This is a genomic window from Stutzerimonas sp. S1 (genome assembly GCF_025966695.1).
Taxonomy (GTDB): Bacteria; Pseudomonadota; Gammaproteobacteria; order Pseudomonadales; family Pseudomonadaceae; genus Stutzerimonas.
On record NZ_JAOEIY010000007.1, the window covers coordinates 1 to 55,664 of the forward strand.

Consider the following 55,664-nt stretch of genomic DNA (forward strand, 5'->3'; position numbering starts at 1 on the left):
GTCACCCTGCTGGTCGAAACCACCTACCGCATCGTCAAGAAGTCCAAGAAGTACTACCGGGTCGATATCTACCGGGGCGCCGCCAAGGGCCAGCGGCCACCGAAAACCGCTCTCCTGCGGCAGACCGCCGGCACCTTCAAGCCAACCGTGTGGTGCTACTACAAGTCGGCCACGCAATCGGCCACAGGCGATGTGGGCGACGAATCCAAGGCCGATGGGCGCGCCTCGCTGTTGCGTTCCTGGGGCCTGTGGGGGCTGATCGGCATCGTCACCGTGTGCGGAGTCTTCGGCGTCATGGGCGTGCGCTCGTTCTTCAGTACACCGGTGGTGCCGCCTGCGCCGCCTCCCGCTCCGGTGGCCACCCCTTCCCCCAAAGAAGCGCCCTCGCGCACCTCTCGCGCCGCTTCCACCGTGTACAGCAAGCCCGAAGGCCCGGTGATGTCGCTCACGTGGCGAGTGGGCGGCTACGTCATGGCGCCGGTCGGCTCATGGCGTCCGCCGTCACCGCCTGCGCCCGAGACGGAGGGGATCTACTGGCAGAACACGGGAAACGCCCGACCGGTAAGCAAGACCGCCCGCGTGGTGCTCATCTCGAACAGTGGCCTCACCCGCGTTGTACCGCTCGGGGAGTGCCGCTTCTTCGCTGGGCAGATGGATATGTACTGCGATATCGACGGCGAACGCATCACGCCTTGGACGGGGCGTGGAGCGGTTACCAGCGTGATCGATCCGGTCGCGTCGATCAGCCCGGCACGCCGCGAGTCTGACGCCGGCGCCCGCCAGCGTAGCGCCTCGGGCGCCGGGGCCAGCGCGGCGCCGCCGGGCCGCTGACGTCCCTGTAACACGTCAGATAAACCCAACTGAACAGTGTCGATTCGTTGCAATTTGGAGCAGAAGAGAATGAGCGTTAAAGACCAGATTCGTGTTGATCAGAACTTCCAGGAAACCCCAACCGGGCGACTGTTCTTCGATAGCCATTCGGCCAAGCTGACAGACCTGTCGGGCGTTCGGTTGCTGCGTTGCGGCGTCGATACGGTCCGCCAGCTGTATCGCGGGCTGATCCGCCCGGAAATCATGGCGCTGTTCGAGAAGCCGGGCGTCATGGTCGAGTTCGCCGGGGAGTTCTGGCACGCCGGACGGGTAGGGCGGGACTCGGGCTACCAGTACAAGCTCCAGAACGCCGACCTCGGGTTCATCCTGCTCATCAAGAACTTCAACGCCAAGCTCGAGAACATCGGCCCGCACTTGAAAATCGAAGTGTCGCCGCACGCCATCGACGCGCTGTCGCCTGAGCGCCTGCAAGAGCGGATGGACTACTACGCCGCAGCCGTAATGACACACCGCGAACGCAACCAGTGCGCTGTCCATCTGGCGTTGGATCTCCAGGGCTGGAAGCCTCCGGTGGATCTGGTGGCACGCCTGCACTGTCGCGCGCGGACGCACCGGGATATCTCGGGTATCAACGAGATCAGCTGGGCGACCAAGTCCAGCGTTTACGGTCGTGGCGAAACGTCCATGTTCGGCTCTGCTGGTGGCGTCCAGCTCTGTATCTACAACAAAACCGAACAGGCCCGCGCAACTGATAAGCTCGACTTCTGGGAAAGCGTCTGGCGTCGCAGGGATTCGTTCGATCCGGCTGATCCTGATAACTACGATCCAGAGGCGGACGTGTGGCGGGTCGAGCTGCGCTATCACCATTCGGTCATCCAGCAGTTCGCCAGCGGGTCGATCAGTGCCAAGACCGGTGAGGCCATTGAAACGGATTCGTTTGCGGCGTTCTCCGCCCACTTGGACGGCCTGTGGCGCTACGGGCTGTGCCAGTTCAAGTTGCTGCACCGCCCAGGGCAATACGAACCGATCTGGACGTTGATGCGTGATGACGTGCGGGTCGATGTGGCGGTCGATTCCCTGGTCGATGAAACGGAATACAAGCGCTACTACAAGACGTCACGGGGCTTCTCGGGCAAGAACGTGGAGCTGTTCCTGGGAAACTTCGTAAGCCTGCTGGCACGGGAGCGAGTGGGCGCTAAAACCGCATTTGATCGACTGAAGGATTGGGAATGCTGGCCGGTCATTCGTGACCACTACGCCGCCAAAGACATGAGCGAGCGTGATCTGTACAAGCACATCAAAACGTTGCTTCAAGAACGCCATGTTCGATGGGGCAGAGCGGTCTGATGGCGATCCAGCAGCTCCCTGACGGTCGCTGGCGGGTCGATGTTGAGCCGGTCAAAGGCAAGCGGTTTCGCAAGACGCTGAAGACCAAGGCCGAGGCAATGCGCTTCGAGGCGACTTGTCGGGCCAAGTGCAGCGAATCGAACGATTGGGCGCCACGGCCAAAGGACAAGCGCAGGCTATCAGAGCTGGTCGAGCTGTGGTTCGATCTCCACGGCGTCTCGCTCTCCGATGGCGTTCGACGTGTGGCGATCTTGCGGGCGTGTGCCAAGGCGATGGGCGATCCGATAGCTCGTATGGTCGATGGCGCGAAGATCGCCGCCACACGCGCGCGTTGGATGTCAGCTGGCGTCACCGGCAAGACGGCGAACAATCGCCTCGGCTACCTGAAAGCCGTTTACAACGAGCTGCATAAACTCGATGTGATCGACTATCCCTGTCCGTTCACACGTATTCGCCCGGTTCGGCTGCAAGAGCGCCCCTTGGCCTACCTGACCAAGCCGCAGATCTCCGAGCTGCTCGATGCGCTTCAGGCTCGGACCACGTCTCCGCATCCGGCGATGGTGGCGCGGATCTGCTTGGCGACCGGGGCGAGGTGGGGTGAGGCTCAAGCGTTGCGACCGGAGCGGATTCGAGGCAACGCCCTGGTGTTCGCCAATACCAAGTCCAAACGGGTGCGGATGGTCCCGGTTACGCCGGAGCTGGTAGCGGCAATCAAGAAGCACTGGCAAACCTACGGGCCGTTCACCAACTGCATTGGCGTGTTTCGGCTGGTTCTGCTCTCGACCACGATCAAGCCGCCACGCGGGCAAGCAAGCCACATCCTGCGGCACACGTTCGCAGCTCACTTCATCATGGGGGGTGGCCATATCGTGACGCTGAAAGAGATCCTGGGCCATGCCTCACTGAACATGACGATGAGATACGCACACCTCGCGCCAGAGCATTTGCATGATGCGATCAGGTTAGGACCGTTGGCCGGCATCACGTTACCGCTCGCCAGCCAGTAATCGAATCAATTGAAGGGGGTGCGCCACTGGCGTACTATACGGCTATGATCTTTATCGAGACACCGATCTTCACCAAGCGCCTGCGGGATCTGCTTAGCGATGACAGCTACGCGGAGTTTCAGCGCCAACTGGCTGACCGGCCGGACATGGGCGATGTGATTGAAGGTACTGGCGGCATTCGCAAGGTCCGCGTTGCGTCTAGCAATCACGGCAAGCGAGGCGGGTCCAGGGTCATCTACTACCACTTCACGGCGGCTTCGCAGATCGCACTACTGCTGATCTATCCGAAGAACGAGAAGGACGACCTGACGGCAGACGAGCGCAAGGTGCTCAAGCAAATCATCGAACGGTGGAGGTAATCACCATGAGCAAATTCTTTGAAGATCTTCTAGAAAGCGTCCAGCAGATGGACGAGATTCACCGTGGCGAACGTCAACCCTCGCGGGAATTCGTCGTCGACTCGCTGCAGGTGAAAGAGATCCGCAAAGCAACCGGTCTGACTCAGGCCAAATTCGCAGCGATGATCGACGTTCAACTGGGTACGCTGCGTAACTGGGAGCAAGGTCGACGGGAGCCGACCGGACCGGCAAAGGCGCTGCTGCGCGCCATCCATAATGATCCTAAGCACGTCATCCAGGCGCTTTCTTCCGTCTGATCACGGCCTGTACGGCTGGACCTTTTCGACACTTCTTCGACACCACCAAAAGCCAGAAACGAAAAGGCCCTGTAAAAACAGGGCCTTAACGTTAGGTGTCTGGAGCGGGCGAAGGGAATCGAACCCTCGTCATGAGCTTGGGAAGCTCAGGTAATGCCATTATACGACGCCCGCTGAGGGGTGCCTTTTTACCAGAAGCTCTGGGTGAAATGAAGGGTGTCGATGGGTTTTTCTGGTGAGCGGGGCGGAATAGTCTCAGATCAGGGCGATTTCGTGCGATGTAAGCGGGCGATAGTTACCGGGACTGAGCGCTTCATCCAGAACCAAGGAGCCCATGCTTTCACGATGGAGGGCGATGACCTTGTTGTTGAAGCGGCCAAACATGCGCTTGACCTGGTGGTAACGGCCTTCATGCAGCGTCAGACGGGCGTGGTGGGTGCCCAGCAGTTCGAGCTGGGCGGGCAGCGTGGTCAGGTTTTCGAAGCGAAAGTACATCCCTTGGGCGAAGGCTTCGATACAGCTGGGGTCGATTTCGTTTTCAGTTTCAACCAGGTACACCTTGCCCTGCAGGCTGGTTGGCTGGGTCAGGCGACGGGACCATAGGCCATCGTTGGTGAGGAGCATCAGTCCGGTGGTGTTGAAGTCGAGGCGGCCGGCGATGTGCAGGTCGTGCTTGTCCGGTTCGTCGATCAGATCGAGCACGGTGCGATGCGCCATATCCTGGGTGGCGCTGACGCAGCCTGCCGGTTTGTTCAGCATCAGGTAGCGCGCCGCCTTCCCCGTTTGCAGCACTTCTTCATCCAGCTCGATTCGGTCAAATACGCGGATTTCCAGATCCATGATCTGGCTGACTTCGCCATTCACTTGCACTCGACCGTCGGCCAGCAGGCGGCGAACGTCCTGACGACTCAGGCGTGCGCGGTTAGCGAGGTAGCGATCAAGGCGCATCGGAGTTTGCGGTTTCACCGCGGGCGCAGCGGGGGCAGATGCAGGCTTGGTTCCGCAAAGTGGCAGGAATGCGCTCGAGCACGTGCTCAGGAATGGGGGTGGTGAAGCACCAGCAGGGCTGGGCGGCAGCAGGGTCGCACTCGCCGCACTGGTTGGGCTGACCGCAGAGCGGGCAACGGGAAGAGTCTACAGGCTCGCTCATGGCGTTTCCGTTAAGCGTCGGGCTGTCGCGTGCCGGTCGGCAAGCCGGCACGCGAAGTCGGGTTACATGACGCGCTGGCCCGGCTTGGCGCCGTTATCGGGGCTCAGCAGGTAGATCTCGCTGCCGCCGGGACCAGCGGCCAGGACCATCCCTTCGGACATGCCGAACTTCATCTTGCGCGGTGCCAGGTTGGCGACGTAGAGGGTCAGGCGACCTTCCAACTTGCTCGGGTCTGGATAGGCGCTCTTGATGCCAGAGAACACGTTGCGCTTGGCATCACCGATGTCCAGCGTCAGGCGTAGCAGCTTGTCGGCGCCTTCGACGAACTCGGCCTTCTCGATCAGCGCGATGCGCAGGTCAACCGCGGCGAAGGCGTCGAAGTTGATTTCCGCCGCCAGCGGCTCCTTGACCAGCTCGCCGTTGCCTGCGGGGGCGGCGGCTTCGGTGGACTGGGCAGCGAGGTCTTCCTTGGAGGCTTCGATCATGGCTTCGATCTTCACGGGTTCGATGCGGATCATCAGCGGGGTGAAGGCGTTGAGCTGATGGTTGGCCAACAGCGCGGCATGGTCGTTCCAAGTGAGCGGCGCGACGTTGAGGAACTGCTCGGCAGCGGCGGCGAGGTTCGGCAGCACCGGCTTCAAGAAAATCACCAGCTGGCGGAACAGGTTGATGCCGAAGGCGCAGATCTCCTGCACCTCGGCTTGCTTGCCCTCAACTTTGTTCAGCGCCCACGGCGCCTTGTCGGCGATCCAGGCGTTGGCGCGGTCAGCCAGGTGCATGATCTCGCGCATGGCGCGGCCGAAATCGCGGTGCTCGTAGGCTTCGGCGATGCTTGGCGCGGCGGCCTGGAAGGCTTCCCACAGCTCGGGTTCGGGATTGGCGTCGACCATTGCGCCAGCGTTGCCCTTGTGGATGAAGCCGGCGCAGCGGCTGGCAATGTTCACCACCTTGCCGACCAGGTCGGAATTGACCTTCTGCACGAAGTCGTCGAGGTTCAGGTCGAGGTCGTCCACGCCGCGACCCAGCTTGGAGGCGTAGTAGTAACGCAGGTACTCGGGGTTCAGGTGTTCTAGATAGGTACGTGCCTTGATGAAGGTGCCGCGCGACTTGGACATCTTCTGTCCGTTCACCGTCAGATAGCCGTGCACGTTCACTGCGGTCGGCTTGCGGAACCCCGCGCCTTCCAGCATCGCCGGCCAGAACAGGGTGTGGAAGTTAATGATGTCCTTGCCGATGAAGTGGTACAGCTCTGCGCTCGACTCCTTGCTCCAGAAGGCGTCGAAGGAGAGCTCCGGGCGGCGCTTGCAGAGGTTCTTGAAGCTCGCCATGTAGCCGATCGGCGCATCCAGCCATACGTAGAAATACTTGCCCGGCTCGCCCGGGATCTCGAAGCCGAAGTAGGGCGCATCGCGAGAGATGTCCCATTCCTGCAGTCCACCATCGAGCCATTCGGCGATTTTGTTGGCCACCGATTCCTGCAGCGCGCCGCCGCGGGTCCATTCCTTCAGCATGGCCTCGAAGTCCGGCAGCTTGAAGAAGAAGTGCTTGGAATCCTTGAGCACCGGCGTGGCGCCGGAAATCGCCGAGCGCGGATCTTTCAGCTCGGTTGGTTCGTAGGTGGCGCCGCACTTCTCGCAATTGTCGCCATACTGGTCTTCGGCACCGCACTTGGGGCAAGTGCCCTTGATGAAGCGGTCGGCGAGGAACATGCCTTTCTCAGGGTCGAAATACTGCGTCACCGAGCGAGTGGCGATGTGGCCAGCATCGCGCAGGCGGGTGTAGATCAGCTCGGCGAACTCGCGATTCTCTTCTGAATGAGTCGAATGGAAGTTGTCGAAATCCACCAGGAAGTCGGCGAAGTCGCTGCCATGTTCGGCCTGCACGTTGGCAATCAGCTGTTCCGGCGTGATGCCTTCCTTCTCAGCACGCAGCATGATTGCCGAGCCGTGGGCATCGTCGGCGCAGACGTAAATGCACTGGTTGCCGCGTAGCTTCTGGAAGCGCACCCACATGTCGGTCTGGATGTACTCGAGCATGTGGCCGAGGTGGATCGAACCGTTGGCGTAGGGCAGGGCGCTGGTAACGAGGATCTGGCGGACTTCGGACATGGGGACTCTGCGGTCGGAACTGCGAAAAGAAAGTCTGCAACTATAAAGGTCCGGCGCGCATTTTTCATCCGCGCAGCCCGATCGCCCCGCTGTAGTAGTGCCGATCGGTCGTCGGTGGGCTCGGAGCTCGCGGGCGGGGTAAGATGCCTGTCTGATTTGCTCGGTCTTTCTAGGAGTAACCATGTCCGTCACCCGTGAAGCTGTGGAAACCGTACTGCGTCAGTACACCGATCCCCATTTGAATCAGGATCCGGTAAGCGCCGGTTGCGTTCGTTCGATTGACGTACAGGGTGATCGGGTCAGCGTGCAGCTGGAGCTGGGTTACGCTGCCGGGTTGTTTCGCAGCGGCTGGGCGCAGCTGTTGGCGATGGCGATCGAGCAGCTGGAAGGCGTAAGCCGCGCGGATGTGCAGGTCGACTGCGTAATCCGCGCGCACAAGGCTCAGGATCAGGTGCCCGCTTTGGCGAATGTGAAGAACATCATCGCTGTGGCTTCGGGTAAGGGCGGCGTCGGCAAATCCACCACGGCAGCCAATCTTGCCTTAGCGCTGGCGCGGGAAGGTGCACGGGTGGGCGTGCTGGACGCCGATATCTATGGCCCAAGCCAGGGAATCATGTTCGGCATCGCCGAGGGGACCCGTCCGGAAATTCGCGACGGCAAGGCGTTCATCCCGCTTGAGGCCCACGGCGTGCAGGTCATGTCCATGGCATTTCTATCCGACGACAAGACCCCGATGGTCTGGCGCGGCCCGATGGTGTCTGGAGCGTTGCTGCAACTGATCACCCAGACCGAATGGAACGACCTCGATTATCTGGTGGTGGATATGCCGCCGGGCACGGGCGACATCCAGCTGACCCTGGCGCAAAAGGTTCCGGTAACCGGTGCCGTAATCGTTACCACGCCGCAGGATCTGGCCCTGCTCGATGCGAAAAAAGGCGTCGAGATGTTCCGCAAGGTGAATATCCCGGTGCTGGGAGTGGTGGAGAACATGGCCATTCACATCTGCTCTAACTGCGGCCATGCAGAGCATCTGTTCGGTGAGGGGGGCGGCGAGAAGCTGGCGGCGCAGTACAACGTCGATCTGCTGGCATCGCTGCCGCTGTCGATGGCGATCCGCAGCCAGGCCGATGCCGGGAAACCGACGGTGATTGCTGACCCGGATAGCCAGATTGCGATGATCTACCAGGAAATCGCGCGCACCGTCGGTGCACGCATTGCGCAGAGCGGGCATGTCGTCGCTCAGTCGATGCCGCACATCGTGATATCTGACGATTAAGCGAGGTGGGCGGCGACGCTTAGCGTCATCGCCCGTTTCGCTGCTGGAATCGCAGACACAAAAAAAGCCCCGCCGAAGCGGGGCTTTTTTAGAGAAGATTCAGGTTAGATAACCTGAACTTCCTCAGCTTGCATGCCTTTCTGGCCGCGGGTAGCGACGAAGGAGACCTGCTGGCCTTCTTTCAGGCTCTTGAAGCCGTCACCTTGAATGGCACGGAAGTGTACGAAGAGGTCGTCACCGGATTGCGGAGTGATGAAGCCGAAGCCTTTCTCATCGTTGAACCACTTAACGGTACCGGTTTGGCGATTGGACATTTGATGTCTCCTTGAACCAAGTTTTGAAAAATAAAGTGCGGACTGAAAAGGTCCGAACATCACTGTGTGCAAGGAGATAGGAGTCGTATCGATATTTGGATCGAAATCTAAACATGTAGCGATTCACGGTGACACATGCAGCAGCAGCCGAGTAACGATACCGTTTTTCTGCAGCAAAGCGAGCTTTATTTTCAGTATTGTTGTTTGACGGCTTCCAGCCGGACGCAAAGCCGCGTTTTCCGGGGTTGGAGAGGGGCGGCGGCGCCGGTAAGATGCCCACCTGTTTTTTTCAATCTCTTCGCCCAATCAGGACGCCACGATGAGCATCAAATCGGACAAGTGGATTCGCCGTATGGCGCAGGATCACGGCATGATCGAGCCCTTCGTCGAGCGCCAGGTGCGTACCGAGGGCAGCGAGCCGCTGATTTCTTACGGCGTTTCGAGCTATGGCTACGACGTGCGCTGCGCTGACGAATTCAAGGTGTTCACCAATATCCATTCGGCGACCGTGGACCCGAAGAACTTCGACGAGAAGAGCTTCGTGGACGTCAAGGGGCCGGTGTGCATCATTCCGCCGAACTCCTTTGCTTTGGCCCGAACCGTCGAGTATTTCCGTATTCCTCGTGATGTACTGACGATCTGTCTGGGCAAGAGTACCTATGCGCGCTGCGGCATCATCGTCAATGTCACCCCGCTGGAGCCCGAGTGGGAAGGCCATGTGACGCTGGAGTTCTCCAACACCACCACGCTGCCGGCTAAGATCTACGCTAATGAGGGTGTGGCGCAGATGCTGTTCCTGCAGTCCGATGAGCCCTGTGAGGTGTCTTACCGCGATCGTGGCGGCAAGTACCAGGGCCAACGCGGCGTGACCCTGCCGAAGGCCTGATCCTTTAGCATTCGCGGCAAGTGAAAAAAAGCCGGGCGACTGCCCGGCTTTTTTCTGCACGGTTACCGTTACCCGCCTAGATAGGCGTCACGCACCTTCGGATCGTTCAACAGCTGTTCGCCACTGCCTTGCATGACGATGTGGCCGTTCTCCAGCACATAGCCGCGGTCGGCGAGCTTGAGCGCCTGATTGGCGTTCTGCTCGACGAGGAAGATGGTCACGCCATCCTCGCGCAGCTGCTCGATGATGTCGAAGATCTGCTGGATGATGATCGGTGCCAGGCCTAGTGACGGCTCGTCGAGCAGTAGTAGCTTCGGCTTGCTCATCAGCGCACGACCGATGGCAAGCATCTGCTGCTCGCCGCCAGACATGGTGCCGGCGCGCTGCGCGAGGCGCTCCTCGAGACGGGGAAACAGGTGCAGTACCTTGTCCAGCTGTTGTTGGTTGTCGGCCTTGTTGCCGAAGAACCCGCCCATGGCAAGGTTTTCCTCGACGGTCAGGCGCGCGAACACCCGGCGTCCCTCGGGGACCACCGCGATGCTCTTGCGCATGATGTCGCAGCTCTGCTGGCCGACCAGCTCCTCGCCCTCATAACGGATGCTGCCGCTGGCGGCCTGCGGCGAACCGCAGAGCGTCATCAGCAGGGTCGACTTGCCGGCACCGTTGGCACCGATCAGCGTGACGATCTCACCCCGCTCGACGTTGATGCTGACGTCGTGCAGCGCTTGGATCTTGCCGTAGAAGGTTGAGACGTTTTCGAAAGACAGCATGCTCACGCCTCCCCCAGATAGGCTTTGATCACGTCCGGATTGTTGCGAATCTGATCCGGCGTTCCGTCCGCCAGGGGCGTGCCCTGGTTGATGACGTAGATGTGGTCGGAAATGCTCATCACCAGCTTCATGTCATGCTCGATCAGCAGGACGGTCACTCCGTGCTCTTCGCGCAGCAGGGTGATCAGGGCCTTGAGATCTTCGGTTTCCTTCGGATTAAGGCCGGCGGCGGGCTCGTCGAGCATAAGGATGTGCGGCCGCGTCATCATGCAACGGGCGATTTCCAGGCGGCGCTGCTGGCCGTAGGCGAGGGTGCCCGCCGGGCGGTTGGCGACGTCGGTGAGGTTCACCTGTTCCAGCCAGTGGGCGGCGAAGTCCATGGCCTCGCGTTCGCTCTGGCGGAACGCCGGGGTCTTCAGCAGGCCGGCGAGGAAGTTGGTGTTCAGGTGCCTGTGTTGCGCCACCAGCAGGTTTTCCACCGCCGTCATGTCTTTGAACAGACGGACGTTCTGGAAGGTGCGCACCACGCCCTGACGCGCGATCTTGTGGCCGGGCAGACCGTGGATCGGCGTGCCGTCGAGGAGGATCTCCCCCGCGGTGGGCTGATAGAAGCCGGTCAGGCAGTTGAATACTGTGGTCTTGCCGGCACCGTTGGGGCCAATCATCGAAACCACTTGCTTGTCGTGTACCGTCAGCCCCACCTCGTTGACAGCCAGCAGGCCGCCGAAACGCATCATCAGGCCGCGTACTTCTAGAATCGGGCGGCTCATTGCTTCAACTCCAGGTGTGGGCGTTGCATCGGCAGCAGGCCTTGCGGACGCCAGATCATCATCAGCACCATCAAGGCGCCGAACATCAACATCCGATACTCGCTGAACTCACGCATCAGTTCGGGCAGCAGGATCATTACGATGGCGGCCAGGATCACCCCGAGTTGCGAGCCCATGCCACCCAGCACGACGATGGCGAGGATGATCGCCGACTCGATGAAGGTGAACGATTCCGGCGACACCAACCCCTGCCGTGCGGCGAAGAAGCTGCCGGCGAAACCGGCGAAGGTGGCGCCGAGCGTGAAGGCCGAGAGCTTGATCACGGTCGGGTTCATGCCCAATGCGCGGCACGCAATCTCGTCCTCGCGCAGCGCTTCCCAGGCGCGGCCGATCGGCATGCGTAGCAGGCGGTTGATCACGAACAGGGTCAGCAGTACGAGCAGCAGGGCGATCAGGTAGAGGAAGATCACCTTGTTCACCGAGTTGTAGGCCACCCCGAAATACTCGTGGAAGGTCTGCATGCCCTCGGCGGCGCGGCGATCGAACGACAGGCCGAACAGGGTCGGTTTGTCGATGCCGCTGATGCCGTTCGGGCCGCCGGTGATTTCGGTCATGTTGCGCAGCAGGATGCGGATGATCTCGCCGAAGCCGAGGGTAACGATGGCCAGATAGTCACCGCGCAGGCGTAGTACCGGGAAACCCAGCAGGAAGCCGAACAGCGCCGCCATCGCCCCGGCGATTGGCAATGCGGTCCAGAAACCGACCCCGTAGTAGTGCGAGAGCAGCGCGTAGGTGTAGGCGCCCACGGCATAGAAGCCGACATAGCCCAGATCCAGCAGGCCAGCCAGGCCGACGACGATATTCAGGCCGAGACCGAGCATCACGTAGATCAGGATCAGCGTGGCGATATCCACCGCGCCACGCGAGCCATAGAACGGCCAGGCCAGGGCGACGACCACCAGCGCGAGGATGATCCAGCGCTGGGTCGACGGCAGGGTTAAGAAGCTGCCGGCCCCGGCTGGAATGCTCGGCAGACTCGGGCTGGCGGCCCAGCCGGCTGCCAGATGTGTGCGCAGTAGCTGCCAGACGAACATGGCGACGGCGCACGCGGCGATGATCCAGAAGGTCGAGGCCTGTGCGCCATGAACCTCGACCTTGATGCCCACGGTGGTGAGTTTCAGGCCGAACACCGGCACCGCGACGGCGATGACCAGCAGGGCGCTGAAGAAGGCTGTGCGAAGATTGCGCGTCATACCTTTTCCACCTCCGGGCGGCCGAGAATGCCGGTGGGGCGGAAGAGCAGGACGAGCACCAGCAGGCTGAAGGCCACCACGTCCTTGTACTGATCGCCGAAGATGTCGGCACCGAACGCCTCGGCCACACCGAGCACCAGACCGCCTAGCATGGCTCCGGGGATACTGCCGATGCCGCCGAGTACCGCCGCGGTGAACGCCTTGATGCCAGCGAGGAAGCCGATGTGCGGGTTGATCACGCCGTATTGCATGCTGATCAGTACGCCGGCGACGGCCGCCAGCGCTGCACCGATGACGAAGGTCAGAGCGATGATGTTGTTGGTGTTGATACCCAGCAGGTTGGCCATCTTGATGTCTTCGGCACAGGCGCGGCAGGCGCGTCCCAGTCGCGAACGCGAGATGAACAGCGTCAATCCGTACATGGCGATGAAGGTCACGATGAAAATCGCTACCTGCATGTAGGAAACCGTCACGCCGTTCATGGTGCTTTCACCGAGCACGAAGTTGCCCGGCATCAGGTTGGGAATGGCCTTGTCCTTGGAGTCCTGCGCCAGCAGCACGACGTTCTGCAGCAGAATCGACATGCCGATCGCGGAGATCAGCGGAATCAGCCGGTTGCTGCCGCGCAGCGGGCGATAGGCTACCCGTTCGATGCTGTAGCCGTAGGCGCTGGTGACGATCATGCTGGCGACAAAGGCGCCGATCATCAGGATCGGCAGGGCATCGAGGCCCATCATCGATAGCCCGATGATCGCGATGAAGGCGACGTACGAGCCGATCATGTAAACCTCGCCGTGGGCGAAGTTGATCATCCCGATGATGCCGTACACCATGGTGTAGCCGATGGCGATCAAGGCATAGGTACTGCCAACGGTGAGCCCGTTGATCAGCTGTTGTAGGTAATGGTAAAGCTCAGGCATCACTGCTCTCCGAACTCCCTGCATCCCACGCCGGCCGGCTGTGCTGCCCTCTTCGAACACGCTGCGCTCCATCGAGCAGCGTCACTGCTGTACGGCACCCTGCGGATCACGCAGGACTCCGGTTCGAGGCGGGCCTGCTGTTCAGGCCGCTCGTCATGGTCGTAGGTATGGCAAGGCAGGCCCGGGGCTTGTGGCTGGGCCTGCCTGCTAAAACAAAGCCCACTACGGTCACGCAGTGGGCTTTGCAGGTTAGGTGAAGATTACTTGGCTTCGGTTTTGGTGCCGTCCTGGTGCCATTCGTAGACGACGAAGTTGAAGTTCTTCAGGTCGCCTTTCTCGTCGAATGCCAGCGAGCCGGTCGGGGTTTCGAAGGTGTTGCTACGCAGTGCCTCGGCCACCTTGTCGGTGTCGGTACTGCCGGCTTTCTCGATACCCTCGGCGATCACCTGAACGGCGGCGTAGGCCGGGAACACGAACGGGCCGCTCGGATCCTGCTTTTTGGCCTTGAAGGCTTCGACGAGCTGCTGGTTCTTCGGATCCTGATCGAACGACTTAGGCAGGGTCACTAACATGCCTTCGGAGGCTGGGCCGGCGATGGCGGAAATCTCCGAGTTGCCGACGCCTTCCGGCCCCATGAAGCGCACGGTCAGCCCTTTCTCCTTGGACTGGCGCAGCAGCAGGCCCAGTTCCGGGTGGTAGCCGCCGTAATAGACGAAATCCACGCCTTCACGCTTGAGTTTGGCGATCAGCGAGGAGAAATCCTTGTCGCCGGCGTTGATGCCCTCGAACAGACCGACCTTGATGTTCTTGCTTTCCAGCGTCTGCTTGACTGCGGTGGCGATGCCTTCGCCGTACTGCTGCTTGTCATGGATGACCGCAACATTCTTCGGTTTGACGTGGTCGGCGATGAAATTGCCGGCGGTCGGGCCTTGCAGGCTGTCCAGGCCAATGGTGCGGAAGATCAGCTGATAGCCGCGCGAGGTGATGTCCGGGCTGGTGGAGGCCGCGGTGATCATCAGGATGCCTTCGTCTTCGTAGATATCGGAAGCGGGCTGGGTAGAGCTGGAGCACAGGTGGCCGACGACGAACTGAACACCGTCGTTGACGATCTTGTTGGCGACCGCGACGGCCTGTTTCGGATCGCAGGCGTCGTCATAGCGCACGCCCTCGAGTTGCTGGCCGTTCACCCCGCCAGCCTTGTTGATCTGCTCGATGGCCATTTCGGCACCGATGAACTGCATGTCCCCGTATTGCGCTACCGGTCCGGTCACCGGACCAGCCAGGCCGATGCGGATGCTGTCGGCGGCTAGTGTGTAGCTTGCGGCGCCACTCAAAGCGAGGGCGAGAAAAAGTTTGGACAGACGCTGGTTGCTCTTCATATGCGCTCCACTTGCATCATTATTGTTTGGATCCTGCGTGTCGCAGAGGCGTTAAGGGGCGAACGTCCCGAAACGGTGCGGCAACTGTACCGGTACAGTGTAGAAGTGTCTTCCTCGTTTGCACAGCCGGCAGGATCAACCCGATTTGATGGGATTCAAGGCGGCGGTATGATTGCGCCCCTTTGATCTGGTGCCTCCCATGACTGACCAAGCAAGCACTCTCTATGCCAAGCTGCTGGGCGAAACGGCCTCGATTACCTGGCAGGAATTGCAGCCGTTCTTCGCCCGTGGCGCGCTGCTGCAGGTGGCGAGCGATTTCGATCTCGTCGAAGTGGCGCTCGCCGTCGCGCAGGATGACCGGACGAAGGTCGCCGCCTGGCTCGGCGGTGGTCAGCTGCTGAAGATGGACGCTACCCAGGCGCAGGACTGGCTGGAACGCGATCCTGACCTGTGGGCGGTGGTCGTCGCGCCCTGGGTCTTGGTACAGGAGCGGAGCACGCGGCCGGCAGTGCACTGAATCAGGGCATTGGGTCTCGCACGACGATCACAGCGGCGATTAACCTCTGACCCAGCGCTGGCGCGCCCAGCTGCTGAGGGAATCCACCGCGAGCACCATCAGCAGCATCGCGAGAATGACGGTGGACGCCTGGGCTTCCTGGAACAGGCTGAGGCTCATGTAGAGCATCTGACCCAGGCCGCCGGCGCCGACGAAGCCGAGCACGCTGGCCATGCGGATGTTGTTTTCCCAGCGATACAGCGTGTAGGCCACCAGCTGCGGCCAGAGGGTCGGCAATGTGCCGTAGCAGAAGGCGACGACCCGCCCGCTACCGTGCAGCCGCAGGGCTTCGGCCGGAGCGGGCGGGGTGTTTTCCAGTGCCTCGGCGAACAGCCGGCCGAGCACTCCGGCGGTGTGCAGGGCCAGCGCGAGGGTGCCTGCATTCGGGCCGAGCCCGGCGGCCAGTACCATCAGCGCCGCCCATACCAGTTCGGGAACTGCGCGCAGGGCATTGAGCAGGAGTCGCGATGCTGCTTGCGCGGGTCTACCGCAGCGTCCGGCGGCGGGCAGTGCCAGCAGCAGGCCTAGCAGAGCGGCGAGCAACGTGCCGATGGCTGACATCGCCAGGGTTTCCAGTGCGCCGTGGCCGATGGCGCGTAGGTGCGCTGGCGACAGATCAGGATCGAGGAAGCCTGCAGCATACCCGGCCATCTGCCCGAACCCTTCGCGGCTGAGCAGTGTGGCGGTTTCCAGTTGCAGGAAGGCAAAGGCGGCGACGACTGCAGCGATCAACGCCAGTGGGATGAGCAGGCGGAGCAGCGCTGTCATGCGAACCTCCAGCGCAGCAGCCGGCTCAGCAGGTCGGCCAGCAGCACCAGTAACAGGAAGGTCAGCAGCATGCTGGCAACCTCTCCGCCGGCGAACATGCGCATCGACAGATCCATCTGCTGGCCCAGCCCGCCGGCGCCGACGAAACCCATCACCACCGAGGCGCGCACGGCGCACTCCCAGCGATAGACCGAATACGACAGCATCTCCGCAGTTGCCTGAGGCAGCACGCCGTAGCAGAACGCTTGCAGGCGCGAACTGCCGGCCACCAGCAGGGCCCGCGCCGGTTGCGGGTCGACCGACTCGAAGATCTCCGCATAGACCTTGCCGAGCATGCCAGCGTAGGTAATGGCGATGGCCAGCACCCCGGCGGTCGGACCGAGGCCCACGGCACGGACGAACAACAGCGCCCAGACGATTTCCGGAATGCTGCGCAGCACGATCAACAGTGCACGTACCGGCCAGCGCAGGGCCTGCGCCCACCACACCGGCTGACCACCATGCGCGAGTGCCGAGATCGACAGAGCGCGAGTCGCGAGCAAGGCGCAGGGGAGTGCGATCGCCAGCGCCAGCGCCATGCCGGCCGTGGCGATGGCCAGAGTTTCCAGCGTTGCTTGCGTCAGCAGTGCAAGGAACTCCATGCCGTGTTCGGGTGGCCAGAAGCTGGCGAGAAACAGTCCCATGGTGTCGGCATTGCTGCCGTCGAACAGCACGCCAAGGTCGAGCTCGCTCAGCGACAGCCCGGGCCATAGCAACCCCAGCGCCCCCAGCGTCAACAGCAGGCGTGGTGCGGCGGCAGGATCGCGCGATGCGGCGGGATTCAGCATCGTGGAATATGCAGGGCAGAACTGGGCATCGCCGCCGGTGGAGGCGAGTGTTCCACCAGCTGCTCGTTGGCGTAGAGCATCGTCAGCTCGTCCGGGCTGAGCGCAGCGGCGGGCTTGTCGAACAGAATGCGCCCATCGCGTACACCGACGATGCGTGGAAAGTGCTGCAGCGCCAGTTCCACTGCATGCAGGCTGGCCAGCAGGGTGGCATTACGTTGCTGTGCTTCGTGATTGAGTACACCGAGGGTGTAGCTGGCGAGTACCGGGTCCATGGCGGACACCGGTTCGTCGGCGAGGATCAGCTCGGGCGCCTGGTAGAGCACACGGGCGATGCCGATGCGCTGCAACTGGCCACCGGATAGCTGGTCGCAGCGCATGTACAGCTTGTCAGCCAGGTCCAACCGAGCGAGTGCTTCGGCGGCGCCCTGGCGATCCAGCGGGTAGAGCAGGCTGAGCAGGCTTCTGCCGAGCGACCACTGACCGAGACGGCCGGCCAGCACGGCCGTGACGACCCGCTGGCGGGGCGGCAGCGGTGGTGCCTGGTGGACCAGGCCGATGCGCGCCCGCAGCCGCTGCCGCGCGGAGCCTGAAAGATTCCAGGGCTGTTGGCCGAGCAGTTCCAGCTCGCCTCGATCGGGTCTGAGCGCCGTGGCCAGCAGGCGCAGCAGGGTGGTCTTGCCTGCGCCGGAAGGGCCGATGATGGCGATGCGCTCGCCCTGAGCGACCCGCAGATCAATATCGCGCAGCGCGGCCTGGCCGTTGGCGTGGGTGTGACCCACGCCGCTCAGGCTGAGTGTCACTTCAGCAGGCCGGCAGCGCGTGCGGCTTCCTCGATGCCTTGGTAGTTCTCCGGCCGGGTCTCGATGAAGCGGCTCGCCGCCTGCAGGTCGAGGATCGCCTTGTGCTCCGGGTTGGCCGGATCGAGGGCGAGGAATGCCGCCTTGATCTTCTCGACGAGTGCCGGCTCAAGGGTGCCGCGCACGGTCCAGTTGTAGTCGTAGTAGGGCGGGGTAGTGGCGATCACGCGGACCTTGTCGGTGTTCACCTTGCCAGCGGCGACCAGCTTGTCCCACACCGAGGCGTTGAGCACGCCGGCGTCCGCCTTGCCGGCTTCGACCCAGGCGGCGGTGGCGTCATGCGCGCCGGAATAGGCGATGCGCTTGAAATACTTCTCCGGCTCGATGCCGTCCTTGAGCATGAAATAGCGCGGCATCAGGCTGCCGGATGTCGAGGACACCGAGCCGAAGGCGAAGGTCTTGCCCTTGAGGTCCTGCAGCGATTTCACCGCGGGGTCGGCGGTGATGAACTTGCTGGTGAACTGCTCATCCTGCTCGCGCTGCACCAGCGGGATGGCATTGCCGGTCTTCAGGCGCGTCTGCACGAAGGTGAAGCCGCCCAGCCAGGCCATGTCCAGGCGATCGGAGGCCAGCGCCTCGACCACGGCGGCGTAGTCGGATACCGGGGTGAATTTCACCGGCATGCCGAGCTCCTTCTCCAGGTACTCGCCCAGTGGCTTGAACTTGCGGATCAGCTCGGTGGGGGCTTCGTCGGGGATCGCGGAAACCCGCAGGGTTTCGGCGGCTTGGATGGCGGTGACGGACAGGGACAGGGCAAAGCCGGCGACGGCTGCCAGGGAGCGCTTGAGCATTGAGGGTTCTCCGGTTCAATGGCGGAAAAAGCGCTGCGATTATAGGAGCAGACGGCCGTGGTTAGCCACGGCATGTTTTCCGGCGCGCTTGCAGCGCTAGAATCAGCGCCTTCGCCGTTTCGAGGAGCCGCTCCATGTCCACGCTGCCAACCCTTGCTTTCGCCGGTATCGGCTTGATGGGCCTGCCGATGTGTCGCCGCCTGCTGGCGGCCGGTTATCGCCTGACGGTGTGGAACCGCTCGCCAGACAAATGCGCGCCACTGGTCACGCTGGGCGCCACGGCGGTGGCAACGCCGGCCGAGCTGTGTGCCGCGGACATCGTGTTGTTGTGCCTGGCCGACACGGCGGCGGTACGCGAGGTAGTGTTCGGCAAGGCCGGCATCGCCGAGGGTGGCAAGCCCGACAAGTTGCTGGTGGACCATTCCAGTCTGGAGCCGACCGCCACGCGTGACATGGCCGCTGAGCTGGAGTTTCGCAGCGGCATGCGCTGGGTGGACGCGCCGGTGTCTGGCGGCACTGCGGGCGCCGAGGGCGGCAGCCTGGCGATCATGGCTGGCGGCCGCGTCGAGGACGTCGAGCGCGTGCGGCCCGTGCTGATGCATCTGGGGCAGCGCCTGACCCGCATGGGTGAGGTCGGTGCCGGTCAGGTGAGCAAGGTGTGCAACCAGATGATCGTAGCCTGCAATGCGCTGGTGATCGCCGAGGTGGTGGCCCTGGCCGAGCGCGCCGGAGTCGATGCCAGCCTGCTGGCGCCGGCGCTGGCGGGCGGCTTCGCCGACTCCCGGCCGCTGCAGATCCTCGCCCCGCAGATGGCGGCGAGCGAGTTCGAGCCGGTGAAGTGGCACGTGCGCACGTTGCTCAAGGACCTCGATACGGCGGTGAAACTGTCCCGCGAGCAGGGTTCGGCGACGCCACTGAGCGGGCTGGCGGCGCAGTTGATGCGGCTGCACGGCAGCCAGGGCAACCTGGAGCGTGATCCGGCGACGCTGGTGCAGATGTATCGGGAGGGCTGCCTGTGAGGATCGCGGCCAACCTGTCGTTGCTGTTCACCGAGCTCCCTCTTGCCGAGCGTATCCTGGCTGCCCGTACGGCCGGTTTCGATGGTGTGGAAATCCAGTTTCCTTACGAGCTCCCGGCCATCCGCCTGAAGGAACTGCTCGAGCGCGCCGGACTGCCGCTGGTGCTGATCAACCTCCCGGCCGGCGACCTGATGCAGGGAGGCCCCGGCCTGGCGGCGGTGCCGCAGCGCCAGGCCGAGTTCGAGGCTGCGCTGCAGGAGGCGTTGAGCTATGCGCTGATGGTTCGTCCGAGTTTTGTCAACGTGCTGCCGGGGCGGCTGGGAGAAGGTGTCGAGCGCGAGGAAGCGCTGGAGACCCTCGAACACAACCTGTGGATGGCCGCCGATGCCTTCGACCTGCTCGGCATCCGCGTGCTCTGCGAGGCGATCAACCCGCTGGACATGCCGGGGTTTCTGGTCAACAGCGCCGCCGATCTCGCCGCCTTGCTGGAGCGCGTCAATCATCCCAACTGCCAGGCGCAGCTGGACTTCTATCACATGGCCCGACAGGGGCTGGATCTGGCCGGGTGCGTCGCGCAGCTGCGCGGTCGCATCGGCCATGTGCAATTCGCCGACTGCCCCGGACGTGGCGCACCGGGCAGCGGTGCGATCGATTTCGCCCCGGCGCTGCAGGCGCTGCAGGCGAGCGGCTACCAGGGCTGGCTGGGTGCCGAGTACAAGCCGGGCGAGCAGGGCACTGCGATGAGTCTGGGCTGGCTGGCCGATTGGCAGGCGCGCTGAGCCATCGCGCGGCATAAGCGCAGGTGATGTTCGCAGACGACAGGGGAGTCAGGTTCTAGAGTCTCGATGGAGTCCCGGCTGGTCTGTGGCCGGTTAAAACAAGAACAATCGAGACCGACATCATGCAGCCTTCCACCCAAGCTACGAACGCCTGGCGCGTGCTGTTCCTGCTGTTTCTGGCGAACCTGTTCAACTTCTTCGACCGCACCATCCCGGCGATCATCGCCGAGCCGATCCGCCTGGAATGGAATCTCAACGACTTTCAGCTTGGTCTGATCGGCACCGCATTCACCATCGTCTACGCAATCGCCGGCGTGCCGCTGGGACGTATGGCGGACCTCGGTTCGCGTCGCAAAATCATGGGCTGGGGGCTGACAGTCTGGAGCGGCCTGACTGCCGTCAACGGGATGGCCTGGAATTTCTGGAGCTTCCTGCTCGTGCGCATGGGCATCGGCATCGGTGAGGCCAGCTATGCGCCAGCGGCGAACTCGCTGATCGGCGACCTGTTCCCGGCGCACAAGCGCTCCCGCGCCATGGGTATCTTCATGCTGGGGTTGCCGCTGGGGTTGCTGCTGGCGTTCTTCACCATCGGCTCGATGGTCGAGGCGTTCGGCAGCTGGCGTGCGCCGTTCTTCATCGCGGCGGTGCCTGGCTTGGTGCTGGCGCTGTTCATCTTCCTGATCAGGGAGCCGCAGCGTGGTGCCGCCGAAACTGTCCGGGTCTCGCAGGCGCCGGTGCAACAGCCGGTGCGCAAGGTGCTGGCGATTCGCACCTTCTGGTGGCTGGTGCTGGCCGGGCTGGCCTTCAACTTCGCGACCTATGCCTGCAATGCCTTCATGGTCCCGCTGCTGATGCGCTATCACGCCGTGCTGCTGGTTGAGGCGTCGGTCGCCACCGGGGTGATCGTCGGGTTGACCGGCCTGATCGGCCTGACGCTGGGGGGCTGGATTGCCGACCGCATTCATCAGCGCTTCGCCCGCGGCCGTCTGGTGTTCGCCGCGGTGAGCATGCTGATCGCCACGCTCGCGACCGGCTACGCGCTGCTCGCCGGGCGCATCGAGGTCGGGGTGTTCGTCGCGGTGTTCAGCATCGGCTGGCTGTTCTCCTACAACTTCTACACCTGCGTCTACACCGCGATCCAGGACGTGGTCGAGCCGCGCCTGCGGGCCACCGCCATGGCGCTGTTCTTCGCCGGGCTTTACCTGCTCGGGGGTGGCATGGGCACGGTGGTGGTGGGGCTGCTCTCGGATCATTTTGCCGAGGCGGCGATGGTCGCGGCGGGTGCCAGCGAGATGAGCGAGGCCTTCCGCGCCGAAGGCCTGCACGGGGCGATGTACCTGATCCCGGCATCGCTGTTGCTGACCATGGTGTTCCTGTTCCAGGCATCGCGGACGTTCTGTGCCGATGCCAAGCGCATGACTGCCGGGATGACCGCCGATGCGCCCGGCGCGGAGGCGGTGCCCGCCTGATTCGGTGTTGCGTTATGGGGTTTGTGCCCGGACCAGCGATGGCCGGGCATTTTTTCGCCTGGATCAAGCCATTGAGGGGCCAGCCGACGATAGGCCTGCATCGGCGGGCCGCCTCCTTTACACTGCGCGGCCGTTTTTTCTGTACCCGCGGACCACGCCATGCTCAACGCTTCACCCGCCCGCGCCTGCGGCATCGATTTCGGCACCTCCAATTCCACGGTCGGCTGGTGGCGACCCGATGTCGACCCATTGATCGCGCTGGAAGGTGAGCAGCCGACGCTGCCCTCGGTGGTGTTCTTCAACCTCGAAGAGCGCCGGCCGGTCTACGGTCGCCAGGCGCTGAACGAATACCTGGAGGGCTACGAAGGCCGGCTGATGCGCTCGCTCAAGAGCCTGCTGGGTTCCAAACTGCTGAAAAGCGAAACCACGGTGCTCGGCAGTGCCATGCCGTTCAAGGAAATCCTCGGACTGTTCCTCGGCACCCTCAAGCAGCGCGCCGAAGCGGTGGCCGGGCGGCCGTTCGAGGAAGTGGTGCTGGGGCGCCCGGTGTTCTTCGTCGATGACGATGCTCAGGCCGACCGTGAGGCCGCGGATACCCTGGCCGCCGCGGCGCGCAAGATCGGCTTCAGGGAGGTGTCCTTCCAGTACGAACCGATCGCCGCGGCGTTCGACTACGAGTCGCGCATTCAGCAGGAAGAACGCGTGCTGATCGTCGATATCGGTGGCGGTACCTCGGACTTCTCCCTGGTACGCCTGTCGCCAGAGCGGCGCGGCGCGGATGATCGTCAGGCGGACATTCTCGCCACCGGCGGCGTACATATCGGTGGTACCGACTTCGACAAGCAGCTCAGTCTGCACGGCGTGATGCCGCTGTTCGGCTATGGCAGCCGGATGAAAAGCGATGCGCCGATGCCCACCAGCACCCATCTCAACCTCGCCACCTGGCACACCATCAACGCGGTCTACGCGCCGGCCTCGCAACGTGCGCTGCAGAGCATGCGCTACGACATCGTCGACCCTACCGGCATCGATCGGCTGTTTCGTTTGATCGAGCAGCGCGCCGGGCACTGGCTGGCCATGCAGGTGGAGCAGGGCAAGATCGAATTGACCGAGCAACAGCGCTTCCCCATCGACTTCCAGCGTATCGAGCCGGACCTGCACGCCGAGCTGACCCGCGACGGTTTCGAAAGCGCCATCGCACCGCTGCTCGAACGTATCGGTGGCAGCATCGGTCAGCTGCTGACGGACGCCGGCGTGCGTCACGATGAGGTCGACACGGTGTTCTTCACCGGCGGCTCGAGCGCTATTCCGGCGATGCGTCAGGGCGTCGCCAGCTTGTTGCCGCGCGCCCGCCACGTGGAGGGCAACCGCTTCGGCAGTATCGGCAGCGGATTGGCCATCGAGGCGCGCAAGCGTTACGGTTGAGGCGGGGTCGCAGACGTCATGAGCTGAAACACAATCTTTCCGCTAGTGACATCAACGTCGGGTATAGCCTACGGGTCCCAAAAAGGTTGCTCACCGGAGCGTCTGCATTGCGAGGGAACCGTCATGGCTTATCGAATACGCCCTGGGCGAAACGCTGCTAAGGAGCTGCGCAAGGCTGCGCTGGAGCGTCTCGGCAAGGCGATCCAGGCGCTCTGCGCCGAGCCGGCCGAGCGCGCGGAGGGCGTCCATCAGGCGCGCAAGCGCTTCAAGGAGCTGCGCGCGCTGCTGCGGCTGGTGCGCGAACCTCTCGGCGCTCGCTTCGCCGTCGATAACCGCCGCCTGCGCGATGCGGGGCGCCGTCTGGCTGAGTCACGCGATGCCTCGGCGATGCTGGAAAGCTGGGAGGCGCTGGCGCGGCGCAACCACCCCTTGTTCGTGAGCGAGCCGTTCCGCCAGATCCGTGCCGGTCTGCAGCAGCGTGCGGCCCCGGACGGTGAGGTGCATGCCGAGTTCGAAACGGAAGTGGCGCAGGTGCTGAGCGAGCTGCATGCGCTGACCCAGGATGTGCGGCATTGGAAGCTGGCGGGCAAGGGCTTCGGACTCGTCGCCGGCGGTCTGCGCCGTACCTATGCCGATGGCGTGCGGGAGTTGGCTCGCGCCGAGAAAGACGGCACGGATGAGTTACTTCATGAGTGGCGCAAGCGAGTGAAGGATCACTGGTACCACTGCCAGCTGCTGTCGCCGTGCTGGCCGGCGGCCCTGGACAGCCGCGTCGATCAGCTCAAGCAGGTTGCTGATGCCCTGGGTGACGACCACGACCTGGCGATGATGCTGCAGCTGATGCAGCGCGAGCCTGAGCTGTTCGGCATGCCGGAAACTCGCGAAGAACTGCAGCGTTGTATCGAACGGCGTCGCGCGCAGTTGCAGCAGCAGGCCCTGCGTCTGGGGCGCCGGCTTTATGCCGAGGCACCGAACGCGCTGCAGGCACGAATCGGCGCCTACTGGCGCATTGCTCGCGCCGAGCAGGGCTGAAAGAAACGGTTTGGTGCGCGACAGCGCACCATGCCCGAATTGTCGTTTCAGCCGGCGACCAGCACCCGAATCGCTTCCAGACGCAGCGCGGCCTTGTCCAGTGCCGCCAGACCGTCCTCGCGTTGCTGGCGCAGGGCTTGGATCTCGCTGTCACGCACGCTCGGGTTGACGGTCTGCAAGGCGATCAGGCGTGCCAGCTCCTCGTCCAGCCCGGCCTTGAGTTTGCGCTGCGCCTCCGCGACCCGCTCGGTATGGCGAGGCACGATCTTGCTTTCGGCGGCAGCGATCTGCACGGCGAGCACGTCACGCTGGGCCTGAACGAACTTGTTGGCGCTGGCCCGCGGCACGCTTTCCAGCTGATCGTTGAGGGTCTCGAAGGCGACCTTCGAGGCCAGGTCGTTGCCATTGCCGTCGAGCAGACAGCGCAGCGCCAACGGCGGCAGGAAGCGGCTCAGCTGCAGCGCACGCGGCGCCACCACTTCGCTGACGAACAGCAGTTCGAGCAGGACGGTGCCGGGCTTGAGCGCCTTGTTCTTGATCAGCGCCACCGCGGTGTTGCCCATCGAGCCGGACAGCACCAAGTCCATGCCACCCTGCACCATCGGATGTTCCCAGGTGAGGAACTGCATGTCCTCGCGCGCGAGGGCCTGGGCGCGATCGTAGGTGATGGTCACCGCCTCGTCGTCGCCGAGCGGGAAGCTGGCGTCCAGCATCTTCTCGCTGGGGCGCAGCACCAGGGCGTTCTCGGAGTGATCCTCGCTGTCGATGCCGAAGGCGTCGAACAGTTGTTCCATGTAGATCGGCAGGGCGAACTGGTCGTCCTGCTCCTCGATGGCTTCGACCAGCGCCTTGCCCTGTTCGCCGCCGCCGGAATTGAGTTCCAGCAAGCGGTCGCGACCGCTGTGCAGCTCGGCTTCCAGCCGCTCGCGCTCGGCGCGGGCCTCGTCGAGCAGCCGCTGGAAGGCCTCGTCGTCGCCTTCTTCCAGCTGCGCCAGCAGGCGCGGGCCGAACTGGTGCTGCAGGGCGTTGCCGGTCGGACAGGTGCTGAGGAAGGCATTCAGCGCCTGGTGGTACCACTGGAACAGCCGCTCCTGCGGGTTGTTCTCCAGATACGGCACGTGCACCTGGATCTCGTGCTGCTGACCGATCCGATCGAGGCGGCCGATGCGCTGCTCGAGCAGGTCCGGATGCGCCGGCAGGTCGAACAGCACCAGATGATGGCTGAACTGGAAGTTGCGACCTTCACTGCCGATCTCGGAGCAGATCAGCACCTGCGCGCCGAACTCCTCGTCGGCGAAATAGGCCGCGGCGCGGTCGCGCTCGAGGATGCTCATGCCCTCGTGGAACACCGTGGCGGGAATGCCGGAACGCACGCGCAGGGCGTCCTCCAAGTCCAGCGCGGTTTCGGCGTGGGCGCAGATCACCAGCACCTTGTACTTCTTGAGCATCTTCAGGGTGTCGATCAGCCATTCGACGCGCGGGTCGAACTGCCACCAGCGGTTGCCCGCTTCGCCATCGTCCTGCTGGCTCTGGAAGGCCACTTCGGGATACAGCTCGGCATGCTCGCCCAGCGGAAGTTCCAGGTACTCGACCGGGCAGGGTAGCGGATAAGGGTGCAGCTGACGCTCGGGGAAGCCCTGCACGGCGGCGCGGGTATTGCGGAACAGCAGGCGGCCGGTGCCGTGGCGGTCGAGCAGTTCGCGGATCAGCCGGCTGCTGGCCTCGACATCGCCGTCGGTCGCCGCGGCGAGCAGCGCCTCGCCTTCGGAGCCGAGAAAACCGTGGATGGTCTGATGCGCCTTGGCCGACAGACGACCGTCGTCAAGCAGCTCCTGTACCGCTTCGGCCACCGGCTGGTAGCTGGCGCTTTCGGCGCGGAAGGCTTCAAGGTCATGGAAGCGATTGGGGTCGAGCAGGCGCAGGCGGGCGAAGTGGCTGTCCAGGCCGAGCTGCTCCGGAGTCGCGGTGAGCAGCAGCACGCCAGGAATCACTTCGGCGAGCTGCTCGACCAGCTTGTATTCGGCACTGGCGCCTTCCGGATGCCAGACCAGGTGATGCGCTTCGTCGACCACCAGCAGGTCCCAGCCGGCGGCGAAGGCGGCGTCCTGCGCACGCTCGTCTTCCTTGAGCCACTCTAGCGATACCAGTGCGAGCTGGGTGTCTTCGAACGGGTTGCTGGCATCGCTCTCGATGAAACGCTCGGCATCGAACAGCGCGACTTCCAGATTGAAGCGGCGGCGCATCTCCACCAGCCACTGGTGCTGGAGGTTTTCCGGCACCAGGATCAGCACTCGGCTGGCGCGGCCGGAGAGCAGCTGGCGATGGATGATCAGGCCGGCCTCGATGGTCTTGCCCAGGCCTACCTCGTCGGCCAGCAGCACGCGCGGGGCGATGCGGTCGGCGACTTCCTTGGCGATGTGCAGCTGGTGCGCGATCGGTTGCGCACGCACACCGCCCAGGCCCCACAGCGATGACTGCAGCTGGGCGCTCTGATGCTGCAGGGTGTGGTAGCGCAGGCTGAACCAGGCAAGCGGATCGATCTGTCCGGCGAATAGGCGGTCGCTGGCCAGACGGAACTGGATGAAATTCGACAGCTGGGTTTCAGGCAGGGTGCGGGCTTCGTTCTGCGCGGTGAGACCGTGATAGACCAGCAGGCCGTCGACGTCGTCGACTTCGCGGACGGTCATTTTCCAGCCTTCGAAATGGGTGATCTCGTCACCGGGCACGAAGCGCACACGGGTCAGCGGAGCGCTGCGCGTGGCGTACTGACGGGTTTCGCCGGTGGCGGGATAGAGCACGGTGAGCATTCGCCCGTCGTGGGTCAGGATGGTTCCCAGTCCGAGTTCAGCTTCGCTGTCGCTGATCCAGCGTTGCCCCGGTAGATACTGCTGCGCCATGCTGCCTCCCGCTGTGAAAAAGCCGGCTATGGTAACGGAACGCCGCCTCAAGAGCGACGACAGCCGACTGCCTTGAGCCTGAAAGTGTAGCGGCCCTGCTACAGTGACGAGCAAGGGTTGCCCGAACGATCGACAGGATTTCCGCATGCTGCCACCTATCCCCTCAGGCGTCTTTCCAGTCAGTGCGCAGCAGGACGTGGTCAAACCGCGTCCTGACATCCAGCCCGTCACTCCGGTAGAGCCGGCCACCGGTGAAAGCGCGATCAGTCTGGACCGCCGTCATCCGCAGGAGGCCGAGCAGATGGCGCGTGACGAACAGCGTCGCCGACAGCGGCGCGGCCATACGCCCGAGGAGCTGGCCCAGGCCGCTCCGGATGAGGCTGTCGCAGCCGCAGATGGCTCCGACGAGTTGCCGCGCCAGGGCCTGTGGGTGGATGTCGAGGTCTGATTCGCGCGCTATGTCTATCGTCTCCGTCCATTAGTCGGGCACCGCATGTCTTCTTCGCAGCCGCTGGTGCTGCCCGATGCCGAGCTTCAATATCTGGCGCAGTGGGTTGGCCCGCCGCAGGCCGATGCCTGGCTCGCCGAGCTGATCGAGCAGACCCCGTGGGAGCAACCGCTGATCACGCTGTACGGTCGCCGAGTCGCGGTGCCGAGGCTGGTGGCCTGGTATGGCGATCCGCAAGCGCGTTACCGCTATTCCGGTCAGCGCCACGAACCACTGCCCTGGACGCCGCTACTTGCAGCGATTCGCGAGCGACTGCAGCAGGAGCTGAGGCGGCCGGTCAATGGTGTGCTGATCAACTACTATCGCGACGGGCGGGATGCCATGGGCTGGCACTCCGATGACGAACCGGAGCTGGGGCGCGAGCCGTTGGTGGCCTCGCTGAGCCTGGGGGCCACCCGGCGCTTCGATCTGCGGCGCAAGGGCAGCAGTCGCATCGAGCATTCCCTCGAGCTGGAACATGGTTCGCTACTGGTCATGAGCGGGGCGACCCAGCATCATTGGCAGCACCAGATCGCCCGAACTCGCAAAGTTCTGGCACCTCGCCTCAACCTGACCTTCCGCATGATTCACCACGGGCCCGAGCATGAGCAGTGACGACAAGCTGATCGATTTCAGCGCCGAGCGCGACAAGCGCATCCACGAGCAGAACGACAAGCGTCTTGCCGAGATGCGCAAGGCGTTCGAGCAAGCCTTGCCGCTGGGCAAGGCAAAGAAAAGTACGAAGAAGAAGCCGAAGAAACGCTGAAATCTGCTGCAGGCGAACTCGCTCGCCCTTGAGCGGGCAGCGGCCTGCGGCAGCCTGTCGCGCTGCGCACGCTGCCGTTGTTGTGAATGCCCACTGAATCCCCGTGTCGCCCGTCGTGCCGCGCTGCCGAGGCACCTTTCCAACGCCCGAAAGCCCCTGTTTTCTTGATCCAGATCAGTCGCCGAGCCGGCTTTTCGCAAGCTGTCCGCGGCTATTGACGTCGGTCAATTTTGTGAGGGGGGAGCAGGTTTAACTTGCAGCCATCGGACAGCGGAACAGCTACGGAGGAAGGTCTCATGTTCGTCGATAATGTGGTACTCGCAGGGGTGGTCACGGTCGGCCTGATGGTCGCTTTCCTCGGAGGTTTCGCATATTTCATCTGGCGGGACGCGCAAAAGAAAAAGCGCAGCTGATTCGCTAGTCCAAAAGAGCACGCAAGGCATTTAGGCGACCCTGGGTCGCCTTTTTTTTTGCCCTTTTTTTACGGCGCCACTGCTGTAAGCAGGCAGTGCGGGGCCGCCGCTTCACAACACACGGTGAGTGGCGGCGGTCTTCCCGGTACGCCTCAGCCGATGCTGATCGGCGGCAGCTCCTTCAGTTCCACCGTTTCCTCGCGGCGTGGCGCCAGTACTTCGGCTTCGCCGTCCACCACCTGCTCATTGTTCTGGTTGAACACCTGAGTGGCGATGCGTACGCGGTTTTTCGGCAGCTTTTCGAGGATCTCCAGACGCACGGTCAGAGTGTCGCCGAGCTTCACCGGGCGGGTGAACTTCATCACCTGTCCCAGATAGATAGTGCCCGGGCCCGGCAGGGTGCAGGCCACTGCGGCGCTTATCAGGGCGCCGCTGAACATGCCATGCGCGATGCGTTCCTTGAACAGGGTGCCGGCGGCGTACTCGGCATCCAGGTGAACCGGGTTGCGATCGCCGGACATGGCGGCGAACAGCTGAATGTCACGTTCGCCGACGGTCTTCTCGAAGCTCGCCTTCTGGCCTACTTCCAAAGCGGAGTAGGGCGTGCTGCTGATGGTATTCATGCTCGGTATGGATCCTTGGTCGCTGAAAACTGGACAGGTGTTCCCGGCGTCGAGACGCATGGGTCACGGTCTGACTGAAAGAGTGCGCTGCATTCTAGAGGCAAGCGTGCGGCTTGTCCCGGTATCTGGTACGCGCGCTCGGGACGACAGATTCACGATGGTGATGAGGGGGTGACCGCCCTTGCGCCGCGCCATCGACCTGCTAAGTTCGGGCTCAGCCCGCCGCGCGTGGGCCAGAACACTCTCAGGTCAAGAGGCTAATAACAATGCAACCTGAATTCTGGAATGACAAACGGCCTGCCGGCGTGCCGAACGAGATCGACCTGAGCGCCTATCGTTCAGTGGTCGAGGTGTTCGAGCGCGCCTGCAAGGTCCATGCGGATCGTCCGGCCTTCACCAACATGGGCGTAACCCTGACCTACGGCGATTTGGAACGCTATTCCTCGGCGTTCGCTGCCTGGCTGCAGAACCATACCGATCTGCAACCCGGTGACCGCATTGCCGTGCAGATGCCCAATTTGCTGCACTACCCGATCGCAGTATTCGGGGCGCTGCGCGCCGGGCTGGTAGTCGTCAATACCAACCCGCTGTACACCGTGCGGGAGATGCGCCATCAGTTTCAGGATTCCGGCGTGCGGGCACTGGTGTACCTGAACACCTTCGGCAAGCAAGTGCAGGAGGTGTTGGCTGACACCGATATCGAGCATCTGATCGAGGCGAGGATTGGTGATCTGCTGCCGTCGCTCAAGGGCGCGCTGGTCAACGCCGCGGTCAAGCACGTGAAAAAGATGGTGCCCGCCTACAACCTGCCGCAGGCCGTTTCCTTCAAGGGGCTGCTGCGCGAGGGGGCGCGACATAGCCTGCGACCCGTGCCGCTGAGTCTGGAACATATCGCCGTGCTGCAGTACACCGGCGGCACTACCGGGGTGGCCAAGGGTGCGATGCTCAGTCACGGCAATCTGGTGGCGAACATGCAGCAGGTGCGGGCGAACATGCAGCAGCTGGATGGCAACGGGCACCCGGTGATCAAGGAAGGCCAGGAGGTGATGATCGCGCCGTTGCCGCTGTATCACATCTATGCCTTCACCGTGAATTGCATGTGCATGATGGTGACCGGCAATCACAACGTTCTGATCACCAATCCCCGTGACATTGACGGCTTCGTCAAGGAGCTGCAGCGCTGGCGGTTCTCCGGATTCCTCGGGCTGAACACGTTGTTCGTCGCGTTGATGTCGCATCCAGGCTTTCGCAAGATCGATTTCTCCGCGCTGAAAGGCACCAATTCGGGTGGAACGGCGCTGGTTTCGTCGGCGGCCGAGCGCTGGCAGAACCTGACCGGTTGCACGGTGGTCGAGGGCTACGGGCTGACCGAAACGTCGCCGGTGGTCTGTGCCAACCCGCATGGCGAGCGGTCACGGCTGGGAACTGTGGGGTTGCCGGTTCCCGGTACGCTGCTCAAGGTGATCGACGATGATGGCAACGAACTGCCGCTCGGTGCGCGCGGTGAGCTTTGCGTGAAGGGTCCGCAGGTGATGAAGGGCTACTGGCAGCGGCCGGAGGCGACTGCTGAGGTGCTCGACGCCGACGGCTGGCTGAAAACCGGCGACATTGCGGTCATCGACGAGGACGGTTTCGTGCGCATCGTCGATCGCAAGAAGGACCTGATCATCGTTTCCGGCTTCAACGTCTATCCGAACGAGATCGAGGACGTGGTGATGGCGCATCCCAAGGTCGCCAGCTGCGCGGCGATCGGGGTGCCGGACGAGAGATCCGGCGAGGCGGTGAAGCTGTTCATCGTGCCGCGCGAGCCGGGGCTGACGGTCGACGAGCTGCAGGCCTACTGTCGCGAGAATTTCACCGGCTACAAGATGCCCCGTCATTACGTGTTCCGCGACTCGCTGCCGATGACGCCGGTGGGCAAGATCCTGCGCCGCGAGCTGCGCGACATCGCTTGACCCGGCGACCGCTCGGGATTTCTGGCGGAGCAGCGACAGAGTGACCGTGAAAATCAATCCGGTCACTTTGTGCCTGTCAGACGAGTAAATGGCTCTGTTCGGCCTGTTTCAAAGCTGCTAACCTCGGGCCGCTTTGTGCTGCTATCAGCAGCACAAAAGTTTACAAATCACAACAAAACAGCTGCCATTGTGTGCAGTGACGAAGCTGTCGCTTAGGAGTGGGGTCATGACCGAAAACTTCTGGAAGGATAAATATCCGGTTGGGGTTGCCAGCGAAATCAATCCCGACGAGTACCAGAACATCCAGGCAGTGCTGAAGCAATCCTGCGAGCGTTTCGCGGACAAGCCCGCCTTCAGCAATCTCGGCAAGACCCTGACCTACGGCGAGCTGTACAAGCTTTCTGGCGACTTCGCCGCCTATCTCCAGCAGCACACCGACCTGCAGCCGGGCGATCGTATTGCCGTGCAGCTGCCGAATCTCATCCAGTATCCGATCGTCGTCTTCGGCGCCATGCGTGCCGGGCTGATCGTGGTCAACACCAACCCGCTCTACACCGCGCGGGAGATGGAACACCAGTTCAACGACGCCGGCGCCAAGGCGCTGGTGTGTCTGGCCAACATGGCGCACCTGGCCGAGGAAGTGCTGCCCAAGACCGGGATCAGGCATGTCGTGGTCACCGAGGTCGGCGACATGCTGCCGCCGCTCAAGCGCATGCTGGTCAATGCCGTGGTCAAGCACGTGAAGAAGATGGTGCCGGCGTACCAGCTGCCGGCGGCGGTCAAATTCAACGATGCCATGGCGCGGGGCCGCGGCAAGCCGGTGCGCGAAGCCAATCCGACCGGCCAGGATGTCGCCGTGCTGCAGTACACCGGCGGTACTACCGGCGTGGCCAAGGGCGCCATGCTGACCCACCGCAACATCGTCGCCAACATGCTGCAGAATCGCGCGCTGATGGGCAGCACGCTGCAGGAAGGCTCGGAAGTGATGGTCGCGCCGCTGCCGCTGTATCACATCTACGCCTTCACCTTTCACTGCATGGCGATGATGCTGATCGGCGCGCACAACGTGCTGATCAGCAACCCGCGCGACCTGCCGACCTTCGTCAAGGATCTGGGCAACTACCGCTTTACCGGCTTCGTCGGCCTCAACACGCTGTTCGTCGCACTGTGCAACAATGAGGGCTTCCGCAAGCTCGACTTCTCGGCGCTCAAGCTCACCGTCTCGGGTGGCATGGCGCTGCAGTTGGCCACCGCCGAGCGCTGGAAGGCAGTCACTGGCTGCGATATCTGCGAAGGGTTCGGCATGACCGAAACCAGTCCGGTGGTATCGGTCAATCCGGTCGTTCGGATTCAGATCGGCACCATCGGCATCCCGCTGCCATCCACCGATTGCAAGGTCATCGACGATGACGGCAACGACCTGCCGATGGGCGCGATCGGCGAGCTGTGCGTGCGGGGCCCACAGGTGATGAAGGGCTACTGGCAGCGGCCGGACGCCACCGCAGAGATTCTCGACGCCGACGGCTGGCTGAAGACCGGCGATATCGCGGTGATTCAGGAAGACGGCTACATGCGCATCGTCGACCGCAAGAAGGACATGATCCTGGTGTCCGGCTTCAACGTGTATCCGAACGAGTTGGAAGACGTGCTGGCGACTCTGCCGGGCGTGCTGCAGTGCGCCGCCATCGGGATTCCGGACGAGAAGTCCGGCGAGGCGATCAAGTTGTTCGTGGTCGTCAAGCCGGGCGAGAGCCTTACCCGCGAGCAGGTCATGCAGCACATGCATGACAATCTGACCGGCTACAAGCGTCCGAAGACCGTGGAGTTTCGCGATAGCCTGCCGACTACCAACGTCGGCAAGATCCTGCGCCGCGAGCTGCGTGATGAAGAGCTGCGCAAGCTCGGCCACAAGCAGTAAGCCGCACCGCGCACCTTGGACAAAAAAAGGCCCCGCTTCAGCGGGGCCTTTTTTTTTACCCCGGCCGGAGAGCGGAAAGGTTTAGTAAGCGGTTCGTAGCGTTCTCTAATGCCGTAGTCAATGGCAAAATAGCACTACTTATCCATGCGTTTACAGGGGTTATTCCTCATGCTGTCCTCCTTACGTCTGCGAGTGAAGTTGCTGTTGCTTGCTCTGGGTCCGATTCTGCTGCTGGCAATCATGCTGAGCGGGGTGACGGTGTACGAACTGCAGGATCTCGCCGATCAGCAGGAGGTCCAGACCCGCGAAAGCCTGATTCGTGACCGCCGCGCGGAACTCAAGCACTACATCGAGGTGGCGCGTGCCGCCATCGCGCCGATCTACGAAGCGTCGGAGGCCAATGACCTGTACGCCCGTGACGAGGCTGTCGCGCTGCTCGAGCGCCTGGCTTACGGCGCCGAGGGCTACTTCTGGGGGTACGACAGCAAGTCCGTGCGGATCTTCCAGGGCAATAGTCGTGACAAGATCGGCGAGAGCTTCCACGACTTCCGCGATCCGAACGGTGTCTATGCGATCCGCGAACTGGTGGCAGCCGGGCAGAACGGCAGCCATTACGTCGATTACAGCTTCGCCGTACCCGGCAAGGACGCACTGGTGCCCAAGGTCGGTTACGCCGAGCATTTGCCCAAGTGGGACCTGGTGTTCGGCACCTCGCTGAACCTGGACGATGTCGAGCGCGACGTGCGGGCCGCACGTGAGGTGTTCCAGAAGCGCATCGACGGCCTGATCCTGTTCATGCTTGGTTGCGCGCTGGCGCTGCTGATCCTCATCGCCGTGCTGGCGGTGTTCATGAGCAACTCGATCCTGCGTCCGCTGCTGCTGATCAAGAACAGCCTCGACGACATGGCCGAAGGCGACGGCAACCTCACGTCCCGTTTGCCGGTCACCAGCCGGGACGAGCTGGGCGAGCTGGCGGCCTCCTTCAACCACTTCGTCGAGAAGATCCATGTTCTGGTGCAGCAGGTCGCTGGTACCACCACCCAGCTGACCGGTCTGGTCGGTGCAGTGGCGAGCCAGGCGCAGCGCTCCGAGCAGGCGATGGCCAGCCAGCGCCATGAGACCGACCAGGTCGCCACCGCGATCAATGAAATGTCGGCCGCGGCCCACGAAGTGGCGATGAGCGCGCAGCGCGCCGCCGAGGCGGCGCAGGAAACCGACCAGCAGGGCCACGCGGCCAAGCAGGTGGTCGACCAGAGCATCCGCCAGATTCATGAGCTGGTGGGCGAGCTGCGCGGCAGCGGCGAGTCGCTGGAAGGGCTGCAGCAGGACGTCAAGGGCATCGTCGGTGTGCTCGACGTGATCCGTGCCATCGCCGAGCAGACCAACTTGTTGGCACTCAACGCGGCGATCGAGGCGGCGCGGGCCGGCGAAGCGGGGCGTGGTTTTGCCGTGGTCGCCGATGAAGTGCGTGCACTGGCCAGCCGGACCCAGCAGAGCACCGGCGAAATCCAGAGCATGATCGACCGCCTGCAGAACGCCACCAGCCACACGGTGAGCACCATGCAGCGCGCCGGGCAGAAGGGCGAGGCGACCCGCGATCAGGCCAACCAGGCCGGCGAATCGCTGGACGCCATCTCGACGCTGATCGGCACCATCAACTCGATGAACGCGCAGATTGCCGCCGCCGCCGAGGAGCAGACCGCCGTAGCCGAGGAGATCAACCGCAGCGTGCACCACATCGCCGATGCGGTGGATGGTGTGGCCAGCGATGCCACCCAGGGTGCACAGACGGCGCGCGAGCTTCATGCGCTGGGTGAGCGCCTGCAGAAGCTGGTCGGTCAGTTCCGCATCTGATCGACGCTGAGCGTTGCGTTCATGGGCCCCGCTTCGGCGGGGTCTTTTTTTTTTGCAATTACTCACCGTTACGAAAAAGCAGTAAAGAAACTTAAGCCCGGGCCGAAAGTAGTCGTAACGATTAGTTGACGCTGTTTTTACGGCGCGCCTCGCTTTTCTCACTGACTCGGTGACCTATAAATGCTTTCGAATCTGCGCCTGCGTACGAAATTGCTGCTGCTCGCTCTGGGGCCAATCCTGCTGCTGGCCATTCTCCTCAGCGGCATCGCCGTCTACGAACTGCGAACTCTGGCCGAGCAGCAGGAGGCGCACACCCGCCAGAGCCTGATCAACGACCGCCGGGCCGAGCTGCAGCACTACGTGCAATTGGCACGCAATGCACTGGCGCCGATCTACGACGCCTCCGCCGAGGGTGATCTGCAGGCGCGCGACGAGGCGGTGGCCATTCTCGAACGGCTGTCCTACGGCAAGGACGGCTACTTCTGGGGCTACGACAGCCAGGCCGTGCGCATTCTGCAGGGCAACACCAAGGACAAGATCGGCCAGAGTTTCTACGACTATCGCGACCCCAACGGGGTTTATGCGATCCGCGACCTGGTGGCGGCCGGGCAAAACGGCAGCCATTACGTGGACTACAGCTTCGTGCTCGGCAGCAGCAGCACCTTGGTGCCGAAGGTCGGTTACGCCGAATACCTGCCGAAGTGGAAGATGGTGTTCGGCACCTCGCTCAACCTCGACGGCGTCGAGCGTGACGTCGAGGCCGCGCGTGCCGAGTTCCAGCAGCGCATCGACGTGCTGGTCACCATCATGCTGGGTTCCGCCGCGGCGCTGCTGGTGCTGATGGCGATCCTGGCGATATTCATGAGCAATGCGGTGCTGCGTCCGCTGCTGCTGATCAAGACCAAACTGGACGACATGGCGCAGGGCGACGGCGACCTCACCCACCGCCTGCCGGTTACCAGTCAGGACGAGCTGGGCGAGCTGGCGGGAGCCTTCAACCGTTTCGTCGAGAAGATCCACACCCTGGTGCAGCAGGTCGCCGGCACCACCACCCAGCTGACCGGTCTGGTCGGTGCAGTGGCCAGCCAGGCGCAGCGCTCCGAGCAGGCGATGGCCAGCCAGCGTCACGAGACCGATCAGGTCGCCACCGCGATCAACGAGATGTCGGCAGCCTCCAACGAGGTGGCGATGAGCGCGCAGCGTGCGGCCGAAGCGGCGCAGGAAACCGATCATCAGGGCCAGGCGGCCAAGCAGGTGGTCGATCAGAGCATCCGCCAGATTCATGAGCTGGTTGGCGAGCTGCGCGGCAGCGGCGAATCGCTGGAAGGGCTGCAGCAGGACGTCAAGGGCATCGTCGGTGTGCTCGACGTCATCCGCGCCATCGCCGAGCAGACCAACCTGCTGGCGCTCAACGCGGCGATCGAGGCGGCGCGGGCCGGCGAGGCGGGGCGCGGTTTCGCCGTGGTCGCCGACGAAGTGCGCGCGTTGGCCAGCCGGACCCAGCAGAGCACCGGCGAGATCCAGAGCATGATCGACCGCCTGCAGAACGCCACCAGCCACACGGTGAGCACCATGCAGCGCGCCGGTCAGAAGGGCGAGGCGACCCGCGACCAGGCCAACCAGGCCGGCGAATCGCTGGACGCCATCTCGACGCTGATCGGCACCATCAACTCGATGAACGCACAGATCGCCGCGGCTGCCGAGGAACAGACCGCCGTAGCCGAGGAAATCAACCGCAGCGTGCATCACATCGCCGATGCGGTGGATGCGGTCGCCAGCGATGCCGCCCAAGGCGCGCAGACCTCGCGCGACCTCAACGGCTTGACCGAGCGCCTGCAGAAGCTGGTCGGTCAGTTCCGCATCTGATCGCAGCACGGAACGGCGTGCGCAAGGCCGCCGTTCCGCTTCTGTTCGTCGCTTCCGCTGTTGGCGCCAGAGTGCGCATCCCTCCTGCCTTCCGCCCCTCACGTTGACGTTGCGCGCGCGACGTTCGTGAGCCGTGTTTGCCAAAGTTCCGCCGAACCGACCAGCGGCACGACCGCCCGGCGCCATTGCAAGAACGCAGCGGCGAGTCCCCGGTCTAGCTCCCTATGGCCGCGTCCCTGAGTCTCAGGGGATGGTGGTGTGAGCCTCCTGCGGCCTACCCATCAATCACGTCGTAAGGATGAGTCACCCATGCACAATAAGAACAATGCACTACGGGTAGTCGCTTCTCTCGCTCTGGTTTTCAGTGGTGCCGCACTCGCAGCGCCGCCGGCCGAGCAGCAACGTTTCGATGACTTCTGGAGTCCCGGCAAGCCGGATGCGTCGCTCTGTCGGTCGCCGCTGATGGTCGGCACGCCGCTGGGTTTGCCGCGCTGTATGCAGGCCAGCAATGTGCTCAGGCATCTACAGAGCCTGCAGGACATCGCCAGCCTCAATGACGGCAATCGTGCGTCCGGGTTGCCTGGCTATCAGGCCTCGGTCGACTACGTGCGCACTCAGCTGGAACGCGCCGGGTACCAGGTTCAGGTGCAGGCCTTTCCCTTCCTCGCCTTCTATCCCACCGGCCCCGGCGTGCTGAACGCGCTGGCGCCGCAGCAGCAGAGCTATGTCTGGGAGGAGGACTTCACCTATCTGGAGCAGAGCGATCCCGGCACGGTCAGCGGTCAGGTGGTGCCGGTGGATGTCGCGCTCGGCGCCGGCAACACCTCCACCAGCGGCTGCGAAGCCGAGGATTTCGCCGGCTTTCCCGCAGGCGCGATCGCCCTGATCCAGCGCGGCACCTGCCCGTTCGGACAGAAGGCCAGCCTGGCAGCTGAGGCCGGCGCGGCCGGGGTGGTGATCTTCAACCAGGGCGATACCGAGGACCGCAAGGGCCTGATGGGCGCCACGCTCGGCGCCGATTACGCCGGAGGGATTCCGGTGCTGTTCGCCACCTACGACAACGGCGCAGCCTGGGTGCAGACCGAGGGCCTGCAGCTGAGCATAACCGTCGACGTGATCCGTGAGCAGACCGAGACCTACAACGTGCTGGCCGAAACCCGCAGGGGCAATCCGGACAACGTGGTGATGGTCGGCGCGCACCTGGACTCGGTGTCCGAAGGGCCCGGCATCAACGACAACGGTTCCGGCAGCGCCGCGCTGCTGGAAATGGCGACGCTGATGAGCAAGGCCCATCCGTTGAACAAGGTGCGCTTCGCCTGGTGGGGCGCGGAGGAGTCCGGCCTGGTGGGCTCGACCCATTACGTCACGCAGTTGCCGGATGAGGAAAAGCAGCGCATCAAGGCCTACCTCAACGTCGACATGATCGGCTCGCCGAACTTCGTCAACTTCATCTATGACGGTGACGGTTCCGACTTCGGCCTGCAGGGCCCGCCCGGTTCGGCAGCCATCGAGCGTCTGCTGCGCGCCTATTTCGACCTGCGCAACCAGCCGTCGGAAGGCACCGAAATCGACTTCCGCTCCGACTATGCGCAGTTCTTCGACGACGGCATCGCCTTCGGTGGGCTGTTCACCGGCGCCGAAGATGTGAAGAGCGAGGAGCAGGCGCAGCGCTATGGCGGTGCCGCGGGACAGGCGTTCGATCCGTGCTACCACAACGAATGCGACAACCTGAGCAACATCTCCAACGAAGCCCTGGAGCTTCACGGTGATGCGCTGGCCTTCGCCACCAGCTGGCTGTCACTGTCGACCAAGGCGATCGACGACGAAATCGCCGCCGCGGCGAGTGCCGAGCAGGGCATGCGCAGCCTGCGGACGCAGCAGGTTCAGGAGAAATCCCGCTGGGGTCACTGGATTCGCTAGTCGTAGCCACCGCGCCGGTTCGCCGGCGCGGTGGTGTTGACCACGGGGACTTTCGGCCAGCCGCGCAAAATCTGCGACAATTGCGCCCTTCACGAATTTGCCCCATGGCTGTCCATGACCGACGCAACGCCCGCTATCGATACCCTGCTGAAGAATCTCGACCAGGCCCTGTTCGCTGATCGCCACCGCCTGCGCCGGCAACTGCACGAGCTGAAGAAGAAGCCCGACGCGGCCAAGCTTGCCCAGTGGCTCGAACGCTTCCAGGCCTCGGTGGTCAAGGTCGAAGCGCGCCGGCAGAGTGTGCCGCGCATGCGCTACGACGACAGCCTGCCGATCGCCGCCAAGCGCGACGAGATCAAGGCCGCGCTGGAAAAACACCAGGTGCTGGTGATCGCCGGGGAGACCGGTTCGGGCAAGACCACCCAGTTGCCGAAGATCTGCCTGGAGATCGGCCGTGGTGTGCACGGGCTGATCGGCCATACCCAGCCGCGTCGCCTGGCCGCCCGCAGCGTCGCCACCCGCGTGGCCGAGGAGATCGGCACACCCCTGGGCGAACTGGTGGGTTATCAGGTGCGCTTCGAGGATCAGAGCAAGGACAGCTCGCTGATCAAGCTGATGACCGACGGCATCCTGCTGGCAGAAACACAGCACGACCGCTTCCTCGAGCGTTACGACACTATCATCGTCGACGAGGCCCACGAGCGTTCGCTGAACATCGACTTCCTGCTCGGCTTCCTCAAGACCCTGCTGCCGCGTCGGCCGGACCTGAAGGTGATCATCACCTCGGCGACCATCGATCTGGAGCGGTTCAGCAAACATTTCAACGATGCGCCGATCATCGAGGTCTCCGGGCGCACCTACCCGGTGGAGACCTGGTACCGGCCGCTGGCTGCCGAGACCGACGAGGACGGCAACCGCATCGAGGACGACCTCACCGTCGACCAGGGCATCCTCGCCGCGCTGGACGAGATCGCCGCCCACGAAAAGAGCATCGGCAAGCGCCCCGGCGACGTGCTGGTGTTCCTCCCCGGCGAGCGGGAGATTCGCGATGCCGCCGAGGTGTTGCGCAAGGCCAACCTGCGCCTGACCGAGGTGCTGCCGCTGTATGCGCGGCTGACGCCGGCCGAGCAGCAGAAGATCTTCAAGCCCGCCGCCGGGCGCAAGATCGTGCTGGCGACCAACGTCGCGGAGACCTCGCTGACCGTGCCGGGCATCCGCTACGTGATCGACTCGGGCACCGCGCGCATCAGCCGTTACAGCTACCGCGCCAAGGTCCAGCGCCTGCCCATCGAGGCGGTGTCCCAGGCCAGCGCCAACCAGCGCAAGGGCCGCTGCGGGCGGGTCGAGCCAGGTATTTGCATTCGCCTGTACAGCGAGGAGGATTTCCTCGGCCGGCCTGAATTCACCGATCCGGAGATCCTGCGCACCAACCTTGCCGCGGTGATCCTGCAGATGCTGCATCTGCGCTTGGGTGATATTCAGGATTTCCCCTTCATCGAGCCGCCGGATGGCAAAGCCATCAGCGACGGCTTCAACCTGCTGCAGGAGCTCTCGGCGGTCAACCGCGAGAACCAGCTGACCCCGCTGGGTCGCCAGCTGGCGCGTCTGCCGATCGACCCGCGTCTTGGTCGCATGCTGCTGGAGGCCGCGGTGCAAGGCAGCCTGGCCGAGGTGCTGATCGTCGCCAGCGCGCTCTCGGTGCAGGACGTGCGCGAGCGCCCGGCCGACCGCCAGCAGGCCGCCGACCAGGCCCACGCGCAGTGGAAGGACCCGGACTCGGACTTCGCCGCGCTGATCAACCTCTGGCGCGGTTTCGAAGAGAAGCGTCAGGAGCTGGGCGCCAACGCGCTGCGCAGCTGGTGCCGCAAGAACTTCCTCAACTATCTGCGTCTGCGCGAATGGCGTGATGCGCACCGGCAACTGCTGCTGATCGTGCGCGAGCTCAAGCTCGGCGCGGGCCGCGCGGTGGATGGCTCCGGCCATCCACCCTACGAAAAGCCGGGCGCCCGCCCCGACCGTAGGGTGGACAACGGCAAAGCCTTGTCCACCGGCAACGCCGCAAAATCGGTGGATGGCCACCTTGTGGAAGACGGCGCAGCCTCTTCCGCGCGTCCCGCCGAGGCCGGCTCCCAACCCGCGCCGACCAAGGACACCAAGGTCAACGTCATCCTCCGCCAGCAGCACGAAGCCAGCGAGGCGGCGCAGAAGGCCAAGAGCTACGCTGCGGTGCACAAGGCGATTCTCGCCGGCCTGCTCAGCCAGATCGGCAACAAGACCGAGGAGGGCGACTTCCTCGGTGCGCGCCAGCGGCGCTTCTGGGTGCATCCCTCCAGCGTGATCGGCCGCAAGAAGCCCAACTGGCTGATGGCCGCCGAGCTCGTGGAAACCACCAAGCTGTTCGCGCGCATGGTCGCCAAGATCGAACCGGATTGGATCGAGCCGCTGGCCGGCCACCTGATCAAGAAGAACCACTTCGAGCCGCACTGGGAGAAGAAGCGCGGCCAGGTGGTGGCCTACGAGCAGGTGACGCTCTACGGCATGATCATCGTCGGCCGCCGCCCGGTGCACTACGGGCCGATCGATCCGCCGGCGGCGCGCGAGCTGTTCATCCGCGAAGGGTTGGTGCGCGGCGAGATGCACAGCCGTGCGCGCGCGCTCAGCGCCAATCGCGAACTGCTCGAACGCCTCGACGAGCTGGAAGCCAAGGCACGCCGCCGTGACATCCTCGCCGACGAGGAAACCCTGTACGACTACTACGCTGCGCGCCTGCCGGCGGACATCTACCAGACCGCCAGCTTCGAGAACTGGTACAAGCGCGAAAGCGCGAAGAATCCGCAGCTGCTGATCATGCGTGAGGAAGACGTGCTCGCCCGCGAGGCCAGCGAGGTCACCGCCGCGCAGTACCCGGATCACCTGCGCATTGGCGAGCTGCAGTTGCCGCTGGAGTATCACTTCGAGCCCAACCACCCGCGCGACGGCGTGACCCTGCGCGTGCCGGCGCCGCTGTTGCCGCAATTGCGCAGCGAGCGGATCGACTGGCTGGTGCCCGGCCTGCTGGAGGCCAAAGCCGTGGCGCTGGTGCGCAACCTGCCGAAGGCGCTGCGCAAGAACTTCGTCCCGGTGCCGGACTTCGTCGGTGCGGCGCTGGCCAAGATCGTCTTCGCTGAAGGCGCGCTGCCGGAGGCGCTGGGTCGCGAACTGTTGCGCATGACCGGCGCGCGAGTGCCGGAGGAAGCCTGGGCAGAGGCGGCCGCCGGCCTGGAAAACCACCTGAAGATGAACATCGAAGTGGTCGATGCCCGCGGCAAGTTTCTCGGCGAAGGCCGCGACCTGGCTGAGCTGACCGCGCGCTTCGCCGAGGCCAGCCAGGCCGCACTGGCGCCACCACAGCAGAAGGCCGAACAGAAACCGGTCGAAGCCAAGGGTTTTGCCCAGGTCGCGGAGAAGGCCCAGGCGAAGATGGCCGGGCTGTCGATGACGGTCTACCCGGCGCTGGTGGAAGAGGGCGGGGTGGTCAAGGAGGGGCGTTTCCCGACCCAGGCCGAGGCCGAGTGGCAACACCGCCGCGCCCTGCAGCGCCTGTTGCTGCAGCAGCTGGCGGAGCCGGCCAAGTACCTGCGCAACAAGCTGCCGGGTCTCACCGAACTGAGCCTGCTTTATCGCGACATGGGCAAGGTCGATGCGCTGGTCGAGGACATCCTGCTGGCCAGCCTGGACAGCTGCATCCTTGATGGAGAAGCCCAGCTACCGCGTGACGGCGCCGCACTGGCGTCCCTGGCCGAGCGCAAGCGCGGCGACTGGACCGCGCATGCCGAACGGCTGGCGCGCCTGACGCTGGAAATCCTCAAGCACTGGCACGGCCTGCAGAAGCGCTTCAAGGGCAGGATCGACCTGGCCCAGGCCGTCGCGCTCAACGACATCAAGGCGCAGCTCGCCAATCTGGTCTATCCGGGCTTCGTCCGCGAGACGCCGGCCGAGTGGCTGAAGGAATACCCGCGCTACCTCAAGGCCATCGAGCAGCGCTTCGAGAAGATCGGCGCGCAGCTGCAGCGCGACCGGGTCTGGTCCGGTGAACTGGCCGGATGTTGGGAGCAGTACCAGGCGCGGCTTAAGAAGCACCTGCAGGAAGGCAAGCGCGATCCCGAGCTGGCGCTGTATCGCTGGATGCTCGAGGAATATCGCGTCTCGCTGTGGGCGCAGCAACTCGGCACGAAGATGGCGGTATCGGACAAGCGCCTGAACAAACAGTGGAGCCAGACCCAGGCGTGAACCCGGCGCGGTTCAGCCGATCGGCTGCAGAAACCGCGCGATTCGCTCTAGCACCTGCCGCGGCTGTTCGCGGTGCGGCACATGACCGACGCCGGGCAACAGCGCCTGCTCCACCGGCCCGGCGGCATGCTGCCCGATGAGCTGCGGATGCTGTTCGGAGCCGAATTCGTCGTCGCTGCCGTGGATGGCCAGCGCCGGGCTGCGCACGGCGGGCAGTGCCGGCTGCAGCGACCAGGAGGCGAAGCCGGGGTCGAGCCAGGTATCGATCCAGGCGCTCAGTACCCAATCGCTGCGCTCACCGTGATAGCGCCGCAGGCGCTCCCGTTGAGCCGCATCGGCGAACCAAGCCTTGGCCTGGCGGATGCCGGCCAGGGTGCGCGCCTCGACAAAGGTGACCGCCGCCATCGTCACCAGCGCCTGACACTCCTGCGCGAACCGCGCTGCACAATGCACGGCCATGCTGCCGCCGACGCTATGGCCGAGCACCACGAAGCGCTCGATACCCAGCTGCTCCCGCACGGCCGCGAAGCCGTCCGTGGCTTCATCCTCGACGAAGCTCGGCGCGGGCGCCGACGTCAGCCTGTCCGAGCGACCGAAACCCCGCCGGTCATAGGCCACCACCGTCCGCCCGGTCGCGCGGCTGAGAACGGCAGGGAAGTCACGCCACTGCTCGATGCAGCCGAGCGACTCGTGCAGCAGCAGGATCGGCGCACGCTCGCCAGCCGCGACGGCGTCGGGAATCCAGCTGCGAACGAAGATGCGCCCGGCTGCACTATCGACCCACAGGTCCGTCGCGGCTGCGTCGAGCGTTGCGCTGATAGTCATGGATGGCGTCCTGAACGATACGGATCGCGTAGCTGTATCGGTCTTTTACGTAAACGTCAATCTGCGCAGCGGCCTGGATCGGGGCTGGCAGCCTGAGACGTGGCTAATCCACGCGCCGCCCGGCACGGGCCCCGGTGCTCGCGCCCGAATGCCGTACGTCGCCGGTTCAGAGCACTATCGATCCGTCGATGCAGGTAACGGCCTGCCCGCCGACCGTTATCAGGTCGTCACAGATGCCGAGGTGAATGAAACCCGAGCGGCCGACATTGGCTCCCTGGCTGGCCAGAAAGGTCGTTCCGAAGCGCTGGGTTTGCCCGGTCTGCCGGATGAACGCAGCCATGGCGCCGTTACCGCTGCCGCACACCGGGTCTTCATTGATGCCGCAGGCCGGCGCAAAGGCGCGGACCTCCACGCCAGCGGCATGGTCATCGGCGTACTGACCAAAGATCACCACGCCGGTCGCCCTGGCGCGATTGGAGTGGCGCTTCATCCGCTCGAAATCGGGACGGTTCGCCGCCACGGCCTGTGCGTCGGACAGCTGCGCGACGACCCAGCGCGCACCAACGTCCACTAGGCAAGGGCGAAATTCTCTCAGGATCGACGCGCCGAGAATGCCTTCCAGCTCACCGACCTCGGCCTCCTCCAGCGGAAGCAGGGTTGGCTCCGGGAGTTCGAACGCGATTCGTTGCCGGCCGGCTTCATCGGTCGACAACTCCAGCCTGACGAGGCCAGCGGCACATTCCTGCACGAGCCCGCCAGCGGTTGGCCGGACCAGACCGGCCTCCAGCAACGCATGCGCTGTGCCGATGGTTGGATGCCCTGCAAATGGCAGCTCCGAGGCGGGCGTGAAGATGCGTACACGGTAATCGGCCGATGCGGTCGTCTTGCTTACCACGAAGGTGGTTTCAGACAGGTTCGTCCAGTTGGCGATCTGCTGCATCTGCGCGTCGCTCAATCCATCCGCGTCCAGCACTACCGCCACCGGGTTGCCCTTGAAGCGCTCGGCGGTGAATACGTCCACTTGCTTGAAGCTGACCTGTTTCATGGTGCTACCCAAATAGCCTGAGGATGCGCCGAGCGTACCGAGCACCAGGCCGGGAGGAACAGGTTCAGTTGGCGAGTGTGTTCACAGGTACAGTTTTCGGGGCTGCGCCAGCTCGAAGCTCGGCGCCCGCCAACGGATGGTTCTGGCTGGTTGCCGCGTTTGCAGAGGGGGCGCGGCCGACCTTATGCCGTCAATCGCAGCAGCCGGTGGACAAGTACACGTTGTCCACCCTACAACGCCCACAAGTTCGCGTAGGGTGGAAAACCGCGCAGCGTTTTCCACCGATGGTCGTCCAGGCTGCTCGCTGGGCAGTGTGGTGCCACCAACGACGTTTCAGTGGCGACTGGCAGAGCGCAAGGCCCGCCTGACGGTGGGAGTGATCAGCAAGATAAGGAAGCTTTCCAGCGGTTTGTGGTGAGAAGCGAGACTGTCGGAACAGGCGAGTCCTGCAGCGGAACAAGGCCGATAACAATCATGATCCTCGGGATCGCTTGAACGCTTGGCCCCCGCTGCGCGAACTACAGAATGGCCAGGGCAATGCCCATGACAAGGCCGGATATACGAATGCAACCGCGCTGACGACAGGATCGAAAAAAGCTTTCCTCACTGCTTGTGGGGAGAGTCCATATACCAATTGTTATGCTTTGTTTTTATCGCTAGCTAATTTTTCAACTCTCTGATTTATAGCTATGTAAATATTTGATGCAAACATGCCAACCAGAACAGCCACTAGTGCCATTGAATAAAACTCAGAACCTATATCTGTCGCGCTCGGAAGCTGCTCTATTTGAGAGTCGGTAGAGTGCGGAATGTAGGGGATTACTAAAGCAAGAAAAATCTTACTCTTTAGACTAAGCCATGAAAATGCAGCCATAAGGCCGGATGAAAATATTATTGGAATATTTTTCTCTGCTCGTATTCCGGCCATAAGCACTCTTGCCAGAGCACCGATAAGGCCAAGAATGAATGGCACGACCAAAAGGGTTAGGGCGTTATAGAACTCAGTAATTACTGAAAGAGTCTCTTTTTTCAGTGTGAATATTTCTGGATTTCTTGTGGCAGTAAAATAAAAAACCACTGCAAGTGCAGCTGCGGCATAGATATAAACCATTCGCACCATAAACTCTCTACGAGTTAATTTATCGAATATTTTCGGCTGACCGGATTGGAACGGTTCTTGCTCGCCAATGTGGTGGATTTTACTTGCTTCTTTTTCTTGCTCTGCTGACATTACTGTTCTCTCTGGGTGGCCTTTAGACATAACGCTTTGCTCACCGGTAAATTGCGAGCGCAGCGAGTAATTTATCCGCGTGCAGCAACTTGTTATGCCTTATTTTTCAAGACCAAGGATTCAAGGCTGCTTTCAAATTCCTGCTGCTTTGCAGCGTCATCATTAAACTTTACTGCATGATCCTTAAGGTTTTTCAGAAAAATAATGATTGAATCAATTTTCTGAAGAAGTCTGCTTAGAGCTTTAACTCTACCAATACTTTCATCTGAGTATTTTGGCCAGCTTACCGTGTACTCTCGCATAACACTATAGCCATCACTTTTATCTTCAATTTTGGCAGTGCTAATAATTTTGTTCTTTAACTCCGTCACGCTAAAAGATGAGTCTATTTGAAAAACTATAACTTCAGGGTTAACGCCCATATCTTCCATGCAGAGCTGAAATACCATGCTGTCGTAACGAAAGTCTCCATTCCAATAGTTCAGCTCACTGTTTAGGGTGTCTAATATTACCTTCCTAATATTCACGCAGTGCTGCTCAAGAATAAAGTCATTCTTGAAGTAATTAATGTCAACCTTGGTCGTGGCATGGATGTGGCACAGCAAAACTTCCAGAAATACTTCTATTTCGTTTGAGATCTTTAAAAGAGCAGAATTTTTCTCATTTACCCCGCCCCATTGTGGCTTTGTATCGGCGGCTGATCGATAATTTCTTTCTAGCTCAGGGATTCTTGTGTATATCCAGTTAAGTACCTCTTCAGCATCTCTGGATACTTGCAAAGCTGTTTGGCAAAGCATTGTCTCATTTGTAAGTGACCTCAGCCTAACCCAAGTGTTGAATACTATTCCTCTTTTTACAGTTAAATCCCTATAATCACGAGCATTAAGCTTTTTATCTAATTCATCATGAAAAAGGCTAACTGCCTTGGCGAAGTCAAAAATAACGACTTCCGACTTTTCATCTTTCCTTGAGAATAGATGGACATAATCATCAAGACCATGCTCGTCTACAGCTTTTATATATCTTCCGGTGTCCTTATCTACCAGCAATGACCTTATTGCCAAATCATTTTTCATCACGTTTTCCTAGCAAATCCTGGGTGCAGAAAATTTCTGCAATTTTCTTAACGCATAACGTTTGGTTAAGGGGCGGGCTTTAACCCGTCCCAGTGAGCGAAGCGAACGGTTTGAACCAAGTGTTATAAGCCATTTTGGGATTTTTTCTCCATGGCCAAACTGTACAATGTGTCTATCGCAGACTGCCCTCGATTATCTTTTGGTTCGATCGAAACTCCGCTGGGAAAATCTTCATAAACAAGATTCAGCGTTGCACCGGAGTACTCAATTTCCCAGAGATGCATATCAGGAGTTTCAATTTTGGCTAACACAGTTGCGCCAATTTGCCGAACGTATTTTTCGGCAAACAGGGGGAATGACTCCCAGGCTCCGGCCTCAGTGAGCTGCAAGCAGTTACTCCCTGAGGCCATTTTGTATTTCCTTGGATTGGCGAAAGTGATCATTGGCTATGGATTATAATGTTTGGTTAAGGGGCGGGCTTTAGCCCGTCCCAGCGAGCGAAGTGAGCGATTTGAACCATTTGTTAGCTTATAGGTGTTTGATGTTTTCATAATAAAACCGCATTGCTAAGACCCATTTTTTTAAATTTATTTCCACATGCCATGGTTTGCCTCTGAGGTCGCCATGTAAACAGCAACTTCCTCCCCAGTAGGTGAATTTTCCTTCGGGTTCATTTAAGAAAATTAGCTCGAATTTTTTAGCGTGGATTATTTTATTGCAGATTTCCCTGAGAGAAAATTGCACATTCCCAGCATGGCTGATGGCGATATTTGAATACGCTTCATATGCTTCTCTATCTGGGCAGTAATCTTCATCGTCGGTTGTGAAGTCTGATGAGTCTTGAATGATGCGAGTTTTTGTTGCGCATTGAATTAGATAGTCGCTGACAATTGTTACTAGCCAAGCCTCATAACTTGAGCGCTCAAGTTCAAACGCTGTAATTTGCCAGTTTTCTTGTTTGTTTGTTTCGCTAGAGTTGTGAAGTTCTGAAATGCACGAGAGGCTGGCATGTGCAAGCTGTTCTATGAGGAAAAGATGTTCCTCAATAGATCCATAATAAATTGGATGTGTCATGCGCCTCCAATGCGAGCTAACGTTTGGTTAAGGGGCGGGCTTTAGCCCGTCCCAGTGAGCGAAGCGAGCGGTTTGAACCTGTTGTTAGGCATTGCGCTCACTTGAATAGCTCTGGAACTATTGCCTTGCTGGTTTCAGACATTTCTTTTCGTAGGGTATTTTCGGCGATTTCAAGTGTCGACATGCATGTTTTAAACTCATCCTCGAATCTCTGCTTGTTATTTGTTTCTTTTAGCTCATTAATAAAGGCAGATGCTTTTTGCATGGATCTGCCTGTTTCTTGAGTAAACCTTTTGTCATCACTAAAAGCTACTTGAGCATATGCGACTGATGTAGTGGATAGATTCTTAGAGAATTCTGCTTGCTTTGTATTGGCTTGAGAGAGAAGACCGAACAAAGCGCCGCAGTCTGATAGCTTTTCCCCTATTCTTGCCCGTTCAGCGTCTTGGGCGGCGGCTAGATGCTGTATCTGCAAAACAGCTAGGATGACGAATATATATTTGATTTTGGAGTTCATGGATTATTGCCTAACGTTTGGTTAAGGGGCGGGCTTTAGCCCGTCCCAGTGAGCGAAGCGAGCGATTTGAACCATTTGTTATGCTTTGATTTTTGCGGAAATTTTCTTTGCTAGCTCAGCTGGGCCTAGTGATGATTGTAAGGCGAAGCGATTAAGAAGCTCTGGGGAGTAGTTGTATACATCCGTAGCGGATATATTGTGCCAGATGGGTAGTATTACATTATCTTTCTCGAATATTTCCCTTGTGATAATCGTGTTGAATTCCTTTTTAGTCCATCCTTTGTTCTGGATAAATGATGGAGAGAGCACCAAGATACATTTCTTGGCTTCCCGAAGACCTTTCTCTATGTTTTCAATAAGGCTGTCGCCTATTTCTAGTGAGAATTCGTCGTACCAGACTGGGCATAGTTGCTTGTCGAGCTCTAGGGCAAGCTCTCTCACCAAGGAATCTTTGTCGTTAGAGTCATGAGAAATAAAGGCTAATGGTTTTTCTAGCTCAGAGCATTTGTCCATATAATTTCTATCCCTTATTTTTATGTTGAAATTGTAGTGCTGGCCAATTTCATGGATTTGGTTGATTTCCAAGCCGGAGAGATACTTGTCAAAATATATATATACTCTACGAGTAAAGATGAAAGAGCTAAGCGTTTGCCTTTCTGGTGTGTGCGCAAAGCCGATCTCTTGCTCTGGTTCGTCGTGGCTAATAACGCCATCCGATACGTGGGGTTGCGATAGCAAATAATAAATACAACCAATTTCTGCGCGCTCGGGAAAATAAAAGGACCAATATTTGGCATTTTCTTCAAGGCAATGTGAGACCTTTCCCCAGATTCTAACAATCACGCTATCGACTTTACTTCCCAAGTCCCAGTGGCGCTGAGCATTCAAGGCTTTTGCGCTCGTATCATAATGCTCACGCACTGTTGCCATGCTGTCGTCCTGCTTCTGATGCATAACTATAAGTAGGCGACACATGTGTCGTAATTTTTTACCCCACATGTGTCGCATAACATTCCTTGTCCATCCGTAAACCCTTGAGCCAGTTGAGTCCGCAAGTGAGAGACGCGACATGGGCATGGGAGCAAAAGCGACAAGACCTGGGCGGAGATTACGAAGCCGCCGCTAGTGTGTCCATGACCGGTGCCCTGCCGGTAAACGTCCGCTTCCGGCTGATAAGTGCCTGTCCCACAGCCAATGCCCCGTCGCCTTTTGCTCGGGCTAGTTTTCCTGCGCGCCGTGCGAACTCCCCGACCGGTTCGAGGTGCTTGCCACGGGTACCAGCACTCCATTCTTGTTGAGGTGAAAGCGGCTGAAGTCTTCGGCCAGATAGAGGTGGCCGGAGTATTTCTCGCTCGCTTCCCTGTGCACATCGTCAATCGAATGCCCGCGCTGCGGACCTGGTTGATAGCGCGGGCTGAAGTGCGTCAGCAGCAGGTTCGGTACACCGGCCTGCTGTGCAAAGGCGGCTACCTGGGCGGCGGTGCTGTGGCCGAAGTGGTTGCCGGTGGCGTTGACGACGGCCTCGGTGTAGGTCGCTTCATGGACCAGCACCTGTGCGCCCTGGCAGGCCTGTGCGAGGAGGTCGGGGCGGTCGTTGTCGCCGCCAATGACGATGCGTCGCGGGGCGCGACCGAAGGTGAGGTAGTCCTCGCTGCGTAGCGTGCGACCGCCTAATTCGACGTCGAAGCCGCGGGCGAGCTGGCCCCACAGCGGGCCGCGGGGGATGCCGTCGCGTTCCAGGCGCTGGATGTTCAAGCTTGGGTCGGGGCGTGCTTCGGTGAAGGTGTAGCCGTAGCAGGGCACGCGGTGGGAGAGGGCGGTGGCCTCGACGCGCAAGTGCGGGTTGCGCCATTGGTCAAAGGTTTCGACGGCATGGAAGCGCAGCTCGTAGCCCAGCCAGCTGTGGCTCATGGCGAAGGTCGCGCGCAGCCATGCTTCGATGCCCTGTGGCGCGATGATGTCCAGCGGCTCGTGCCGGCGCGTCATGCCGGCGCTGGCGAGCAGGCCGGGCAGCCCGTAGCAGTGGTCGCCATGCACGTGGGTGATGAAGATCGCGCGCAGGTCGTGCAGCGACAGTGGCGTATGCAACAGCTGATGCTGGCAGCCCTCGCCGCAATCGATCAGGTGCCAGCCTTTGCCGGTGGCCTCCAGCAGAGCCAGGGCACTGACATTGCGGGCTCTGGTGGGGGTGCCGGAGGAGGTGCCGAGAAATAGCAGATCCACAGCCCGTGCGCTCCTTGAATTCGAGTCGTTGCGTCGCCCGCTTCGCCCGGCGCGTGGCCATCGGCGGCGCGATGGGCGTGCAGCGAAACGAGTCTATGCGCATGGGCGTGTGGCGGGAATGCGCAGGCCGGGTTTTGCCGGCCTGCGCGGGTTCAGCGTTGTTCGCAGTTGACCATCCAGGACACGCCGAAGCGGTCGGTGAGCATGCCGAAGCGCTCGGCCCAGAAGGTCTTCTCCAGTGGCATGACGACCTTGCCGCCGACGGCCAGGCCATCGAACAGCCGCTCGCCTTCCGCGACGCTGGTCGGGCTCAGGGTGATCGAGACGCCTTTGATGCCTTCATACGGGCCGCCGCAGTTGTCGCCCGGCAGGGTGTTCGAGGCCATCAGCGCGTAGTCGCCGAGGTTCAGGCTGACGTGCATGATCCGCTCGCGATGCTCGGCGGGAAACTGCTCAGGGTTCGGTGCCTGGGCGAAGGTCATCATTTCCAGGGTGCCGCCCAGCACCTGCTGGTAGAAGGTGAAAGCCTCGCGGGCCTGGCCGTCGAAGGTGAGGTAGGTGGATAGCTTCATCTTGTGCTCCTTGCCGTCAGTGATTGAGTTGCGCACGCAGGCGCTCTTCCTGCTCGCGCAGTTCGGGGGTGAATTCGTCGCCGAAGTCCTCGGCCTCGAACAGCTGACGGATCTCGATCTCCGACTCGCCGATCGCCGGCAGCGGGCAGCGCTTGACCCAGTCGATGGCCGCTTGCAGAGAGGCAGTCTGGAACAGCCAGAACCCGGCGATCAGCTCGCGGGTTTCGGCGAATGGGCCGTCGATCACCGTGCACTGCCCGTCGTTGAAGCGCAGGCGTGCGCCCTTGCTGCTGGGCTGCAGGCCTTCGCCGCCGAGCAGCACGCCGGCCTTGGCCAGTTCCTCGTTGTACTGGCCCATGGCAGCGAGGATTTCCGCGCTGGGCATCTCGCCGGCTTCGGTTTGCGGATTGGCTTTGATCATCACCATGAAACGCATTGGTCGACTCCTTCGTGGACTGGAAAGAGCCTAGACGGACGTGACGCGATTTCCGCCGGCTCCGATCACTGGTCGAACGGACGGCGGGCAAATCGACAGCGGCGAGGATTTTTTTTGCGGCGGGAGGTGAAAGGCGCGGCTTATTTGAGGCGGTAGCGGGCCAGATCGCTCGGACTCAGGCGGCGCACCCGCCATGGCTGGATCTGTTGCATGTCGTGCGCCAGGGCCGGGTCGACGCCCATGTCGCGCAGATATGCCTGCGGCGTTCGCCGCGGCCGCTGGCCGATGGCCAGGGCCGATTCGCCGTTGGCCAGATAGGGCCGATGCAGGCCGACATAACCGCGTACGGTGCGTTGCCGTCCGGCGGCGAGCAGGTAGATGCAGCTGCCCTGGCAGACGGCGGAGGGCGGCACCAGGGCATCGAAGCCGGTTTCGCGCAGCAGGTAGCCCATGCGCATGGCCTCGGGTGCGCTGCCGCCGATGTTGTCGAGGATCAGCAGTTTGCGCGCGTACTTGCCCGGATGCGCGGTGATGCCCTTGAGCAGCGCCTGATAGTCGCCGGGGGCGATCTGCTCGGTCACGCGCGCCACCAGGATCCTGCCTTGGCTGGCGTGCTCCACGGGCAACACTTCCACCTGGGCCGAGGTGCAGCAGGCGTACAGCGCCAGGGCGCAGAGAAGAACGGGGCGAAGCATGGAGCGGGCGGTCCTGTCGGGCGGAGGTGGCGAAGATACCCGTAGTGCGGCATTTCGCCTACCGCCATTGCGCGCGCAACGCTGCTGTCGATCGCAGTCGTGCGGGCGCGGCCAGCGGTCAGGTGTCCGCGGCGCCGTATAGACGCTTGTTCCAGTCCTCCACGGCGTTGGTTTCCAGGCGCCGCTCGACCAGCTTGCGCCAGTTCGGTACCAGCGGCAGCTCGGCCAGTTCGAGCAGGGCGGCACGGTCGAGCGTGCGCCTGTAGAGCACCTCCATCACCCGCGGCAGCGGCCAGCGCGGGAAGGGACGCTGTTCCAGCAGCAGTGACTGTCCGGCTTGCAGATGGCCGCCTTCCAGAACCTGGTAGTACCAGCCGGTCATGCCGCTCTGCTGCACGCGCAGGGCCATGTCCGCCACGCCGAAGCGATCGTTGAGTTTCCAGCAGGGCTGGCGCGTCTGCACCACTTGCAGCAGTACGTCGCCGCAACGCAGCACATCGCCCAGGCACAGGTCAGCCTCGCTGAGCCCGACGGTGCTGATGTTCTCGCCGAAGGCGCCGGGCTGCTCGAGCAGCGGCGAGTGGCCGAGCTGTTCGATCCAGCGTCGATAGTGCTCGAAAGGGTAATGGTGCACAGCCTTGTGCACGCCGCCATGAACGCGGCGGTCGCCCTGTTCGTCGCCGGCCAGCCCGTCGATACCGACCGCCACGGGGCCGTCGACCGGCTGCTTGGCGATGGCGCTGTGGCTGCCGGGGCGGGTGTAGGGCACGGCCTTGCCGATGAGCAGCCGTTCGATCCTGGCCAGTTGCATGCGGGCCTCCTGAGCGTGGTGGCGGAGGATTATGCCGCATCGTCAGCGGCGCCGATTGTTGCCCGTCAAGGCTGGTGAGCGACGTGGCGACGCCGCATTATCGTCCCCGCGTCAGCCAGCGCTTGGCCTTGCCGCGCGCTGCCGCTATGGTCTGCCTTCGACCTCACCACGGAGAATGCCGGTGTCCCTGACCACGCCCTACGATCCGCAGAACATCTTCGCCCAGATCATTCGCGGCGACGCCTCCTGCTACACGCTCTACGAGGATGACGACGTACTCGCCTTTCTCGACCTGTTCCCGCAGTCATTCGGCCACACGCTGGTGATTCCCAAGCGCTCGGCGGCGTGCAACATCCTCGATGTGGAGACCGAGGCGCTCGCCAAGGTCATGGCCGTGGTGCAGAAGCTGACCCGCGCGATCGTCGACGAACTGCAGCCCGATGGCGTGCAGGTCGCGCAGTTCAATGGCGCGCCGGCCGGGCAGACGGTGTTCCACATCCACGTGCATATCGTGCCGCGCTACTCGGGCGAAGGGCTCGGCATCCACGCCGCCGGCAAGGCCGATCCGGCCGAGCTGGAAAAGCTCCAGGCGCGCTTGCAGCAGCGGATCGCCGTCCAGGGCTGAGCCAGGTTGCGATGTCGTAGCGGGGCCAAGCCCGCTGCGACCATCGCAGCAACCAACAGGCACCAAAGTACAATTCGTGCCCGCCAGGGGGCTTCGTACCCTGCGGGCATGATGCTTTCATTGCCCTTCCTCACTCCGTTCATTCTGCGCACTCGCCGTGCGCTGCTGGCGCTGGTGCTGCTGCCACTGTGGGCGCAGGCGCAGGAGCTGCCGGTGTTGACCCTCAGCGTGCTGCAATTCGGCACGCCGCACTGGGAGCTCGAGCATCTCAAGCGTCAGGGACTGGACCGTGCCAACGGTTTCGAGCTGAAGGTGCGGCTGGTCGCCGATGTGCCGGCCTCGCGACTGGCATTGACCAGTGGCAGCGTCGACGGCGCGGTGAGCGACTTGCTCTGGGCGCAGGCGCGTTACCAGGCCGGCACGGCCTATCGCTACGTGCCGTTCTCCTCACAGATCGGTGAAGTGCTGGTGCCCGAAGGCAGCGCCATCCGCACGCTGGCCGACCTGCGTGGCAAGCGCATCGGTGTCGCTGGCGGGCCGGACGGGCTGGGCTGGCAGTTGCTGCAGCATGCCGCGGCCCAGGACGGGATCGATCTGGCCAAACAGGTGACTGTTCAATACGCCGCACCGCCCCTGCTCAGCCAGGCGCTGCGCCGCGGTCAGGTGGATGCGCTGCTGACCTTCTGGCATTTCTCCGCGCGCATGCGTGGCGAGGGCGGGGTGCAGGTGGCGTTCGCCCTGGCCGATCTGCTGCAGTCGCTGGAACTCGACCCTGACCTGCCGGTGCTCGGCTATCTGTTCGCCGAATCCTGGGCGGTCGAGCATGAGGCGCTGCTGCAGCGCTTCGCCACGGCGCTGGGCCAGACCAAGCACGAGCTCGCCACTGAGCCGGCACACTGGCAGGCGCTGCGGCCGCTGATGCGTGCCGACGAGGATGGCGTGTTCGCCGCGCTGCGCGACAGTTTCCTCGCCGGCATCCCGCAGCCGCTGGATGAGGGGCGTATCGCCGACCTGCAGCGACTGCTGATCCTCACCGGGGCCGATCCGGCGAAACTGATGCCGGCCGCGTCGTTCCAGAGCACGCCATGAACGGCTCGCGCTGGGCCTGCTGGATCGCCCTGCCATGTGCGGTGGCACTCTGGACGCTGATTGCGCTGGTCGTGCAGACGCCGCTGTTGCCGAGTCCGGCCGCCGTGCTCGACACCTTCTGGTGGGCCACGCAGAGCGGTGAACTGCCCGAACATCTGCTGGTAACCCTGCGCCGCGTGCTGTTCGCCTTCGTACTGGCGATGGCGCTGGGCACGCTGCTAGGCGTGTGGATGGGCCGCTCGCGGCTGGCCAATGCGGCGCTCGATCCGCTGCTGGTGCTGTTCCTCA

The 55,664-nt window shown here is 62.3% G+C and carries 54 protein-coding genes and 1 tRNA gene (1 of these 55 running past the window's edge); 26 read left to right on the forward strand and 29 right to left on the reverse strand.

Annotated elements, in window-relative coordinates:
• The 5 genes from N8H22_RS15745 to N8H22_RS15765 form a co-directional block, all read left to right on the forward strand.
• On the forward strand, positions 1-831 hold an 831-nt coding region (locus N8H22_RS15745), incomplete at its 5' end, for a hypothetical protein (RefSeq protein ID WP_264591462.1).
• Positions 832-900: 69 nt separating this feature from the next.
• Entirely contained in the window at positions 901-2,178 is a 1,278-nt protein-coding gene (locus N8H22_RS15750; protein WP_264591463.1) for a hypothetical protein, read from the forward strand.
• Positions 2,178-3,185 carry a tyrosine-type recombinase/integrase gene (locus tag N8H22_RS15755; RefSeq protein WP_264591464.1) on the forward strand — a complete coding sequence of 336 codons (1,008 nt, stop codon included), beginning with the start codon at positions 2,178-2,180 and terminating at the stop codon, positions 3,183-3,185. The genes N8H22_RS15750 and N8H22_RS15755 overlap by 1 nt, the downstream gene beginning before the upstream one ends.
• 44 nt (positions 3,186-3,229) lie before the next feature.
• The gene (locus N8H22_RS15760) at positions 3,230-3,544 is read left to right on the forward strand and encodes a type II toxin-antitoxin system RelE/ParE family toxin (protein ID WP_264591465.1); all 315 of its coding nucleotides are present in this window, start codon (positions 3,230-3,232) and stop codon (positions 3,542-3,544) included.
• A gap of 5 nt (positions 3,545-3,549) precedes the next feature.
• Complete coding sequence (locus N8H22_RS15765; RefSeq protein ID WP_003302338.1) at positions 3,550-3,840, forward strand: helix-turn-helix domain-containing protein; 291 nt, start codon at positions 3,550-3,552, stop codon at positions 3,838-3,840.
• A 100-nt stretch (positions 3,841-3,940) separates the two neighbouring features.
• Here the strand turns inward: N8H22_RS15765 and N8H22_RS15770 are convergent.
• From N8H22_RS15770 to metG, 4 genes are all read right to left on the reverse strand, one after another.
• Positions 3,941-4,014 (reverse strand) — tRNA-Gly (locus N8H22_RS15770).
• Between the two features lie 81 nt (positions 4,015-4,095).
• Entirely contained in the window at positions 4,096-4,788 is a 693-nt protein-coding gene (locus N8H22_RS15775) for a pseudouridine synthase (protein ID WP_264591466.1), read from the reverse strand.
• Complete coding sequence (locus N8H22_RS15780) at positions 4,778-4,990, reverse strand: cysteine-rich CWC family protein (RefSeq protein WP_264591467.1); 213 nt, start codon at positions 4,988-4,990, stop codon at positions 4,778-4,780. The genes N8H22_RS15775 and N8H22_RS15780 overlap by 11 nt, the downstream gene beginning before the upstream one ends.
• A 62-nt stretch (positions 4,991-5,052) precedes the next feature.
• Positions 5,053-7,098, reverse strand: coding sequence for a methionine--tRNA ligase (metG, locus tag N8H22_RS15785; protein WP_264591468.1), 2,046 nt, complete (start codon positions 7,096-7,098; stop codon positions 5,053-5,055).
• Positions 7,099-7,279: 181 nt separating this feature from the next.
• On the opposite strand from metG, the gene apbC reads away from it, so the two are divergent.
• Positions 7,280-8,374: an iron-sulfur cluster carrier protein ApbC gene (gene apbC, locus N8H22_RS15790; RefSeq protein ID WP_264591469.1), complete on the forward strand. Its 1,095-nt coding sequence runs from the start codon at positions 7,280-7,282 to the stop codon at positions 8,372-8,374.
• Between the two features lie 104 nt (positions 8,375-8,478).
• On the opposite strand, the gene N8H22_RS15795 is transcribed toward apbC, so the two are convergent.
• Positions 8,479-8,688, reverse strand: coding sequence for a cold-shock protein (locus N8H22_RS15795; protein ID WP_003282211.1), 210 nt, complete (start codon positions 8,686-8,688; stop codon positions 8,479-8,481).
• A 319-nt stretch (positions 8,689-9,007) separates the two neighbouring features.
• On the opposite strand from N8H22_RS15795, the gene dcd reads away from it, so the two are divergent.
• Entirely contained in the window at positions 9,008-9,574 is a 567-nt protein-coding gene (dcd, locus tag N8H22_RS15800; protein ID WP_264591470.1) for a dCTP deaminase, read from the forward strand.
• Positions 9,575-9,642: 68 nt separating this feature from the next.
• On the opposite strand, the gene N8H22_RS15805 is transcribed toward dcd, so the two are convergent.
• The 5 genes from N8H22_RS15805 to N8H22_RS15825 all read right to left on the reverse strand — a co-directional run bounded on the left by N8H22_RS15805 (position 9,643) and on the right by N8H22_RS15825 (position 14,666).
• Complete coding sequence (locus N8H22_RS15805; protein WP_008566733.1) at positions 9,643-10,344, reverse strand: ATP-binding cassette domain-containing protein; 702 nt, start codon at positions 10,342-10,344, stop codon at positions 9,643-9,645.
• A 2-nt stretch (positions 10,345-10,346) separates the two neighbouring features.
• Entirely contained in the window at positions 10,347-11,114 is a 768-nt protein-coding gene (livG, locus tag N8H22_RS15810) for a high-affinity branched-chain amino acid ABC transporter ATP-binding protein LivG (protein ID WP_264591471.1), read from the reverse strand.
• Entirely contained in the window at positions 11,111-12,367 is a 1,257-nt protein-coding gene (locus N8H22_RS15815; protein WP_264591472.1) for a high-affinity branched-chain amino acid ABC transporter permease LivM, read from the reverse strand. The genes livG and N8H22_RS15815 overlap by 4 nt, the downstream gene beginning before the upstream one ends.
• Positions 12,364-13,287: a high-affinity branched-chain amino acid ABC transporter permease LivH gene (gene livH / locus N8H22_RS15820; protein ID WP_264591473.1), complete on the reverse strand. Its 924-nt coding sequence runs from the start codon at positions 13,285-13,287 to the stop codon at positions 12,364-12,366. The genes N8H22_RS15815 and livH overlap by 4 nt, the downstream gene beginning before the upstream one ends.
• A gap of 260 nt (positions 13,288-13,547) precedes the next feature.
• Entirely contained in the window at positions 13,548-14,666 is a 1,119-nt protein-coding gene (locus tag N8H22_RS15825) for a branched-chain amino acid ABC transporter substrate-binding protein (protein ID WP_264591474.1), read from the reverse strand.
• Between the two features lie 199 nt (positions 14,667-14,865).
• Between N8H22_RS15825 and N8H22_RS15830 the strand changes: the two genes are divergently transcribed.
• Complete coding sequence (locus tag N8H22_RS15830; RefSeq protein WP_264591475.1) at positions 14,866-15,183, forward strand: DUF2288 domain-containing protein; 318 nt, start codon at positions 14,866-14,868, stop codon at positions 15,181-15,183.
• Between the two features lie 39 nt (positions 15,184-15,222).
• Here N8H22_RS15830 and phnE read toward each other — a convergent pair whose 3' ends face one another.
• The 4 genes from phnE to N8H22_RS15850 are packed head-to-tail and all read right to left on the reverse strand — an operon-like array spanning position 15,223 to position 18,465.
• Positions 15,223-15,990, reverse strand: coding sequence for a phosphonate ABC transporter, permease protein PhnE (gene phnE, locus N8H22_RS15835; RefSeq protein ID WP_264591476.1), 768 nt, complete (start codon positions 15,988-15,990; stop codon positions 15,223-15,225).
• A complete protein-coding gene (locus N8H22_RS15840) occupies positions 15,987-16,817 on the reverse strand; it encodes an ABC transporter permease subunit (protein ID WP_264591477.1) in 831 nt (276 codons plus the stop codon). The genes phnE and N8H22_RS15840 overlap by 4 nt, the downstream gene beginning before the upstream one ends.
• Positions 16,811-17,617, reverse strand: coding sequence for an ATP-binding cassette domain-containing protein (locus N8H22_RS15845; protein ID WP_264591478.1), 807 nt, complete (start codon positions 17,615-17,617; stop codon positions 16,811-16,813). The genes N8H22_RS15840 and N8H22_RS15845 overlap by 7 nt, the downstream gene beginning before the upstream one ends.
• Positions 17,614-18,465 (reverse strand): putative selenate ABC transporter substrate-binding protein, encoded by an 852-nt coding sequence (locus N8H22_RS15850; protein WP_264591479.1) that lies wholly within the window; start codon positions 18,463-18,465, stop codon positions 17,614-17,616. Before N8H22_RS15850 ends, N8H22_RS15845 begins: the two co-directional genes overlap by 4 nt.
• A 134-nt stretch (positions 18,466-18,599) precedes the next feature.
• Between N8H22_RS15850 and N8H22_RS15855 the strand changes: the two genes are divergently transcribed.
• The 5 genes from N8H22_RS15855 to N8H22_RS15875 all read left to right on the forward strand — a co-directional run bounded on the left by N8H22_RS15855 (position 18,600) and on the right by N8H22_RS15875 (position 24,189).
• Complete coding sequence (locus N8H22_RS15855) at positions 18,600-19,484, forward strand: NAD(P)-dependent oxidoreductase (RefSeq protein WP_264591480.1); 885 nt, start codon at positions 18,600-18,602, stop codon at positions 19,482-19,484.
• Positions 19,481-20,263 (forward strand): TIM barrel protein, encoded by a 783-nt coding sequence (locus N8H22_RS15860; protein ID WP_264591481.1) that lies wholly within the window; start codon positions 19,481-19,483, stop codon positions 20,261-20,263. Before N8H22_RS15855 ends, N8H22_RS15860 begins: the two co-directional genes overlap by 4 nt.
• 122 nt (positions 20,264-20,385) lie before the next feature.
• The gene (locus tag N8H22_RS15865; protein WP_264591482.1) at positions 20,386-21,732 is read left to right on the forward strand and encodes an MFS transporter; all 1,347 of its coding nucleotides are present in this window, start codon (positions 20,386-20,388) and stop codon (positions 21,730-21,732) included.
• A 159-nt stretch (positions 21,733-21,891) separates the two neighbouring features.
• Positions 21,892-23,157 (forward strand): Hsp70 family protein, encoded by a 1,266-nt coding sequence (locus N8H22_RS15870; protein ID WP_264591483.1) that lies wholly within the window; start codon positions 21,892-21,894, stop codon positions 23,155-23,157.
• A 123-nt stretch (positions 23,158-23,280) separates the two neighbouring features.
• Positions 23,281-24,189: a CHAD domain-containing protein gene (locus tag N8H22_RS15875; protein ID WP_264591484.1), complete on the forward strand. Its 909-nt coding sequence runs from the start codon at positions 23,281-23,283 to the stop codon at positions 24,187-24,189.
• Between the two features lie 47 nt (positions 24,190-24,236).
• Here the strand turns inward: N8H22_RS15875 and rapA are convergent, their stop codons facing one another.
• Positions 24,237-27,086, reverse strand: coding sequence for an RNA polymerase-associated protein RapA (rapA, locus tag N8H22_RS15880; RefSeq protein ID WP_264591485.1), 2,850 nt, complete (start codon positions 27,084-27,086; stop codon positions 24,237-24,239).
• Between the two features lie 145 nt (positions 27,087-27,231).
• On the opposite strand from rapA, the gene N8H22_RS15885 reads away from it, so the two are divergent.
• The 4 genes from N8H22_RS15885 (at position 27,232) to ccoM (ending at position 28,752) form a co-directional block, all read left to right on the forward strand.
• Positions 27,232-27,534, forward strand: coding sequence for an aspartate-semialdehyde dehydrogenase (locus tag N8H22_RS15885; protein WP_264591486.1), 303 nt, complete (start codon positions 27,232-27,234; stop codon positions 27,532-27,534).
• Positions 27,535-27,579: 45 nt separating this feature from the next.
• The gene (locus tag N8H22_RS15890; RefSeq protein ID WP_264591487.1) at positions 27,580-28,188 is read left to right on the forward strand and encodes an alpha-ketoglutarate-dependent dioxygenase AlkB; all 609 of its coding nucleotides are present in this window, start codon (positions 27,580-27,582) and stop codon (positions 28,186-28,188) included.
• On the forward strand, positions 28,178-28,339 hold the full coding sequence (locus tag N8H22_RS15895; protein ID WP_264591488.1) for a hypothetical protein: 162 nt from the start codon (positions 28,178-28,180) through the stop codon (positions 28,337-28,339). Before N8H22_RS15890 ends, N8H22_RS15895 begins: the two co-directional genes overlap by 11 nt.
• Before the next feature lie 296 nt (positions 28,340-28,635).
• Entirely contained in the window at positions 28,636-28,752 is a 117-nt protein-coding gene (gene ccoM, locus N8H22_RS20090; RefSeq protein WP_008568212.1) for a cytochrome c oxidase subunit CcoM, read from the forward strand.
• A gap of 152 nt (positions 28,753-28,904) precedes the next feature.
• On the opposite strand, the gene N8H22_RS15900 is transcribed toward ccoM, so the two are convergent.
• Positions 28,905-29,375, reverse strand: a complete 471-nt coding sequence (locus N8H22_RS15900) for a MaoC family dehydratase (RefSeq protein WP_264591489.1) — start codon at positions 29,373-29,375, stop codon at positions 28,905-28,907.
• 266 nt (positions 29,376-29,641) lie between these two features.
• On the opposite strand from N8H22_RS15900, the gene fadD2 reads away from it, so the two are divergent.
• The 6 genes from fadD2 (at position 29,642) to hrpA (ending at position 43,157) form a co-directional block, all read left to right on the forward strand.
• A complete protein-coding gene (gene fadD2 / locus N8H22_RS15905; RefSeq protein WP_264591490.1) occupies positions 29,642-31,330 on the forward strand; it encodes a long-chain-fatty-acid--CoA ligase FadD2 in 1,689 nt (562 codons plus the stop codon).
• A gap of 226 nt (positions 31,331-31,556) precedes the next feature.
• Entirely contained in the window at positions 31,557-33,248 is a 1,692-nt protein-coding gene (gene fadD1, locus N8H22_RS15910) for a long-chain-fatty-acid--CoA ligase FadD1 (RefSeq protein WP_264591491.1), read from the forward strand.
• A gap of 168 nt (positions 33,249-33,416) precedes the next feature.
• Positions 33,417-35,102, forward strand: coding sequence for a methyl-accepting chemotaxis protein (locus N8H22_RS15915; protein ID WP_264591492.1), 1,686 nt, complete (start codon positions 33,417-33,419; stop codon positions 35,100-35,102).
• 180 nt (positions 35,103-35,282) lie between these two features.
• Entirely contained in the window at positions 35,283-36,968 is a 1,686-nt protein-coding gene (locus N8H22_RS15920; RefSeq protein ID WP_264591493.1) for a methyl-accepting chemotaxis protein, read from the forward strand.
• A 309-nt stretch (positions 36,969-37,277) separates the two neighbouring features.
• The gene (locus N8H22_RS15925; protein WP_264591494.1) at positions 37,278-38,888 is read left to right on the forward strand and encodes a M28 family metallopeptidase; all 1,611 of its coding nucleotides are present in this window, start codon (positions 37,278-37,280) and stop codon (positions 38,886-38,888) included.
• Positions 38,889-39,002: 114 nt separating this feature from the next.
• Positions 39,003-43,157: an ATP-dependent RNA helicase HrpA gene (hrpA, locus tag N8H22_RS15930; RefSeq protein WP_264591495.1), complete on the forward strand. Its 4,155-nt coding sequence runs from the start codon at positions 39,003-39,005 to the stop codon at positions 43,155-43,157.
• A 12-nt stretch (positions 43,158-43,169) separates the two neighbouring features.
• On the opposite strand, the gene N8H22_RS15935 is transcribed toward hrpA, so the two are convergent.
• The 13 genes from N8H22_RS15935 to N8H22_RS15995 all read right to left on the reverse strand — a co-directional run bounded on the left by N8H22_RS15935 (position 43,170) and on the right by N8H22_RS15995 (position 53,662).
• Positions 43,170-43,982 carry an alpha/beta hydrolase gene (locus tag N8H22_RS15935; RefSeq protein WP_264591496.1) on the reverse strand — a complete coding sequence of 271 codons (813 nt, stop codon included), beginning with the start codon at positions 43,980-43,982 and terminating at the stop codon, positions 43,170-43,172.
• 166 nt (positions 43,983-44,148) lie between these two features.
• Positions 44,149-45,027, reverse strand: coding sequence for a PhzF family phenazine biosynthesis protein (locus N8H22_RS15940; RefSeq protein ID WP_264591497.1), 879 nt, complete (start codon positions 45,025-45,027; stop codon positions 44,149-44,151).
• Positions 45,028-45,664: 637 nt separating this feature from the next.
• The gene (locus N8H22_RS15945) at positions 45,665-46,258 is read right to left on the reverse strand and encodes a hypothetical protein (protein ID WP_264591498.1); all 594 of its coding nucleotides are present in this window, start codon (positions 46,256-46,258) and stop codon (positions 45,665-45,667) included.
• Between the two features lie 92 nt (positions 46,259-46,350).
• Complete coding sequence (locus N8H22_RS15950; protein WP_264591499.1) at positions 46,351-47,334, reverse strand: hypothetical protein; 984 nt, start codon at positions 47,332-47,334, stop codon at positions 46,351-46,353.
• A gap of 122 nt (positions 47,335-47,456) precedes the next feature.
• Entirely contained in the window at positions 47,457-47,777 is a 321-nt protein-coding gene (locus N8H22_RS15955) for a DUF3630 family protein (RefSeq protein WP_346658391.1), read from the reverse strand.
• Positions 47,778-47,862: 85 nt separating this feature from the next.
• The gene (locus N8H22_RS15960; RefSeq protein WP_264591500.1) at positions 47,863-48,408 is read right to left on the reverse strand and encodes a hypothetical protein; all 546 of its coding nucleotides are present in this window, start codon (positions 48,406-48,408) and stop codon (positions 47,863-47,865) included.
• Between the two features lie 97 nt (positions 48,409-48,505).
• Entirely contained in the window at positions 48,506-48,925 is a 420-nt protein-coding gene (locus tag N8H22_RS15965) for a hypothetical protein (RefSeq protein WP_264591501.1), read from the reverse strand.
• 78 nt (positions 48,926-49,003) lie between these two features.
• Complete coding sequence (locus N8H22_RS15970) at positions 49,004-49,855, reverse strand: toll/interleukin-1 receptor domain-containing protein (RefSeq protein WP_264591502.1); 852 nt, start codon at positions 49,853-49,855, stop codon at positions 49,004-49,006.
• Positions 49,856-50,143: 288 nt separating this feature from the next.
• On the reverse strand, positions 50,144-51,148 hold the full coding sequence (locus tag N8H22_RS15975) for a ribonuclease Z (protein ID WP_264591503.1): 1,005 nt from the start codon (positions 51,146-51,148) through the stop codon (positions 50,144-50,146).
• A gap of 152 nt (positions 51,149-51,300) precedes the next feature.
• Positions 51,301-51,720, reverse strand: coding sequence for a VOC family protein (locus N8H22_RS15980; protein ID WP_264591504.1), 420 nt, complete (start codon positions 51,718-51,720; stop codon positions 51,301-51,303).
• Between the two features lie 16 nt (positions 51,721-51,736).
• Complete coding sequence (locus N8H22_RS15985) at positions 51,737-52,156, reverse strand: YciI family protein (protein WP_264591505.1); 420 nt, start codon at positions 52,154-52,156, stop codon at positions 51,737-51,739.
• Positions 52,157-52,296: 140 nt separating this feature from the next.
• Positions 52,297-52,851, reverse strand: coding sequence for a hypothetical protein (locus tag N8H22_RS15990; RefSeq protein ID WP_264591506.1), 555 nt, complete (start codon positions 52,849-52,851; stop codon positions 52,297-52,299).
• Between the two features lie 118 nt (positions 52,852-52,969).
• A complete protein-coding gene (locus N8H22_RS15995) occupies positions 52,970-53,662 on the reverse strand; it encodes an MOSC domain-containing protein (protein ID WP_264591507.1) in 693 nt (230 codons plus the stop codon).
• Between the two features lie 181 nt (positions 53,663-53,843).
• Here N8H22_RS15995 and N8H22_RS16000 point away from each other — a divergent pair, with 181 nt between their 5' ends.
• The 3 genes from N8H22_RS16000 to N8H22_RS16010 all read left to right on the forward strand — a co-directional run.
• Positions 53,844-54,287, forward strand: a complete 444-nt coding sequence (locus N8H22_RS16000) for an HIT family protein (protein ID WP_264591508.1) — start codon at positions 53,844-53,846, stop codon at positions 54,285-54,287.
• Between the two features lie 108 nt (positions 54,288-54,395).
• Positions 54,396-55,376, forward strand: a complete 981-nt coding sequence (locus N8H22_RS16005; RefSeq protein ID WP_264591509.1) for an ABC transporter substrate-binding protein — start codon at positions 54,396-54,398, stop codon at positions 55,374-55,376.
• Positions 55,373-55,664: the 5' end (the start) of an ABC transporter permease gene (locus N8H22_RS16010; RefSeq protein WP_264591510.1), read on the forward strand. The gene runs 470 nt beyond the window's last position; only the first 292 of its 762 coding nucleotides appear in the window; its start codon is at positions 55,373-55,375; the stop codon falls past the right edge of the window. Before N8H22_RS16005 ends, N8H22_RS16010 begins: the two co-directional genes overlap by 4 nt.

What these genes read in the sequence shown, in the direction of transcription:
- N8H22_RS15750 (WP_264591463.1), top strand. Translation starts at nt 901, where the DNA reads ATGAGCGTTAAAGACCAGATTCGTGTTGATCAGAACTTCCAGGAAACC.
- N8H22_RS15755 (WP_264591464.1), top strand. Translation starts at nt 2,178, where the DNA reads ATGGCGATCCAGCAGCTCCCTGACGGTCGCTGGCGGGTCGATGTTGAG.
- N8H22_RS15760 (WP_264591465.1), top strand. Translation starts at nt 3,230, where the DNA reads ATGATCTTTATCGAGACACCGATCTTCACCAAGCGCCTGCGGGATCTG.
- N8H22_RS15765 (WP_003302338.1), top strand. Translation starts at nt 3,550, where the DNA reads ATGAGCAAATTCTTTGAAGATCTTCTAGAAAGCGTCCAGCAGATGGAC.
- N8H22_RS15775 (WP_264591466.1), bottom strand. Translation starts at nt 4,788, where the DNA reads ATGCGCCTTGATCGCTACCTCGCTAACCGCGCACGCCTGAGTCGTCAG.
- N8H22_RS15780 (WP_264591467.1), bottom strand. Translation starts at nt 4,990, where the DNA reads ATGAGCGAGCCTGTAGACTCTTCCCGTTGCCCGCTCTGCGGTCAGCCC.
- metG (WP_264591468.1), bottom strand. Translation starts at nt 7,098, where the DNA reads ATGTCCGAAGTCCGCCAGATCCTCGTTACCAGCGCCCTGCCCTACGCC.
- apbC (WP_264591469.1), top strand. Translation starts at nt 7,280, where the DNA reads ATGTCCGTCACCCGTGAAGCTGTGGAAACCGTACTGCGTCAGTACACC.
- N8H22_RS15795 (WP_003282211.1), bottom strand. Translation starts at nt 8,688, where the DNA reads ATGTCCAATCGCCAAACCGGTACCGTTAAGTGGTTCAACGATGAGAAA.
- dcd (WP_264591470.1), top strand. Translation starts at nt 9,008, where the DNA reads ATGAGCATCAAATCGGACAAGTGGATTCGCCGTATGGCGCAGGATCAC.
- N8H22_RS15805 (WP_008566733.1), bottom strand. Translation starts at nt 10,344, where the DNA reads ATGCTGTCTTTCGAAAACGTCTCAACCTTCTACGGCAAGATCCAAGCG.
- livG (WP_264591471.1), bottom strand. Translation starts at nt 11,114, where the DNA reads ATGAGCCGCCCGATTCTAGAAGTACGCGGCCTGATGATGCGTTTCGGC.
- N8H22_RS15815 (WP_264591472.1), bottom strand. Translation starts at nt 12,367, where the DNA reads ATGACGCGCAATCTTCGCACAGCCTTCTTCAGCGCCCTGCTGGTCATC.
- livH (WP_264591473.1), bottom strand. Translation starts at nt 13,287, where the DNA reads ATGCCTGAGCTTTACCATTACCTACAACAGCTGATCAACGGGCTCACC.
- N8H22_RS15825 (WP_264591474.1), bottom strand. Translation starts at nt 14,666, where the DNA reads ATGAAGAGCAACCAGCGTCTGTCCAAACTTTTTCTCGCCCTCGCTTTG.
- N8H22_RS15830 (WP_264591475.1), top strand. Translation starts at nt 14,866, where the DNA reads ATGACTGACCAAGCAAGCACTCTCTATGCCAAGCTGCTGGGCGAAACG.
- phnE (WP_264591476.1), bottom strand. Translation starts at nt 15,990, where the DNA reads ATGACAGCGCTGCTCCGCCTGCTCATCCCACTGGCGTTGATCGCTGCA.
- N8H22_RS15840 (WP_264591477.1), bottom strand. Translation starts at nt 16,817, where the DNA reads ATGCTGAATCCCGCCGCATCGCGCGATCCTGCCGCCGCACCACGCCTG.
- N8H22_RS15850 (WP_264591479.1), bottom strand. Translation starts at nt 18,465, where the DNA reads ATGCTCAAGCGCTCCCTGGCAGCCGTCGCCGGCTTTGCCCTGTCCCTG.
- N8H22_RS15855 (WP_264591480.1), top strand. Translation starts at nt 18,600, where the DNA reads ATGTCCACGCTGCCAACCCTTGCTTTCGCCGGTATCGGCTTGATGGGC.
- N8H22_RS15865 (WP_264591482.1), top strand. Translation starts at nt 20,386, where the DNA reads ATGCAGCCTTCCACCCAAGCTACGAACGCCTGGCGCGTGCTGTTCCTG.
- N8H22_RS15870 (WP_264591483.1), top strand. Translation starts at nt 21,892, where the DNA reads ATGCTCAACGCTTCACCCGCCCGCGCCTGCGGCATCGATTTCGGCACC.
- N8H22_RS15875 (WP_264591484.1), top strand. Translation starts at nt 23,281, where the DNA reads ATGGCTTATCGAATACGCCCTGGGCGAAACGCTGCTAAGGAGCTGCGC.
- rapA (WP_264591485.1), bottom strand. Translation starts at nt 27,086, where the DNA reads ATGGCGCAGCAGTATCTACCGGGGCAACGCTGGATCAGCGACAGCGAA.
- N8H22_RS15885 (WP_264591486.1), top strand. Translation starts at nt 27,232, where the DNA reads ATGCTGCCACCTATCCCCTCAGGCGTCTTTCCAGTCAGTGCGCAGCAG.
- N8H22_RS15890 (WP_264591487.1), top strand. Translation starts at nt 27,580, where the DNA reads ATGTCTTCTTCGCAGCCGCTGGTGCTGCCCGATGCCGAGCTTCAATAT.
- N8H22_RS15895 (WP_264591488.1), top strand. Translation starts at nt 28,178, where the DNA reads ATGAGCAGTGACGACAAGCTGATCGATTTCAGCGCCGAGCGCGACAAG.
- ccoM (WP_008568212.1), top strand. Translation starts at nt 28,636, where the DNA reads ATGTTCGTCGATAATGTGGTACTCGCAGGGGTGGTCACGGTCGGCCTG.
- N8H22_RS15900 (WP_264591489.1), bottom strand. Translation starts at nt 29,375, where the DNA reads ATGAATACCATCAGCAGCACGCCCTACTCCGCTTTGGAAGTAGGCCAG.
- fadD2 (WP_264591490.1), top strand. Translation starts at nt 29,642, where the DNA reads ATGCAACCTGAATTCTGGAATGACAAACGGCCTGCCGGCGTGCCGAAC.
- fadD1 (WP_264591491.1), top strand. Translation starts at nt 31,557, where the DNA reads ATGACCGAAAACTTCTGGAAGGATAAATATCCGGTTGGGGTTGCCAGC.
- N8H22_RS15915 (WP_264591492.1), top strand. Translation starts at nt 33,417, where the DNA reads ATGCTGTCCTCCTTACGTCTGCGAGTGAAGTTGCTGTTGCTTGCTCTG.
- N8H22_RS15920 (WP_264591493.1), top strand. Translation starts at nt 35,283, where the DNA reads ATGCTTTCGAATCTGCGCCTGCGTACGAAATTGCTGCTGCTCGCTCTG.
- N8H22_RS15925 (WP_264591494.1), top strand. Translation starts at nt 37,278, where the DNA reads ATGCACAATAAGAACAATGCACTACGGGTAGTCGCTTCTCTCGCTCTG.
- hrpA (WP_264591495.1), top strand. Translation starts at nt 39,003, where the DNA reads ATGACCGACGCAACGCCCGCTATCGATACCCTGCTGAAGAATCTCGAC.
- N8H22_RS15935 (WP_264591496.1), bottom strand. Translation starts at nt 43,982, where the DNA reads ATGACTATCAGCGCAACGCTCGACGCAGCCGCGACGGACCTGTGGGTC.
- N8H22_RS15940 (WP_264591497.1), bottom strand. Translation starts at nt 45,027, where the DNA reads ATGAAACAGGTCAGCTTCAAGCAAGTGGACGTATTCACCGCCGAGCGC.
- N8H22_RS15945 (WP_264591498.1), bottom strand. Translation starts at nt 46,258, where the DNA reads ATGTCAGCAGAGCAAGAAAAAGAAGCAAGTAAAATCCACCACATTGGC.
- N8H22_RS15950 (WP_264591499.1), bottom strand. Translation starts at nt 47,334, where the DNA reads ATGAAAAATGATTTGGCAATAAGGTCATTGCTGGTAGATAAGGACACC.
- N8H22_RS15955 (WP_346658391.1), bottom strand. Translation starts at nt 47,777, where the DNA reads ATGATCACTTTCGCCAATCCAAGGAAATACAAAATGGCCTCAGGGAGT.
- N8H22_RS15960 (WP_264591500.1), bottom strand. Translation starts at nt 48,408, where the DNA reads ATGACACATCCAATTTATTATGGATCTATTGAGGAACATCTTTTCCTC.
- N8H22_RS15965 (WP_264591501.1), bottom strand. Translation starts at nt 48,925, where the DNA reads ATGAACTCCAAAATCAAATATATATTCGTCATCCTAGCTGTTTTGCAG.
- N8H22_RS15970 (WP_264591502.1), bottom strand. Translation starts at nt 49,855, where the DNA reads ATGGCAACAGTGCGTGAGCATTATGATACGAGCGCAAAAGCCTTGAAT.
- N8H22_RS15980 (WP_264591504.1), bottom strand. Translation starts at nt 51,720, where the DNA reads ATGAAGCTATCCACCTACCTCACCTTCGACGGCCAGGCCCGCGAGGCT.
- N8H22_RS15985 (WP_264591505.1), bottom strand. Translation starts at nt 52,156, where the DNA reads ATGCGTTTCATGGTGATGATCAAAGCCAATCCGCAAACCGAAGCCGGC.
- N8H22_RS15990 (WP_264591506.1), bottom strand. Translation starts at nt 52,851, where the DNA reads ATGCTTCGCCCCGTTCTTCTCTGCGCCCTGGCGCTGTACGCCTGCTGC.
- N8H22_RS15995 (WP_264591507.1), bottom strand. Translation starts at nt 53,662, where the DNA reads ATGCAACTGGCCAGGATCGAACGGCTGCTCATCGGCAAGGCCGTGCCC.
- N8H22_RS16005 (WP_264591509.1), top strand. Translation starts at nt 54,396, where the DNA reads ATGATGCTTTCATTGCCCTTCCTCACTCCGTTCATTCTGCGCACTCGC.